Annotated in this window: 48 protein-coding genes (2 of these 48 only partly in view); 29 read left to right on the forward strand and 19 right to left on the reverse strand. The window is 41.4% G+C overall.

Translation table 11 applies throughout. The features are described 5' to 3' along the window. From J3455_RS13110 to J3455_RS13140, 7 genes are all read left to right on the forward strand, one after another. Positions 1-362, forward strand: partial view of an MFS transporter gene (locus tag J3455_RS13110; RefSeq protein ID WP_167657999.1) — the final stretch only. 937 nt of this gene lie to the left of the window's left edge; 362 of the gene's 1299 nt are visible here — the last part of the coding sequence; the start codon falls outside the window, past its left edge; the stop codon is at positions 360-362. A gap of 60 nt (positions 363-422) precedes the next feature. Continuing rightward, on the forward strand, positions 423-809 hold the full coding sequence (locus J3455_RS13115; RefSeq protein WP_130050958.1) for a hypothetical protein: 387 nt from the start codon (positions 423-425) through the stop codon (positions 807-809). 296 nt (positions 810-1105) lie between these two features. Continuing rightward, positions 1106-1705 carry an FMN-dependent NADH-azoreductase gene (locus tag J3455_RS13120; protein WP_349561883.1) on the forward strand — a complete coding sequence of 200 codons (600 nt, stop codon included), beginning with the start codon at positions 1106-1108 and terminating at the stop codon, positions 1703-1705. 133 nt (positions 1706-1838) lie between these two features. Continuing rightward, positions 1839-3335, forward strand: coding sequence for a cryptochrome/deoxyribodipyrimidine photo-lyase family protein (locus tag J3455_RS13125; RefSeq protein WP_297330882.1), 1497 nt, complete (start codon positions 1839-1841; stop codon positions 3333-3335). Further along, positions 3325-3477, forward strand: coding sequence for a DUF2256 domain-containing protein (locus tag J3455_RS13130; protein WP_130050955.1), 153 nt, complete (start codon positions 3325-3327; stop codon positions 3475-3477). The genes J3455_RS13125 and J3455_RS13130 overlap by 11 nt, the downstream gene beginning before the upstream one ends. A gap of 89 nt (positions 3478-3566) precedes the next feature. Then, positions 3567-3995, forward strand: coding sequence for an OsmC family protein (locus J3455_RS13135; protein WP_167658004.1), 429 nt, complete (start codon positions 3567-3569; stop codon positions 3993-3995). A gap of 167 nt (positions 3996-4162) precedes the next feature. Beyond that, positions 4163-4954, forward strand: a complete 792-nt coding sequence (locus J3455_RS13140; protein ID WP_167658005.1) for a putative porin — start codon at positions 4163-4165, stop codon at positions 4952-4954. Between the two features lie 67 nt (positions 4955-5021). Here the strand turns inward: J3455_RS13140 and J3455_RS13145 are convergent, their stop codons facing one another. Continuing rightward, complete coding sequence (locus J3455_RS13145; RefSeq protein ID WP_130050952.1) at positions 5022-6512, reverse strand: dipeptidase; 1491 nt, start codon at positions 6510-6512, stop codon at positions 5022-5024. A 156-nt stretch (positions 6513-6668) separates the two neighbouring features. On the opposite strand from J3455_RS13145, the gene J3455_RS13150 reads away from it, so the two are divergent. After that, complete coding sequence (locus J3455_RS13150) at positions 6669-6815, forward strand: DUF2986 domain-containing protein (RefSeq protein ID WP_167658006.1); 147 nt, start codon at positions 6669-6671, stop codon at positions 6813-6815. Between the two features lie 499 nt (positions 6816-7314). Then, positions 7315-8172 (forward strand): AraC family transcriptional regulator, encoded by an 858-nt coding sequence (locus tag J3455_RS13155; RefSeq protein ID WP_287204736.1) that lies wholly within the window; start codon positions 7315-7317, stop codon positions 8170-8172. A 227-nt stretch (positions 8173-8399) separates the two neighbouring features. On the opposite strand, the gene J3455_RS13160 is transcribed toward J3455_RS13155, so the two are convergent. Continuing rightward, entirely contained in the window at positions 8400-10532 is a 2133-nt protein-coding gene (locus tag J3455_RS13160; protein WP_349561884.1) for a TonB-dependent receptor, read from the reverse strand. Positions 10533-10636: 104 nt separating this feature from the next. Next, positions 10637-11488, reverse strand: coding sequence for a universal stress protein (locus J3455_RS13165; RefSeq protein ID WP_130050948.1), 852 nt, complete (start codon positions 11486-11488; stop codon positions 10637-10639). Positions 11489-11756: 268 nt separating this feature from the next. Here J3455_RS13165 and J3455_RS13170 point away from each other — a divergent pair, with 268 nt between their 5' ends. Next, complete coding sequence (locus J3455_RS13170) at positions 11757-12947, forward strand: MFS transporter (protein WP_167658009.1); 1191 nt, start codon at positions 11757-11759, stop codon at positions 12945-12947. 102 nt (positions 12948-13049) lie between these two features. Here the strand turns inward: J3455_RS13170 and J3455_RS13175 are convergent, their stop codons facing one another. Together J3455_RS13175 and J3455_RS13180 are read right to left on the reverse strand one after the other, a co-directional pair. Beyond that, complete coding sequence (locus J3455_RS13175) at positions 13050-13241, reverse strand: helix-turn-helix transcriptional regulator (RefSeq protein WP_054551820.1); 192 nt, start codon at positions 13239-13241, stop codon at positions 13050-13052. Continuing rightward, positions 13238-13666: a hypothetical protein gene (locus J3455_RS13180; protein ID WP_349561885.1), complete on the reverse strand. Its 429-nt coding sequence runs from the start codon at positions 13664-13666 to the stop codon at positions 13238-13240. Before J3455_RS13180 ends, J3455_RS13175 begins: the two co-directional genes overlap by 4 nt. Before the next feature lie 238 nt (positions 13667-13904). Here J3455_RS13180 and J3455_RS13185 point away from each other — a divergent pair, with 238 nt between their 5' ends. The 5 genes from J3455_RS13185 (at position 13905) to J3455_RS13205 (ending at position 22032) form a co-directional block, all read left to right on the forward strand. Continuing rightward, positions 13905-17153 carry an nSTAND1 domain-containing NTPase gene (locus tag J3455_RS13185; RefSeq protein ID WP_349561886.1) on the forward strand — a complete coding sequence of 1083 codons (3249 nt, stop codon included), beginning with the start codon at positions 13905-13907 and terminating at the stop codon, positions 17151-17153. 23 nt (positions 17154-17176) lie between these two features. Then, positions 17177-17548, forward strand: coding sequence for a DP-EP family protein (locus J3455_RS13190; protein WP_256854630.1), 372 nt, complete (start codon positions 17177-17179; stop codon positions 17546-17548). A gap of 156 nt (positions 17549-17704) precedes the next feature. After that, the gene (locus J3455_RS13195; RefSeq protein WP_349561887.1) at positions 17705-18685 is read left to right on the forward strand and encodes a GGDEF domain-containing protein; all 981 of its coding nucleotides are present in this window, start codon (positions 17705-17707) and stop codon (positions 18683-18685) included. 136 nt (positions 18686-18821) lie between these two features. Next, positions 18822-21341, forward strand: coding sequence for a TonB-dependent receptor plug domain-containing protein (locus J3455_RS13200; RefSeq protein ID WP_349561888.1), 2520 nt, complete (start codon positions 18822-18824; stop codon positions 21339-21341). A 142-nt stretch (positions 21342-21483) separates the two neighbouring features. Continuing rightward, entirely contained in the window at positions 21484-22032 is a 549-nt protein-coding gene (locus J3455_RS13205) for a hypothetical protein (protein ID WP_167658014.1), read from the forward strand. Here J3455_RS13205 and J3455_RS13210 read toward each other — a convergent pair. The 3 genes from J3455_RS13210 to J3455_RS13220 form a co-directional block, all read right to left on the reverse strand. Then, positions 22029-22934 carry a tetratricopeptide repeat protein gene (locus J3455_RS13210; RefSeq protein WP_167658015.1) on the reverse strand — a complete coding sequence of 302 codons (906 nt, stop codon included), beginning with the start codon at positions 22932-22934 and terminating at the stop codon, positions 22029-22031. The two genes, J3455_RS13205 and J3455_RS13210, sit on opposite strands and share 4 nt — an antisense overlap. A 67-nt stretch (positions 22935-23001) precedes the next feature. Beyond that, complete coding sequence (locus tag J3455_RS13215) at positions 23002-23178, reverse strand: hypothetical protein (RefSeq protein ID WP_349561889.1); 177 nt, start codon at positions 23176-23178, stop codon at positions 23002-23004. Between the two features lie 128 nt (positions 23179-23306). After that, positions 23307-24869 carry an amidohydrolase family protein gene (locus J3455_RS13220; protein ID WP_349561890.1) on the reverse strand — a complete coding sequence of 521 codons (1563 nt, stop codon included), beginning with the start codon at positions 24867-24869 and terminating at the stop codon, positions 23307-23309. A gap of 107 nt (positions 24870-24976) precedes the next feature. On the opposite strand from J3455_RS13220, the gene J3455_RS13225 reads away from it, so the two are divergent. Continuing rightward, complete coding sequence (locus tag J3455_RS13225; protein ID WP_349561892.1) at positions 24977-25876, forward strand: LysR family transcriptional regulator; 900 nt, start codon at positions 24977-24979, stop codon at positions 25874-25876. Here the strand turns inward: J3455_RS13225 and J3455_RS13230 are convergent. The 3 genes from J3455_RS13230 to J3455_RS13240 form a co-directional block, all read right to left on the reverse strand. Continuing rightward, positions 25873-27225 carry a magnesium transporter gene (locus J3455_RS13230; protein ID WP_167658019.1) on the reverse strand — a complete coding sequence of 451 codons (1353 nt, stop codon included), beginning with the start codon at positions 27223-27225 and terminating at the stop codon, positions 25873-25875. The two genes, J3455_RS13225 and J3455_RS13230, sit on opposite strands and share 4 nt — an antisense overlap. Before the next feature lie 150 nt (positions 27226-27375). After that, positions 27376-28374 carry a helix-turn-helix transcriptional regulator gene (locus tag J3455_RS13235; protein WP_130050936.1) on the reverse strand — a complete coding sequence of 333 codons (999 nt, stop codon included), beginning with the start codon at positions 28372-28374 and terminating at the stop codon, positions 27376-27378. Next, positions 28358-29275, reverse strand: coding sequence for a GGDEF domain-containing protein (locus J3455_RS13240; protein ID WP_130050935.1), 918 nt, complete (start codon positions 29273-29275; stop codon positions 28358-28360). Before J3455_RS13240 ends, J3455_RS13235 begins: the two co-directional genes overlap by 17 nt. Before the next feature lie 284 nt (positions 29276-29559). Between J3455_RS13240 and J3455_RS13245 the strand changes: the two genes are divergently transcribed. Continuing rightward, the gene (locus J3455_RS13245) at positions 29560-31860 is read left to right on the forward strand and encodes a TonB-dependent receptor plug domain-containing protein (RefSeq protein ID WP_178927252.1); all 2301 of its coding nucleotides are present in this window, start codon (positions 29560-29562) and stop codon (positions 31858-31860) included. Between the two features lie 58 nt (positions 31861-31918). Further along, entirely contained in the window at positions 31919-33859 is a 1941-nt protein-coding gene (locus tag J3455_RS13250; RefSeq protein ID WP_239977348.1) for a phytase, read from the forward strand. Between the two features lie 58 nt (positions 33860-33917). On the opposite strand, the gene J3455_RS13255 is transcribed toward J3455_RS13250, so the two are convergent. From J3455_RS13255 to J3455_RS13265, 3 genes are all read right to left on the reverse strand, one after another. Next, positions 33918-35504 (reverse strand): L-lactate permease, encoded by a 1587-nt coding sequence (locus J3455_RS13255; protein WP_349561894.1) that lies wholly within the window; start codon positions 35502-35504, stop codon positions 33918-33920. 81 nt (positions 35505-35585) lie between these two features. Further along, positions 35586-36170 carry a YqaA family protein gene (locus J3455_RS13260; RefSeq protein WP_130050931.1) on the reverse strand — a complete coding sequence of 195 codons (585 nt, stop codon included), beginning with the start codon at positions 36168-36170 and terminating at the stop codon, positions 35586-35588. A 59-nt stretch (positions 36171-36229) separates the two neighbouring features. Continuing rightward, a complete protein-coding gene (locus J3455_RS13265; RefSeq protein ID WP_130050930.1) occupies positions 36230-37138 on the reverse strand; it encodes a GGDEF domain-containing protein in 909 nt (302 codons plus the stop codon). A 239-nt stretch (positions 37139-37377) separates the two neighbouring features. On the opposite strand from J3455_RS13265, the gene J3455_RS13270 reads away from it, so the two are divergent. Further along, positions 37378-38610 (forward strand): TMEM143 family protein, encoded by a 1233-nt coding sequence (locus J3455_RS13270; RefSeq protein ID WP_286259120.1) that lies wholly within the window; start codon positions 37378-37380, stop codon positions 38608-38610. A 141-nt stretch (positions 38611-38751) separates the two neighbouring features. Further along, on the forward strand, positions 38752-40791 hold the full coding sequence (locus J3455_RS13275; protein ID WP_167658026.1) for a S9 family peptidase: 2040 nt from the start codon (positions 38752-38754) through the stop codon (positions 40789-40791). Between the two features lie 33 nt (positions 40792-40824). Here J3455_RS13275 and J3455_RS13280 read toward each other — a convergent pair whose 3' ends face one another. After that, entirely contained in the window at positions 40825-41955 is a 1131-nt protein-coding gene (locus J3455_RS13280; protein ID WP_349561896.1) for an ROK family transcriptional regulator, read from the reverse strand. A 154-nt stretch (positions 41956-42109) separates the two neighbouring features. Between J3455_RS13280 and fucP the strand changes: the two genes are divergently transcribed. From fucP to J3455_RS13315, 7 genes are all read left to right on the forward strand, one after another. Next, the gene (gene fucP, locus J3455_RS13285; RefSeq protein WP_294091872.1) at positions 42110-43423 is read left to right on the forward strand and encodes an L-fucose:H+ symporter permease; all 1314 of its coding nucleotides are present in this window, start codon (positions 42110-42112) and stop codon (positions 43421-43423) included. 59 nt (positions 43424-43482) lie between these two features. Continuing rightward, positions 43483-43854, forward strand: a complete 372-nt coding sequence (locus J3455_RS13290; protein WP_175580399.1) for a hypothetical protein — start codon at positions 43483-43485, stop codon at positions 43852-43854. Next, a complete protein-coding gene (locus J3455_RS13295) occupies positions 43854-44234 on the forward strand; it encodes a hypothetical protein (RefSeq protein ID WP_294091876.1) in 381 nt (126 codons plus the stop codon). Before J3455_RS13290 ends, J3455_RS13295 begins: the two co-directional genes overlap by 1 nt. 84 nt (positions 44235-44318) lie before the next feature. Next, a complete protein-coding gene (locus J3455_RS13300) occupies positions 44319-45089 on the forward strand; it encodes a substrate-binding periplasmic protein (RefSeq protein WP_178927260.1) in 771 nt (256 codons plus the stop codon). Between the two features lie 211 nt (positions 45090-45300). After that, on the forward strand, positions 45301-47184 hold the full coding sequence (locus tag J3455_RS13305; RefSeq protein WP_178927261.1) for an acetate--CoA ligase: 1884 nt from the start codon (positions 45301-45303) through the stop codon (positions 47182-47184). Between the two features lie 106 nt (positions 47185-47290). Next, positions 47291-48958, forward strand: a complete 1668-nt coding sequence (locus J3455_RS13310; RefSeq protein ID WP_167658031.1) for an asparagine synthase-related protein — start codon at positions 47291-47293, stop codon at positions 48956-48958. 120 nt (positions 48959-49078) lie between these two features. Then, positions 49079-49648, forward strand: coding sequence for a DUF2799 domain-containing protein (locus tag J3455_RS13315; protein ID WP_178927262.1), 570 nt, complete (start codon positions 49079-49081; stop codon positions 49646-49648). Here J3455_RS13315 and J3455_RS13320 read toward each other — a convergent pair. Together J3455_RS13320 and J3455_RS13325 are read right to left on the reverse strand one after the other, a co-directional pair. Further along, on the reverse strand, positions 49634-51316 hold the full coding sequence (locus tag J3455_RS13320) for a GGDEF domain-containing protein (RefSeq protein ID WP_349561897.1): 1683 nt from the start codon (positions 51314-51316) through the stop codon (positions 49634-49636). The two genes, J3455_RS13315 and J3455_RS13320, sit on opposite strands and share 15 nt — an antisense overlap. 111 nt (positions 51317-51427) lie before the next feature. Continuing rightward, a complete protein-coding gene (locus tag J3455_RS13325; RefSeq protein ID WP_250661109.1) occupies positions 51428-52744 on the reverse strand; it encodes a DASH family cryptochrome in 1317 nt (438 codons plus the stop codon). A gap of 238 nt (positions 52745-52982) precedes the next feature. Here J3455_RS13325 and J3455_RS13330 point away from each other — a divergent pair, with 238 nt between their 5' ends. Continuing rightward, positions 52983-54620 (forward strand): BamA/TamA family outer membrane protein, encoded by a 1638-nt coding sequence (locus tag J3455_RS13330; RefSeq protein ID WP_178927265.1) that lies wholly within the window; start codon positions 52983-52985, stop codon positions 54618-54620. Here J3455_RS13330 and J3455_RS13335 read toward each other — a convergent pair. Both J3455_RS13335 and J3455_RS13340 read right to left on the reverse strand, forming a co-directional pair. Further along, the gene (locus J3455_RS13335) at positions 54617-55090 is read right to left on the reverse strand and encodes a VOC family protein (protein ID WP_130050917.1); all 474 of its coding nucleotides are present in this window, start codon (positions 55088-55090) and stop codon (positions 54617-54619) included. The two genes, J3455_RS13330 and J3455_RS13335, sit on opposite strands and share 4 nt — an antisense overlap. A gap of 68 nt (positions 55091-55158) precedes the next feature. After that, positions 55159-56415 carry an MFS transporter gene (locus tag J3455_RS13340; RefSeq protein WP_349561899.1) on the reverse strand — a complete coding sequence of 419 codons (1257 nt, stop codon included), beginning with the start codon at positions 56413-56415 and terminating at the stop codon, positions 55159-55161. 247 nt (positions 56416-56662) lie between these two features. Here J3455_RS13340 and J3455_RS13345 point away from each other — a divergent pair, with 247 nt between their 5' ends. Continuing rightward, positions 56663-57671 carry the beginning of a TonB-dependent receptor domain-containing protein gene (locus tag J3455_RS13345; RefSeq protein ID WP_167658037.1) on the forward strand. 1361 nt of this gene lie beyond the right edge of the window, so the window shows 1009 of its 2370 coding nt (coding positions 1-1009); the start codon lies at positions 56663-56665; its stop codon lies beyond the right edge, outside the window.

The raw sequence follows: 57671 nt of genomic DNA on the forward strand, positions 1-57671 counted from the left end.
GTAAAGTATTAATGTTTGCTGCTATGCTTGTTACTGTTAATGGCTTCGCGGTGTATTTAGTTGCTTATTTCAGCCCACAAACGCTCAATGAGTTCTGGCTATTACCACTATGTTATTTTTTACTCACAGTAGCTCATCAAGGGGTTCGACTTGGGCGTAAAACCTACCTTGTTGATATGGCTGAAGGTAACAAGCGTACTGACTATGTTTCCGTCAGTAATACGGTGATTGGGGTTATATTATTATTACTCGGTAGTGTCGGCTTACTAAATAGCTATTTAACAACTGCTGAGTTGATTTTTTTCTACAGTATCTTAGGCTTAGTTGGTGCTATCAGTGCGTGGTTTTTGCCTGATGTCTAGATCCTGCCTTAAAAAAAGCGCATAATCGCGCTAATTTTGTTCCCATAAAAAGGATTTACTATGAAAAAGGCAGCTTTTGCACTTCTTACGCTACTTACACTTTCTGCTTGTAGCACCAGTGTGCCTATTCGTAACTTTGACGCTAACCCTGTACCGCAAATGGCCTCTGGCCAACATGACCTTGAAAGTATCAAAACCAATATTTTAAAAGCATGCATGAAACTAGGCTGGACATGTCGTTCAAATGCCGAAGGTCAAATCTTAGGTAAACTTGATATTCGTAAACATCAATTACGTGTTGATATTACGTTTAACGAGCAAGAATACTCTATTGATTACAAAGATTCGATAAACCTAGATTACAATGGTGAAAAGATTCACCGCCAATACATTAACTGGGTTACCAACTTAATGCGCAATATTGACGCTGAATTAGCCTATAAATAAAATTGACGCAGAATCAGTAATTAAAAAAGGCGACCTAGGTCGCCTTTTCTCTATTAGTTTTAAACAATTTAGCTGATGTAAAAGGTGGTAACCCCCGCTATAAAGTTTAATTGGCTAATATATTTACTTTATAAAGCCTGTTCCAAGTTCTATTTCACAGCTATGAAAAGCAGCCTAAAAACTAACCCACCCCATTCATTCGTTTAAAACGAATAAACCACTCGATTAATAGCATTATTAATTTATTTATTGCTAATTATAATGACTGCACAACTTCAGTTTTCTTAGGTGACATGATGAAAAAAGTACTTGTGTTAAATTCATCTTTAAATGGTGAACAAGGTAATTCAACCAAGCTTAGCCAACAATTTGTTGAGCAGCTTGCTAACAACCAACAAATTTCAGTAACAACTCGCGATTTAAGCGACAATGCGATTGCCCACTTAACGCAGACAGAAATGGCTGCTTGGATGACTGATGCAAATGAACGTAGCGATGAGCAAAAAGCCCTTGCTGCAATTTCTGACGATTTAATCGCTGAACTTAACGATAACGAACTTATCGTTATTGGTATGCCAATGTATAACTTTGGTATTCCATCAACATTTAAAGCTTGGGTTGATCGTATTGCCCGTGCTGGTATTACATTTAAATACACTGAGCAAGGACCTGTGGGTTTAATTACGGACAAGAAAGTCGTAGTACTTGCAGCGCGTGGTGGTATCTATCAAGGCACCGACATGGATACACAAACTAAATACTTAAAAGATGTACTTGGTTTTGTGGGTATGACAGATGTTAACTTTATTTATGCTGAAGGCTTAGCGATGCCGGGCGCAGAGGAAAGCTTAGAAACGGCGGCAAATGAGATTAAATCTTTCGCTGCTTCAATCTAAAACGCCAATACCTTAAAGCTAAGCAATAAAGCGGTCATCATGACCGCTTTATTATTATCTGTACTCAACTCTTAGTAATCTAAAACGCTTTATAACCCGTATTGCTGCTCAGAAGTTAAAAGTAGCAATAGTCATGAGTAATTTAAAAAAACAAGCAATTAATATAGTGTGGTTCAAGCGTGATTTAAGGTTTTCTGATCACACACCTCTTGCCAAAGCAGTACAATCTGATCTCCCTTGCTTGTTAGTTTATAACTTCGAGCCTTTGCTGATTGAAGACCCTCATTACAGCTTAAGACATTGGCGCTTTGTTTATCAGTCATTAGTCGATATGAATAAACAACTTAAAAAGTATCAGACTCAAGTTGCTATTTATAATCAAGAAATGATCAGTTTATTTAAAACACTTAATGATGAATTTGAAATAAAGACCGTATACAGTCATCAAGAAATTGGCCTACTAAACACCTACAACAGAGACAAAGATGTTAGGCATTGGCTTGAAAAAAGAGCAATTACATGGAATGAAACACCTCTGGGCGGTGTAATTAGAGCTCGTCCCAAACAATGTGACTGGCAAGATCACTGGCACACAGTGATGAATGAATCCCTTGATAACCCTGACTGGCTCAAGTTTAAAGCAATACTACCTAAAAAATATCAAATACCGAACTACATAAATAAATTAGCATCCCATGATAAATATTTTCAATATGGCGGACCTCATGCTGCTAGAGCTACCCTGAGGAGTTTTATCGAAAGTCGTGCTGCAGGTTATCAAAAAGGAATTTCCAGCCCATCACAAAGTAGGTATGCATGCTCTAGGCTCTCTCCTTATTTAGCATGGGGAAATTTAAGTCTGAGACAAGTTTATCAGACATTAAAGTATTACCTCCCCAAGCAACCAAGAAGCTGGCGTCGTTCATTACATGCTTTTGAGTCTAGGCTTCATTGGCATTGTCATTTTATGCAAAAGTTCGAAACTCAATGCAGTATGGAGTTTGCACCGCAAAATGCAGGCTACCTGCGTTACCCTTATCGCGATGATGAACTCGTTGCAGAGCACTTAAAGCGCTTTGAGCAAGGTCAAACAGGTATTCCTATTATTGATGCTTGCATGCGTTGTCTAGCAGCAACGGGTTACATTAACTTTCGAATGCGCGCTATGTTAGTGAGTTTTATGACCCATCATATGAATATCCATTGGCAATCAGTCAGCTTTATTTTATCGCGTTATTTTTTAGATTTTGAGCCGGGTATTCACTACCCACAAATCCAAATGCAAGCATCGGTCACAGGAACTAACACTATTCGTTTATATAACCCAATTAAGCAATCAAAAGACAAAGATCCTGATGGCTTTTTTATTAAAACCTGGTGCCCTGAGCTTAAAGAATTACCCATAGAGGATCTCCACCAGCCATGGCAACAGCCACCAATGGAAGCCGTGTTTAATAATTTTAAACTCGGCGAGGACTACCCAGAGCCCATGGTCGATATAGAACGCGCTGCCAAGGATGCTCGTGAGCGATTATGGTCATTTCGAGAGCGTGATGATGTAAAGCGTGGCACAGAAGCCGTACTACGCCAGCATGTTACAAGCCTTAAAAGGCAACAGCATGGTTCATAAAAAGCTTAATTTACCAAGCAAAACTTGCCCAGTTTGTGACAGGCCATTTAGGTGGCGTAAAAAGTGGCAGCGTGACTGGGAGCATGTTAAATACTGCTCTGAGCGTTGCAAGCGCGAAGCGAAAAGAAATATTGGCGTTTAAGTTGCACTTATATCGTTAACTCACAGTTTTCGGCACAAAACCCTGAAAGCCTTTCACGGTAGCCGAAAAAATTTACAAAGGAGATGACAATGACGATTAAAAAATCTGCACATACGAGTTGGTCTGGTGATATTAAATCTGGCAAAGGCTATATTTCTAGTCAAAGCGGTGCGCTTGATAAACAGCCATTTGGTTTTAATACTCGCTTTGAAGATAAGCCAGGTACTAACCCTGAAGAACTGGTTGCAGCGGCACACAGTAGCTGTTTTAGCATGGCGCTATCGCTGGCATTAACAGAAGCAGGCTTTGTCGCTGACGACATAACTACCAAAGCAACAGTGAGCCTTGATGAAGTTGATGACGGCTTCGAAGTGAGCCACATTGCACTTGATGTCAGCGCGAAAATAACTGAAATTTCGACCGAAAAGTTTGAGCAACTTTGCGAGCAAACCAAGCAGGGCTGCCCTATTTCTAAACTGATGAATGCCGAAATATCACTCACCACAAAGCTTAATTAATCACACTTGGCCAAGCGTTGCTTGGCCTTTTCATACCAATATGCTTAATTAAGTATTATGGCGATTAGGTATGCGACTCTTACAAACCCACAACACTTTATTACAATGTAAATACCAGCTTGTTGTATTATGTTTCTGAAACAAAACCAAATACAACAAGGATATGTATGTTTAAACAACTAGCCCCTATTGCTCTTGCAACACTTGCTTATTCAAGCTGCTCAATCGCAACAGAACAACAAGTAAATAAACAATGGTTCAATAGTATCGACTATACGCACATCGAGAATAACAGATATAGTTTTAATGCTTACCAATTAGTGAGCCATTACTACTTTGAGGAGCAGCAGAGCTCGGGTGTGCTCGATGATTATGGCTACCTAGATACAGATTCAAACATCCGAGTGAATTACTTTAATAGCGATTACACTGATTATCTTGGCATGTTTGGTGAAGGTTATTATAAAAATTGGTTTGTTACAGGTGAAATTTACGATGTTGATGATACTGATGACTATACCTTAGGAATAGGCTACTTATTTATTGATGCCTTAAAAGTCTCTGTAAATAGGGATGTGCGTGAATATGGTGATGATTATTTTCGCTTAAAAGCCCAGTATAACCTCCAAATCAACGATAAGGATTACCTTGGTTTTAGCGCAGAAACAGATGATGAACTCGACGTTTGGAATGTCTCTGCCAGATACTTTAATCATTTAAGCGGCAGCCATTACATTACCGTCGATGTTGGCCACCAAGACAGCCTTTATGAATCAGCAAGCAATGCCATGATCAGCTACTACTTCGGCGATCACTATGCCATAGGTGCAGGGTTGGATGACTCTGAACTCGTTTTACAAGGTAAGTACTTTATTAACGATCGCTATTATTTAACCGCGAATTACACTGAAAGCGGCTCTGCTGAACTTTATAACCTTAAGTTTGTTGCCCAGTTTTAAACTGGAATGAATCAACAGTTTTAAACAAAAACGCCACTTTAAAAGTGGCGTTTATTAGTATGTAGAATTACATATTACCTAGCTTCATCATCATTGCAGTGTACATCTTTAAGTTCAGTGCTAACTGCTCTTCAGTAATAAACTCATGCTCTGAGTGGCCTGTGTACTTTTTACCTGGCATTGATGGACCGAATGACACCGCATTATCAAATAGCTTAGCATTTGTGCCACCACCGATTGATACAAAGCCCGCGTCTTTATCGCCGGTAAAGTGCTTAAAGATATCGAGTAGCGCTTCTGCATGAGGCGCACCATCTAACAGCATTGGCGTACCAATTACCACTTTAGTGTCTTTTAACGTGACATTATTCGTGGTTTGCCAAGCACTAAGCGCTTCATTAATTTGCTGCCTAAGCACGGTTTCTTGTTTACCCACTGGACGACGCATATTAATCGACAGTTTAATGTCGTTACCGTCGCGGCTTAATAAAGTTGGCGAAACGGTCATCGGACCCATAAAGTCATGCTTGTAACCGATTTCACCGAATTGCGCGCCATATAAATCAAGACCAATTAGCTGATTGATAAACTCAATTGCTTGACCATCGCTATTGTTCTCAAGATCGATGCCTTTGAAGATTTCAGCAAGGTGAGCAATCGCATTTTCACCCGCTTCTGGCTCCGATGAATGCGCTGAAATCCCCTTCACTTTCACTAACAAACCATTTGCTTGCTCAGTCATCGCCACTTTGACGTTTTTAAGCTTAGCGACATTATCGTGTAATTTAGCCACAGTCGCCGCATCAGCGTTATGCACTAACACACTGGCATCTTCAGGGATTTGGCTAACAAAGGCGCCGCCTTTTAAGTCACTGACATATAAACCTGTTTGTGCTGAGGTTGCTGAGAAAGTCGGCGCAATTAAGCTCCAGCCTTTTTCTGCAACAACCACAGGGTATGAAGCATCAATAGTGACAGCATATTTAGGTTGCTGATAGGTTTTCATGAACTCTTCGAGTGGTGCCCAATCAGATTCTTCTGCGAGGTAAACCATTAATTCAATACGGTTATTTAAAGTAATGCCGTTGTCTTTAATCGCCTTCATTGCATGCAGTGCAGTCGCAATTGCACCTTTGTCATCTTCTGTACCACGTGCAATTAGCTTTCCTGGCTCAGAGGTTTTATCCATTTTAAATGGACTTTGCTGCCATTTACTGGCATCTGCTGGCTGCACATCACCATGGGTTACTATGGTTACTTTGTCAGCTTGGTTACCCATGCCAATTAATACTGTGTAGCCTAAATCTTGGTAATCAAAACCAAACTGCGCCGCTTTCATTTTTAAGAACGACTTAAAGCCAATGAAATCAGGGTTATCAGGAGTCGCTAGACCTTCTTTATTCACTGTTGGGTACGAAACTAAATTCTCTAAGGTATGAATTTGCGCTTGTTGATATTGCTCTACCGCGTAGTTAGCCAGCTTTTCACTTTGCTCAGACACAGCTGCCTGACTAGAGAAAGCACTTAATAAAAATGCAGCAAGTAATGAATGTTTCAAGATAAGCTCCAGAGTTTAAGAAGGTTTTTAGAAAGTCGCCTTGATTGTAACGCTTATAACGCCGACATAACATCTCTAATTCAAGCAAAATAGATCGCTTAAAAATACCAACAAGGTACAATAGCCACTCACCCTATTAATTCGTTTGTTAGACTCATGAACCGCAGAAAAAAGATCTTCACTAAACTTAAGCAAAAAGATAAGCGCGCCAATGCAAAATTGCATAAAAGCAATAAACCGGCATACATCTCAAAAGCAGAACGCGATAAATTAGCACAGCAAGAAACTGAGCAGGAAAGTTAAAATACCTAGCGGTCAGCGGTAAGATTGTAGGCGCGATTTTACATCGCGCAACACGCGAAATAAACTTCACGCTTCTTCAAGACATTTATTTGCACAAAGAGGTTAAGAGGCGCTGCGCTTTAGAGAAAATAACAAGTAATCAATTGTTTCCCCTCATTGTCTTCTCATTCATTTCTCTTTGTGCAATTTGTTTTAACGCGAAATAAACTTCACGCTTCTTCAAGGCATTTATTTGCACAAAGAGATTAAGAGGCGCTTCGCGCTACACAAAGAAACACTAAACCCCATAAAGAGAATAAAAAGCGTTGCGCTCTAGATAAAAAAGTATTTATTCAATTATCTTACCCTGATTTTTTCAAGGAGCTTCTAACGCTTTCTCTGGCTTAAAAGCACCTGCTACAATTCGTAAATGTTAAGCAAAATGCGCAATTTCAATCAGGTAACGACTTAGGGGCCATGGCAAACTGGCCTCACTTCTGAAAAGCATTAACGAGTAACTATGAAAACGAGGCAACAACAACGCATTGAGCTAGTCTGTGACTATATTAGTCAGCATCTTGATGAACCTTTATCACTGGAGACACTGAGTGAGGTGGCATGTTGCTCGAAATATCATTTTCATCGTTTATTTGTCGCGGGGGTTGGCCTAAGTGTCACCAAATATGCGCAACTTGCGCGCTTAAAGCGGGCCTCATTTCGACTTGCATTTGAGCATCAACTTAAAATTATTGATGTTGCATTAGAGGCGCAATTTGATAGCCCAGAAGCATTTAGCCGTGCTTTTAAGCGCACATTTAAGCAGTCTCCAAGCGAATTCAGAAGCAAACCAAACTGGCCTAATTGGCACACACAGTTTGAATTTTCATTACCCGATAAAAAGGTTTGCCCTATGAACGTAAACATTGTTGATTTTAAAGCACAGCCTGTGGCGTTACTTACCCACCAAGGCGCTGCAAATACCCTTATGAATACCGCTGCACAATTTATTGAGTGGCGCAAAGAGTCAGGCTTTTCACCCGTTAAAACGAGTAATACTTATGGGATCCCATATAGCGATCCGGCAACGACTGAAGACCATGCATTTCGTTTTGACTTTGCAGGCAGTATCACCTCACCGATTACTGAAAACCCGCAAGGCGTGCGTAATGGTGAAATCCCAGCAGGACGCTGTGCAGTAGTACGTCATAATGGCTCTCATGACACCATTAGCGATACAGTTTACTACTTATACCGTGAATGGCTGGTGCAAAGTGGCGAAGAGGTCCGAGACTTCCCTTGCTTTTTTCATTACCTCAACCTCATCCATGAGGTAGATGAATGTGACCTGCAAACGGATATATATTTGCCGATAAAATGATTGCGAGTTGCGAGATATTGTAGGCGCGATTTTATATCGCGCAATATAAAAAGATAACGCGCGAAATAAATTTCACGCCTACGACAGCTTATTTCACATTTTTATCGGACACGTGACCTGACTCGCTAACTTTACTCTCGTAACTAGAAACTCTGGTTTTTAATCTGAAAGCTGACGGCTGATAGCTGACAGCTCTCTTTCCCCTAGCAACTCGCTAACTCCCTTCCCTAAAACCTATAACTCACACTGGCATTATACGAGCGGCCTTGTCCTGCAAGTTGCTCAAAGCCATTACTCATATCTTGCTTATAATTAGCAATACTTACACCGCCAAGTGGCTGTTGGTAGTATTCATCAAGTAAGTTGGTAATTGCTAACTTAAAGGTTAAATTTTGCCACGTTTTCTGGCTTGAAATAGCCAATAGCTGATAGCTGTCGGTTTGGTTTTCTAAACGACGCTCATCAACATTAGTTTTACTATCAACCCACTGCCAGCTCAGTGCGTTTTGCCAGCCTTTGTATTCGTGCTCTAGGCTCAGCTCAGTGTGCAGTGGCATAATTTGATATAAGTCTTCATTGCTATCATCACGTTCGCCATGAGTACTGGTTAGTGAGCCTTTTAGCTGCCACTTTCCTGCTTGCTTTGTGTTGTAAAGTTCAATCAGGCCCGCCAGTTTTGCACCGTAAAGTGTCGCATCTAGGTTCGTGAAAGTAAGAATATTACGCTTAGTATGCGCCATGTCGGTGCGATTAAAGCTCTTAGTAACTTCAGCATCAATATAATCATTTACTTGCGTGTACCAAACATTTGCCGTTACTTGCCAGCTATCGTCTTTGGCTAATTTGGTGTAGCTAGAGCTTAATGTGTGGGCTGTTTCGGCTTCTAAATCTGGGTTACCAATATAACCGTTACCATCGCCAAACCAACCAATCATGGTGGTTGCCATCGTGCCGACACCCCAGCTATAACGCTCATATAAATTGGGTGCGCGATTTTTACGAGCTAAACCAAATTGCAGCTCATCGTTGTTCGATAATTGATAGCGAGCAAGTAAGCTAATATCAACTAAAGTGTCGTCACGTTTACGGTCTAATTGGTTAAACTCCATCGCAGCTTGGGCATCGGTTTTTGACATATCCATCATCGATCCCATATGACCCATGCCGCCCATACCACCTTCGTTATAAGCCTGCACTTCGCCAGTATCTGTGGTTACTTGCTCAACACGAACACCTGCCGATACCCACCATGCTTGGTTTACTTGGTTTTGATACTCAGCAAATGCCGCAAGGCGGTCACGTTTGCCATCATTAATGTTTACGTATTCATTTGGGCCCATCATCATTGACCCTGCAACCGCTGGCCACCAATCATCAATTCGATAACCGTAGTATTCTTGCCCTATCATTAGTGAAGACTGTTTTGATAAATCAGTGCGCCAGTGAATTTGATAACTGTAATCTTGTGCATCGGTATTCATTGGCATCATGCCGGTTTTCTCATTACTGAAAAAACCCATTTCGTGTTTTACATCATGCGCATTCACTTGCACCTGCAAATCACCATTTTCAAGCTCACGTTGATACTGAGCAACGAAACCATAGCTGGTGTTATCGGTCATATCCATGTATTGATTAGGAAAGCCTTGGTAAGGAATTTTTTGATGCGTCAACTTAATTACAAGCTGTTGTTTATCATCACGAATAGCGCCCGTTAAAGCATGATTTTGCACTCGATATAAGGTATCAAGTACACGCTCACCATGGCCATCATCATAACTGTTAGCATCTTCAAAGCTACCTTGGTAAGACAAGCTAAACTGTTTGCTAGCAAGGCTTGCACCTAGGGCGTATGCTTGGCTGTCGTTAACGCTCTTATACTGGGCAGTAACATAGCCAGCACGCCAGTTAACTGAGTCTGTATCACTAAATTCAGGGGCAATCGTATTTACCCTGATAACACCAGCAATATTATCACCGCCACTGCTTACCGGTGATACACCAGCAACAACACTATATGAGGCAATTTGGTTTGCCGACACATAAGAGAGTGGCGGGTTCATTTGGTTAGCACACGCTGCTGTGACATCAGCACCATCAACTAAAACTTTAACTCTATCTCCCATCATGCCGTTCATCACCGGCAAGTTAGACACACCTCCGGCTGCTGAAAAATCAACACCTAAATCTTTCAGTAATGAGTCAGCAGAGCCAACTAATTGATGGTTATTTTGGGCGTGACCTTGCACTTCTATCACTTCAATAGAATCATCAGCAAAGGCAGAAATACTTAAAACACAGCTAAGTGCTGCAGCAATTTTAGAAAATAAAAAACCAGGACGAGAAGATTGCGTGTTCATAACTCTTTTAAAATCAAAGCAAATAATTAATGACGCCGATTATAAAACTCATTAATTAGTCTGAACACGTGACATATTGTCGCACCCTGTCACAGGTAAATAACTTAGCGCAGCACCACTAAAGGAATACGGCTATCTTCAATCATTTTTAAGGTCGTGCTGCCTAAAAAGAATTGCCGCCATTTAGAGTGACCAAATGCGCCCATCACCATTAAGTCAACGGCATGGTCACTTTTATATCGCCACAAAGCTTGGTAAACATCGCCATCGAGCATGCGCGCCCTGACATTAAAGCCGTTTTCAGCCAGCCTTGCTGAGGCGGTATCAAGTTTGTCTTGGCTGTGACCATCTTGTTTATCCACCATCACCAAGTGGCAATCTAAGCCAGATAAAATGCCACCATTGATAATTTGTGTAATCGCTTTGTCGGTACTTTCGCTGCCATCATAAGCCAGCATAAAATTTGTAGGCTCATGAAATTGCGGCGGCACAATCGCAACCGGGGTATGCACCTGACGGATCAGCGTTTCAATATGCGAGCCCAGTACTTTAAAATCATCGTAATGGCCTTTACCTGAGCGGCCAATAATCATCACGCGGGCATTGTCTTCATGTTCAAGTAAGGCATCAACAAGACTCATTGAAAGCTGCTGTTGCTCAATCTCGGTTAGGCCTGCATGCTCGGCTTTTTTCATTGCTTCATCAAGCAATAATTGACCATGCTGCGACGCTACTTTGTTGCGCTCTTGTTCAAGTTTTGCCAATTGCTCTAACAATGAGGTTTGCGAGCCTAAACCAATAATTGCGGTTAAATCATCACTGCCCTGCGGCAAAGGTGGCTCTAAAGCATGCAGAAAATTTATCGGATGGCTGGAGCGCTTAGAAATCCAAATAGCCGCTTCTGTCACCGCATCGGTCATGCATGAACCGTCGATACAGGCAAATATCTTTTTCATTGCGCTCTCCTTTAAACCAATTCAGTTAACCAAGTATAGTTGGCTTTTCATCTGTATTTAATTTGAACAGCAAAGACTTAAGAAGTTCAGGTTATTTTCTTATAGCAAACAAATATAGAACGTTCCAAAAAGTACTGTATCAACCCCGTTAATTTGTATTACAATAGCGCTGGGCACACATCTCTACTCCAGAACAAAGTATTTGTTACTGGCATTTTCAATTATCAAAAATCTATTTTGTTTTTAAATTTATTTTTAAAGGAATTACATGACTAACGTAGCCAACCCCCAAGGCAACGCAAGCACGTTTACCATTCTGATAGTATTGGCTTTAGGCACATTCATTTTAGGCCTATCAGAGTTTTCTATGATGCCAATGTTGCCCTTGATCAGCGAAACATTTTCGTCTACGCCAGCGCAAAGTGGTTATGCCATCAGTGCTTACGCAATAGGCGTAGTCGTCGGTGCCCCGCTATTTATGATCACAACCGCCAACATGCGTAAGCGCAATGCACTGTTGATGTTTGTCAGTATGATGTTTTTATTCAATGGTTTAAGTGCTTTTGCAAACTCACTTGAGCAACTTATTTTATTTCGCTTTTTAAGTGGTTTACCACACGGTGCCTACTTCGCCGCCGCGATTTTATTGGCTGCCGATATCGCCCCTGCCGATAAACGGGCAAGCTTTATGTCAAAAGTATTTATGGGTTTAACCATTGCTACTATCGTTGGTGTGCCCATGGTCACCCTTGTGGGTCAAAACTTTAGCTGGCGTTATTGTTTGGCGGGCACCGCTGTACTTGCGTTAGTTGCCTTGGTATTGATTGTGAAATACGTACCTAACGTAAAAAATACCGCACCAACATCGATTCTCGATGAGTTAAGTGTATTAAAGAACAAGCTCGTATGGACCATTCTAGGTATCATCATTATTGGTTTTGGTGGTGTATTTTGTGTTTACACTTACATTGCTGACACTATTTTAGAAGTCACCCATACCCCTGCTTACACTATCTCTATTGCCATGATCATGTTTGGTATTGGCTGTACTTTAGGTAACTACGTATTAGGTAAAGCCGCCGACCACTCACCGCTGAAAACCACAGGCGCAGCGCTAATTGGTGCTATAGTATTTGCTGCCAGTTATGTAAGCGCCAGCCACAATATTTGGCTGTTATATGCGGTTATTTTCTTTATTGGCTTTAGCGTGGGTTTAGGTACTGTGATCCAATCGCTATTAATGGATGTATCACCACAAGGCCACGCCATGATAGGTGCGCTGGTACAGTGTGCGTTTAATACAGCCAATGCCATTGGCCCTTGGCTTGGCGGCATGGCTATTGCCGAAGGCGCACTGCCAAGTCAAACAGGCTATGTTTCGGCGGCACTATTCTTAGGTGGCTTTTTAATGTGGTCGTTAAGTGCGATGCAGATGAAAAGACAAAGCTGTAAGCCTTAAGCTCTCAAAAATGTAGCAGCGATTTTATATCGCGTAGGATAAGTGGCGTTTAACCTGAATGATTTAACATTCGGCGTTAAAACGCCTCCTACGCTATCAGACTTACTCATCCTGAAATATCTCTTCGATACTCAGGTTGAATAAACGCGCGGCTTTAAATGCTAATGGCAAACTTGGGTCAAATTTACCTTTTTCAATCGCATTAATAGTTTGCCTAGACACATCCAAAAGCTCTGCGAGTTTCGCTTGGGTGTAGTTGTGCTCAGCACGAAGCACTTTCAAGCGGTTTTTCATTCTTCGCCCTCGTCGTTTAACTGCTTATTCATCATTAAAAGACTCACTAAATAGGTTAAGCTCATAAAGATTACGAGGTGCGATATATCTTCTTTAAAGCTTATTAAACCGCTTGATTGCACCACCGAATAAGCGAAACCAAATACCAAGCTTGCACCCAAAGTAATGGCCATTGCATTAAGGTGCATACGCTGCTGAAGCTCATCCATTCCTTGTAGTTGTCGCTTGTTCGATAAAATCATCTTGATGCCAACTACGACATTAATTAAGATTGCTACAACACTAAAAACAGCCTGCTCTTGCCATAAAAAATGTGGTCCAAATGAGGCAATTGCTAAAGTAATCACCCATGCTGATGTCCATTTAGCGAGGTTTAGCGTGTTCTGCTTATTACGCTGTTTAAAGGTTAATCCTGTTCGATTCATTATTCTCACCTTAAAAGTAAAGTAAACTTGACTAAAGATTAATCTAGCAACACAAAAAGTCAAATAAACTTTACAAAAAGTTTTATATACACGACATCAATATGATTTTTTAATGTCAGAAAAGGCAAGGTGCTTGCTGTTAATCTCATAATATTGTATTAATCAAAGTATCGCGTAGTCTTATAAAAAATCGGTCCAATCGGACTGCGTTTCTAACAATAACAATGAAGATAACACTATGAATACGGCACTGTTTTTCGTTGGAGAATGGCAAGTTACCCCGGCTACCAACTCAATCCGACGCGGTGAGCAAACAAAGCATCTTGAACCCAAGGCGATGGATGTATTACTGCTGCTTTGCGAAAAACAAGGTGAGCTACTAACGAGCGAAGAAATCATCAGCCATTGCTGGCCAAATGTAGCGCTGGGTGACAACCCCCTGCATAAAGTGATCACCCAATTACGTAAAGCCTTTGACGATAAAGCAAGCGATCCGCATTACATAGAAACCATTCGTAAACGTGGTTATCGGGTTATTGCCGAAATCAACTTTCCACTCAACGAAGAACAAAAAGCCAGCCAAACCAGTTGGCAAGGTGATTCGCCCTTTGTTGGCTTAAGTGCGTTTGCACCAGAGCAAGCCGATGTATTTTTTGGTCGTAACAAACAAATTGCCACTTTGCTACAGCGAGTGTCGGCTCAAATTGAGTTTGGTCGCGCATTTTGCTTAATTTTAGGCGCCAGTGGTTCAGGTAAATCGTCGTTAGTTAACGCAGGTGTATTGCCCGCTTTAATGTCGAGTAATGGCTACGATGGCATTAGAGTACACAGTTACTGCCAACTCGACTTTGCCGATGTCAGTAAAGAGCGCTTACTGCTTGATTTAGCCTCAACCTTGCTCGATTTAGAAGTAAACGACGCACCTGTACTTAGCGATATAAGCGCCGATGCGTTGGCTGAATTGTTATTAACAGATCCAGAACAGGTTATTTCCCGCTGTAAAGCAGCACTTGCAGCGCTAAATAAAGAGCGCACTACGCCCTATTTATTTTTATTTATCGACAGGCTCGAAGTGCTATTGTCATCGCCGCTATTTAGCGATGACGAGCGCAACCAGCTGTTAGCACTTATTGAGCGCTTAGCAACAAGTGGCTGCATGATCATTTTTAGTGCCTGTCGTAATGACTTTTACCCGCAAGTAGTGAGTCAACCAAGTTTAATGGCAGGTAAAGCCAATGGCGCACATTTTGATTTATTAGCGCCAACTCGCTCTGAGCTTAAGCAAATGATCCGTTTGCCAGCACTTGCAGCAGGCTTAAGTTGGCAACATCACCCAGAGCATCACACACCGCTTGATGAACAACTTTGTAACGATACTGCCAATAACCCTGATGCATTGCCGATGCTGCAATACACCTTGCAGCAGCTTTACTTGCAGCGCAGCCCAGACAACGAATTATTGTTTTCTGAATACCAAGCGCTTGGCACCATCGAAGGAGCCATCGGCCAAAAAGCCGAACAGGTATTTTGCCAATTACCCAAAGACCAACAAACTGAACTTGCTGTAGTTCTTTCTAAGCTGATCACTTTAAACCCAGATGGCGAAACGCTCACCAGCCGTGCAGCACATTGGAGCGAATTAACCAGCCCTGCTGCGACCAAGCTTGTTCAGGCTATGGTCGATAGTCGCTTGTTTGTATCACACCTTAAAAATGAGCAAGCCTGCTTTAGCCTTGCCCATGAAGCCCTGCTACGCCATTGGCAACGCGCCATAGATTGGGTGCAAGAGCACCAACAAAGCTTAGCAATTCAAAGTCGTGTGCAACTAGCCACCGAGCGCTGGCTGCTTGAACATAAACACAGCGACTTTTTATTAGCCCAAGGCAAACCGCTGCAAGAAGCACAAAGCCTAGTTAAAAACCCTATGTTTAGCTTATCGAGCGACGAACAAGCGTTAATTAAAGCTTCTAACAACAAAGCCAAACGTAAAAAACGCGTGTTACAAATAACGGCGGCTGCACTTGTGTGCTTAACCTTTATTGCCACATTTATGAGCGTGCGCAGCTATCACGCCGAACAAATAGCAAAACAAAAACGCCAAGAAGCTGAGAGTTTATTGGGTTTTATGGTCGGTGAATTTGCCGACAAACTCAGAAGCGTTAAGCGCATGGATTTATTGGATGGTATTAGCAACAAAGCCCTTGAGTATTTTACCAACCAAGACGAAGAAACAGCGTCACTGTTTGACTTTAGCGATAAACAAGCCGAGTTTAATAACCGTTTTCAATACGCTCAAACCTTAGAGGCCATGGGCGAAGTCGCTTACTCTCGAGGCAAAACCGACGAGGCCTTCACTGCCTTTGAAAATGCACGAACGCGCCTAGAATCATTACTAAAAATTCAACCCAACAACCTAGATGTTTTAATGCTCGCAGGGGCCAATGCTTTTTGGCTTGGTAATTTAACTTATGAGCAAAGTAATTATTTAGCGACTGAGCCCATGTTCAAACGTTACTTGGCTTACAGCGAAATGATGTATCAGCTTGCCCCTAATGACTTTAATTCAATTATGGAGCTATCTTACTCACACAATTCACTTGGCTCGCTGTATTTAAAACAGTTTAATTACGCACTTGCAAAACAAAGCTTTACTGAATCTTTAAAACTTAAAAACCAAGCCCTTGATCTTAAACCTAATAACAAAAATTTATTACGCGATAAAACAGACACCATTAGCTGGATTGCAAGCACAGAAGAAAGGCTAGGAAATTTAAGCGAAGCATTGACCATGCTTGAGCAAGCTATTAATCAATTAGATTCTGTCCTAAAAATAAGACCTGATGATGCCAGTCTTCTTAGCGACATTTTTAATATTTATATGCAACAAAGCTATCTTTTAAGTTACTTTCCAGATAAACAAGATGCTTATAGAAAAGTAGAAAAAGCATTGTTTGCAATAAACAAGGCACGTTTACAAGATCCTGAAAATGAAAATTTCAAACGCAAATATTACAGGGCTCTTTCATTTCAATTAATGCTATCCGAAGAAAGTAAAACAAATATCGATGAAATAGTTAACTACACTGATAGCAATGGCTTTGAAAAATCTCAAATTATTGAAATCCAATTAAATACCATAAATTACTTAATAAACGTAAAAAACTTCTCCCAAGCAGAGAGCCTCTTACTAAAACTTGAGAATAATACTGACTATAAGGAAAGAGAAAGTAATAAAGAAAAAATAGAAAGTAACATTGATTTTATAAAAGTAAGTTTAATAAAAGCAAAACTATCAAAAGATAAACTAGTTAAAAGTTCTATTTGCCGAGATATCATTAATTCAATAAATGAAAAACACTACCGCAGTAAAAGCATAAGAATAACTCACCCCCTTATACAAGCTTACACATGTTTGAATAAGGAAAGTGAAGTCAACACAATTAAAAGTAAACTAATAGAGTTAGGTATTACTAACTTTGATCTATAAAAAACAACTAGAAGGTAATAACAATGAGCGAAAGTCAAACTTACAACTTTACAGTGAATGTTACACTTAACACTGAAAATGAAGCTGTATTCACATACTTCCAAGACGGTCAGCAAGTTTCTGGTGGCGGTACTGTCAATGAAAGAAACAGCCTAGGTATTTATACACTTGATGACGCAACTGTTGATGCTGGCTTTCAATTTACAGGTGCTAAATTTGCAAACCTTGAAGGTGATTGCGAGCAAGACTTTAGCTTTAAAGTCACTAACAATGGTCAAACAATTGAAATAGCGGATACTGATGAAAATAGCGGCACTGCGTGTATGATTTTCATCGTTGAGTGCAATGGCACAAGCTATGAAAGTGCCGATCCGCAAGTAAAAAATGAAGACTAAAACTAAAAAACTTCATAAAAAGCTCCTTCCAAGGAGCTTTTTTTACATTTAAAAACAACAACTTAAAACCAGAAGATTACCGGAAGGTTAATTTGCACTTTTTTAAGTAACTTTATAGACACCAAAATCGTTTGCATCGGCAAAAAGGAAACGAACGTGTCTACTAATAAAAATGAACAACCAAGCACTGCTAAATCAGGAGCGAAAAGCTCACTTGCGCAGTCTATCAATTCAGAGCAACTTGCGCTGATTGCACAAATGTTTCAGAACATTCCTGAAGGAGTGTTTATCATTAATGGTCAAGGCACGTTTGAATTTGCAAACCCGATGGCGGCACAGCTTTTAGGTGACAACCAAGAAGCGTTAATCGGGCAAAACATTTTACATTACCTACACGACACCGACCGTGATAAATACATGTATACCCTACTTAGTTGGTTAGACCATAAAGACTCGCCGATAAGTCTTGGGCCAAACGAAGTTAAAATAAACCGTGCCGACAGTAAAACCCTTGAGGCGGATTTATGTATATCGAGCCTGCCAAAAAACATTGCCGTTGCAGAAAATTTATTTATTTGTGTATTACATGATTTATCATCACATAAAGAACAATATAATCGTTTAATTAAACAGGCTACCACTGACCATTTAACCGGCCTTGCAAATAGATTAACCCTTGAGGAATCATTAAAAGAGCATTGGCAAGAAAGCGTACAAACCAACCAAGCCATTAGCACTATATTAATCGACATCGATTACTTTAAATTATTCAACGACCGATTTGGTCATGTAAAAGGCGATAAATGCTTACAAAAAGTAGCAAGTATAATCGCAGAATCACTCCCTTCTCGCGATTGTTTAGCAGCCCGTTATGGTGGTGAAGAATTCGCCATTATATTACCCCGCTGTCAAAAAGACACGGCCGCCGCCATTGCTAAACATATTCAAATAAAAGTAAATAACATGCCATTTACTGATATAGGTTTACCAAGTGATTTTAGAATAAGTGTAAGCCAAGGAATTGCCTGTGAGTTTAATAATCAATATCGTACTTCAGAGGCATTAATTTGTGCAGCAGATACTGCTTTATACCGAGCAAAAACAGAAGGTAGAAATAAAATAAGCATTAGCGCGTAAACACATAATTAACAACACAATAAACTAATTAACAAGTAGCGTTAGTTACACATATACTATACTTTTATGTTATTTGTTTGTTCCCATTATGCGTTTTACACTGCGCTAAAATAGATAAGTCAGATGGGAATCAAAAATGGCATTATTCAAAAAATTACCTTTGCAACTTGCAATCGCAAGTACGCTTGCTGCATCAGTGACTGCAATCGCTGCTGAGCAACCTGCTGAAAATACAGCAAAAGATATTGAAGTTATTTCAGTGACGGGCACACGTCGTAGTTTACGTAGCCTATCTGAAAGTACTGTTCCGGTTGATTTATTAACAAGCCGCGATTTAGCAAGCACAGGTCAGCTTGAAATTAGCCAAGTACTTGCCTCTCAATTACCTAGTTTTAACTACCCTAGCGCCACCATTGCTGATGGTACTGACCACGCAAAACCTGCCGTATTACGTGGCCTTGCCCCTGATCACACACTGGTATTAGTCAACGGTAAACGCCGCCATGCGGGTGCCCTATTAAATTTAGGTGGCACAGTGGGTCGTGGCTCAACGGCGGTTGATTTAAATAATATTCCTACCTCAGCAATTAAGCGCGTAGAAGTACTGCGTGATGGCGCTGCCGCGCAATATGGTTCTGACGCGATTGCTGGTGTAATTAACATTGTACTAAAAGATGCCGATGAAGGCGGTAGTGTAAGCTACACATACGGTGAGTACGACACTCAAATGGCAGGCTCTCCTCAGCTACTAAACACTACAACTGATAGCGAAGGCAACCTAAGCTTTGAAACTGGCAGCGACCGTGAAGTAAACGACGGCATTTCGCGCACAGCAAGTGCTAATGCGGGCTTTGCGCTGGGCGATAACGGTTTTATTAACGTGTCGATTGAGTCACGCAATAACGAGCCAACAAACCGCTCTGGTTTTGATGCACGTGAGCAATATAGCCGTGATGAGAATGGCAATTTAGATTCGCGCGAATTTGACTTTGACCGCTATAACCACCGCTTTGGTAAAGCCGCTATCGAAGACTTCGCGCTTTTTTATAACCTAGGTTATGAGTTTGATAACTCACTATCGCTTTACTCATTTGCAAGTTACTCAAACCGTAAAGGTAATTCAGGTGGTTTTTATCGTCGTGCGAAAGACTCTCGTAACTTACCTGAAGTATATCCTGACGGTTTCTTACCACAAATTGATACCGACGTAGATGACTACTCATTTGCGATTGGTCTAAATGGCGAAACTAATGATTGGGCTTGGGATGTAAGCACTAATTATGGTCGTAATGACTTTGGTTTAGGTGTTAGCAATAGTTTAAACACTTCAATGGGCGTAAATAGCCCAACAGAGTTTGATAACGGTGCGCTTGTGTACGAGCAATACCTAGTGAACATGGATGCTAGCAACACGCTAGACTTAGGTTTACCTGATGATGTGTTTGTCACCATTGGTGCTGAGTATCGTCACGAAAACTACCAAATTAAAGCAGGTGAAACAGCCTCTTACCTAACTGTATTAGATGACGATGGCAACCCTGTTGCTGCCGGTGGTGCACAAGTTTTAGCAGGCTTTTCACCTGACAGTGCAACCGATAAAAGCCGCCATAATGTCGCTATTTTTGCTGAGTTTGATACCTACCTTACAAGCGACTGGAATGTGGTTCTCGCTGGCCGCTTTGAAGATTACAGTGACTTTGGTAGTACTTTTACATCAAAACTGGCTTCTCGTTACAGCGTGAATGAATCATTGTCTCTACGTGGTGCTATTAGTACTGGATTTAGAGCGCCATCACTTGCACAAACGTCTTACAAATCGGTAAGCACGGTATTTGAAAATGGTGTGCCAAATGAAGTTGGTTTGTTCCCTGTTGATGAACCTGCGGCGCGTGCACTGGGTGCTCGTGACCTTGATGCAGAAGAATCAGTCAACATGACTGCGGGCTTTATCTTTACCCAAGGTGGTTTTAGCTTAACCCTTGATGCATATCGCATTGAAATAGACGACCGTATTGTATTATCTGAAAACTTAAGTGGCCCAGAAGTTGAAGCGATTTTAGCCGAAGCAGGCGAAGTAAATACACAGCGTGTTCGTTACTTTACTAATGCCATTGATTCACGTACACAAGGTGTTGATATTGTTGCGACTTACTCATTAGGCTTAGAAAAATATGGTGATTTACGCTTAAGTGCTGCGGTTAACTTTAACGACACTGAAGTGACGAATGTTAAAGAAAACCCAGCAGAGCTTGAAGCGCTTGGTGATAGCTACGAATACTTTGCGCGCCGTGAAATAACCCGCTTTGAAGAAGGCACCCCAGCAAATAAGTGGAACTTATCTGCAACATGGGATTATGAAAACTTCCAAACAACACTTCGTGCCACGCGTTACGGTGAAGTGGTGGATACATCAAGCACACCTGAAGGTGATGAAGTACTTGATGCTAAATGGATTGCTGACTTAGAAGTGGCTTACCGCCCTGATGAGCAGTGGAAGTTCGCATTAGGCGCTAATAACCTGTTTGATCAGTATCCTCAAGATACTGTAAGTAATATTGGTTATAGCGATTTCAACCAAATTTTCCCTTATAGTGGCTTTGCGCCATACAGCTTAGATGGCCGTTTTATTTACGGTAACATCACTTATAGCTTCTAAAAAAAAGCGGTGATGACCTAGGTCATCACCGCTAGCTTCTGAAACTATAATCTCAAAAATAATTAAAAAAATTTTCGGATAGATAAACTATATGCAAACTTGTTGCGACTAACTAAATAACATAACCCATTAGGACATCATTATGAATTTAGTACGCATCAGCGCAAGTGCACTCTTAATCACAGCCACTACTGCCTGTATTGGCCTCTCAAATGCCAGTACAACAAGCAACCAAAACGATTATCGTGTTATTACTTTTAAAGATTGCAAAAAGGTAAGCGAAAGCACCCTCAATAACGAACAGATTGCTGCATACCTAGAGCTTGAACGTGAGCAGGTAAAACTAGAAGCGCTAGAACAACCAATTAGTGACATAGAACTACAAGTCACTGAGTACTCTGAGCAAATAGAAGCGATCACCGAAGAAGCTGTTATTGAAGACGAGAACCACCTGCGAATTAATAAAAGCTTATTAAAAGAGCAAGATAAGCTGGCTAAAGAACTAAATAAACTTATGGCCGCTCATGATGCCGATTTTAAAGCACTAGAACAGCAAGCAAAGTTAATCGAACATGCCGCTAAACAATTTGATAAAACAATGAAGCCTTTGATGGAACAAGGTGAGTCAACCCATCTACAAATTTTAGCGCCGGGTGAAGACGAAAAACCTGGGTGTTTTTACAATATCTAAAGTACATTAGCGAGATGTGCATAAAGTTTCGCATGTGATTGCCGAATGTCTTCTTTATGCACTTGCTTAAACCATTTTAATGCTTGATCTTGCTTTCCTGCTTGCCAATTGATTTCAGCTAAGCGTAACTTATAAATAGCTATCACATTTCGATCTGAGTCTGAATTCATGTACTTAAGAGACTGTACATAAACTTCATCTGCTTGAGCATAATTCGCCAAAAGTTGATGGGTGCGAGCTAAGTTACCTAAAGCCACAGAGATTTTGCGGTTATGATTGGTTTTTAAAATCCAATCGGCTGCGATTTTTCGGTTTGCAAGCGCACCGTCTACATCACCTAATGAGTGAAAAACATTCGCTTTATTCGACGCAAGTTCAAAGTGAAAAATAGGATCTTTGCTTTTACCAAAGCGGCGCTCTGCCCTATCAAGAATTTGCAGTGCTGTTTCCTTGTTACCAAACACATATTGCAAATTAGCCAGCTCGACCATGCGCATAGGGTTACCAAAGGAGTCGAAGATTGCTTGCAGTTTTTCAAATGCTTTTTTGGCATATTTACGGCCTGTTTCAAAGTCGCCTAAATAATGCATTGATTTTGCGTAGTAAAAGTAAACTTGAACTTGAAAAACGACTGGTAACTCTTCACTCGCAACAAAAGGCTCAGTGCTATCTTTCAAAATCTCATATTCCATCTTATCGTAGAAATAATCAAACTGATAAGATTTAATCTCATACCAATGCGCAGAGCCAAGCTCACTGCTTGCAAGCTGTTGGTTAATGTAATCTAAGCAACTAATTTGTGACTGTTGCCCACAAAACATTTCATGATCACTAAAGTTTTCAGAGGCGCTGGCATTAAGACTAGATAATCCTAGTAATAACAAAGCTAACTTTTTCTTCATTCACAACTTTCTCAGTGATAATTCACTCAGAAAACTAACAAAATTTAATACTTTATAACAGTATTTTTTAATTAAATTGATAATTGTAACCAAATACTAGGTTTAGATCTGAGCCATAATCACTGTCTTCTGTTGCGGCAAATACCTTGAAACTTTGTTTTTTATCAAATTGATAACTTGCACCAATGGCAGCGAAATAACCTGAATAATCATTAGAGCCTACAGAATAAGCTGCGGCTGCCATTACTGTCCATTTTTCGGACAATGATCTTTAATTAGTAAAGCCTCTTTACCTAACTCTGCATTCCTTTTATCTAACTACAATCAGGTATATAAAGTTAGGTTAAGAGTATATAGTTTTACTGTGCATCACTACAACGCAGCGATACACTCCACCTCAACCTTTGCGCCCAGTGCTAAGCCACTGGCTGCAAATGCGCTTCTAGCAGGTAATTTAGTAAAAAATGGCGTGTAGGCTTGATTGGCTAAAGGCCAGTCTTGTATATCTGCCAACATAAGGGTGCATTTGACAACATCGTTAAAATCTAAATTGTGATCTTGCAAAACAAAGCCAATGTTTTTCATCGCCTGCGTCATTTGGGTGCTGATGTCATTGCCAGCCAAAGACATAGTGGTTGGCAAGTGGATAAATTGGCCATTTTTAATCACATGAACAATGTTTTGGCTATTGGTAATCTCGTTACTTGGATCTCTGCTAAGCACCACAAGATTCGCCGTTTTACCTGCCTTTATCGAACCTGTTTTTTTCTCAATGCCAATCACTTTTGCACCATTAATGGTTGCAGCCTGTAGAGCTTCTAAAGGCGTTAAACCTGCCCGTTCAACTAATAACTGCATTTCATGGTGGACCATAGGCGTTACAGTATTAAACCTGTCACTAGTCACATCGGTACCTGCTGCTATAGTCACACCGGCTTGATGAGCCAACTGTGTAAACAGCCCGCCCCACTCATTGAGCAATAACCCTTTTTCACCACGAGAGGCTTTGGTTTTATCAAATACCGTTAGGGTCGAGTCTAGAATACTGCCATTTTTTTTCATCTGCTTTATTAATGTTTGATAAGCTTCTAGTTGCTTTGCATCGCTTTTTTGCTGTTCTGTTAAGGCAACATTTTTACGGCGCATATCATAGAAATTCTCAATAACTTGCGCAGCAAAATCAGCAGCATGTGAAATTGTTTCAACACCACCATTAACCGCTTCAAGCGGTGTTGCTGGGCCAATAAAAGCATGCGACCACACCTTAAGGCCATGTTTTTTAGAAGCTTTTGATAACTTTGCTACCACTGACCCTGGCACATTTGCATAAATTTTGATGCCGGTTGCCCCCAGCCCTTTGCTACGCAGCATAATGGCATCAAAGTCACTGTTTTCATCAACGGCTCGCATCCAATCCACAGTGCCCGGGATTTCACCTTTTGCAGAGGCGACTGTGCGGGGGTCAGAAAAGAACGCTTTACCACCAATAATCACAGAATAATAAATATCCGGTGATTGAATAATATCGTTATCGGCTCGTCTTTTAAGTGAGCTCAAAGCGCGGGTATCGCCGCCCATATCGCGCACACTTGTCACACCACCCTGTAAAAGCTGACGCAAGCGAGTGCGCGTGATTTCATCGTTATCTGAATCATCAGGTGATGTAGCATGGTGCACATGCGTATCGATTAAACCGGGTATTACATACTTACCTGCTAAATCGATTTTAATGACATCGTCGGCAAAGCGACGATAGCTTGCAGGAACAATTTGTTTGATTTTGTCATCTTCTATGATGATGGTTTGTGCTTCATTAACCGACAGTGCTTCCACGTCGATTAGGTTAACATTTTGTAATGCAATGGTTTGAGCCACCACCGACGACGATAAACCCAATGCAATGCTGGCAAGTAATGTGTTGATACCCGATTTCATGATCACCTCTTATTCTTGTTTTAGCTATCAACTTACACCTGAATTGCTTGGTTTTACATCTCACAAAAGTTTATAGTGTATAAACTTATAGTTTAAAAATAATAACAATGAACAAACTAGAAGCCGTCAGAGCCTTGTGCTTAGTCGCTGAATATCAGAGCTTTACTCAAGCTGCTAAGCAAATGCAGCTCTCTACCACCATGGTTAGCCGCTATGTAAAACAGTTAGAGCAAAACTTAGGCTGCTTGCTGTTAAAGCGGAACACCCGCAAAGTGTGTTTAACCGATGCAGGCCAGAGTTATGTACTGCAAATGAAGCCTTTACTTAATAAATTTAATGAAGTTGATGAAGAGCTTAGTGCGCTTAGCCAAGTGCCTAGCGGCAAGCTTGCTATTTCAACTAGTATAGAATTTGGCTGTCAATATTTAGCACCTTTAGTCAGTCAATATCAGTGCGCTTTTCCCGATGTGAAATTAGATATTGTACTGTCTAATACGCCTGTTGATTTATTTGATAGCCAAATTGACTTAGCATTTAGAATTGCCCCTTCATTACCAGATGCCAGCCACATAGCGCAAACTGTTTGCCACTCATCATTATCTTTGTGGGCAAGCCCTGCATATTTAAAAAACCATGGCGTTCCAAAAGATATAGCAGCCTTATCTGAGCATAGATTACTGTTTTTCAACCATCATATTCGTAATGAACAATGGATATTTTGGGTAGATGGCCAGCATGTTTGCCGCAAGTTTAATTGGGCAATGACCTCAAATAATGGTCGATTTTTAAATGAAGCAGCGGCGGCCGGTGATGGGATAATTCAAGCACCCCGTTATTCAGTAGCCCCGTTTATAAAATCAGGTCAATTAGTTGAAGTGTTAGCAAAGCACACTTTAAAACCATTAACGATTGCTGCGGTTTATCCACATAGGTATGCGCTGTCAAATCGAGTTAAAACATTTGTTGAGCTGGCTAAACTGTATTTTAGCCAGCATCCGATCCCTTAAAGAAGTAGCAAGCTACCTAAACCTAGGAAGGTGACAAAGCCGACGATGTCGGTGACTGTGGTAAGGATCACAGAGCCAGAAAGGGCTGGATCGATTTTAAGCTTATCTAAAATCGATGGGATCACTACTCCTGATAACGAAGCAGCAACTAAGTTAAGTAAGATAGCGATAGTAATGGTTACACTTAACATGCCATCGTTGAACCAGAAATAAGTGAGTACACCAATTACAAAGGCCCAAACACAGCCATTTAACGCCCCTACTCTTAGCTCTTTTTTCAGCAGTGCTCTACGGTTGGAGTCGGTAACCTGACCAAGTGCTAAACCGCGCACAATAACCGTTAACGTCTGACTACCTGCAATACCACCCATTGAAGCGACAACCGGCATTAATACCGCCAGCGCAACCACTTGCTCGATAGTTGCACCAAACAAACCGATAAACCAAGAGGCTAAAAATGCCGTTGCTAGGTTAATACCAAGCCAAATACCGCGGTTTTTTGCCGACTTAGTGACGCTTGAGAACAGATCCTCGTCTTCACGTAGACCACCGGCTTTTGCAGCGGCTTCGTCGGTGACTTCTTGACGCAATTCATAAGCTGATGACACTGATAATCGGCCTAATAGTTTGTTGTCGGCATTCACAACTGGCATCGCCATTTGTTCACTATGAATAACCACTTCAGCCGCTTCGTATAGGTCGTCATCAGCATGCAATGCCGACACATCAAGGTTCGCGTAATCCAGCAGGCTGTCGCTATCATTGGCTTTAAATAACGCATTAATTGCCACTTCACCAATGAGAGTGCCCTTACGGCTGACTAGATAAATCACCTCGGTATACTGCGGTAAACCTTTTTGAAAAATTTTACGCGCGCCAGCCACGGTGAGTTTTTCTGACACTTTTAGCGCATCAAAATCGAGCCAGTGACCTAACTGCTCTGGATTATATTGCTGTGCAAGGTCGTACTGCTTTGTTTGAACTTCATCAAGTTGTCTGCGTGCATAATCAACAAAGCGCTCAGGAATAATTTCTTCAAGTTCAAGTAGCTCTTCTACACTGACTTCGTCAAGTAGCTTAAAGCCAGCGGCTTCTTCTAGACTTTGCAATAACCAGCGGCAACTATCCCCCCCTAAGTTAATGAAGATTTCATGCTGGGTATCTTCATCAAGTAATTGCCAAATTTCTAAGCGCTGCTCTTTGGGTAACGCTTCAAACAATAACGATAAATGCTCGGTAGAAAGCTTTTCTTTAGCATCAGCAAGTAACTTATTTTTGCGCGTTGTGGTGTCACACTGAAGCAAGTCATCAATTAACTGGGGAAGTTGGTCAACAGGATACTCAATCATTTGAGACCTCGGTTAATTACATCAATAACAATAGTCTAACGCAGCTTGAGAAAAATAACTGCCTAGGAATTGATATATTTTTATCTACACTTCATCCGTAATAAAGATGTACATAAAACCTTTTCTCCCTAAGTAGAGAATAAAAAATAATTACCCCTTTAATTGACTTGGCGTAAGCCCAGTCCAGCGCTTAAACGCTCGTCTGAAATTAGCAATATCATAAAATGATAAGCGCATGGCGACTTGCTCATTGCACTGCTCACGCATGGCAAGCAGGTAAATCGCTTTACGCTTACTTTGCTCATCATACAAAGTAGAAAAACGCACGCCATGAGCTTTTAGTTTACGCTTGAAAGTTGCGGGGCTCATGGCAAATTGACTGGCTACTTGTTCTAAATTTAAGGCCGGATTTTGATAAATTAACCGGCTTACTGCTTCCACAAAAGTGCTGTTGGCAGAACTTAATGCCGCTAGTTGCGAGTTAATTTGTGAAAACCTAAAGCTACTAAACGCCGGATTAGTAAGCCTAAGCGCTTGTTTATTCAAAATCCAACGAGTTATTGGCTTTTCAAAGGCGACTTTAAGGCCTAAATGTTGTTCGTATTCTTGGCTATGTCTGGCTCGTTTGTAGGCAAATTCGAACTGACAAGGTACCCGCTCACCCGCCACTTTTTTAAGGATTTGATAAAAAGCGGCGCTGTAAATCTCCATAACATACTGGCTTATTTCATCATCCAAACCTACTGCATTTTGCAGCACAATGTAATACTGCTCGTTATGTACATAACTATAACTAAATAACAAAGGTGCCAGTTGCATGCGCAAATTGTGTAACTGCTTTAAAGCTTGCCCAATATGCTCTGCATGTAACACGCCTTGGGCGGCAACAGAGGTATCGTTTGCTAGTTGACTGCCTAATAAAAAGCCGCTGTCGGCGGACTTCATCAGCTGCTTAAACTGCGTTAATAAGCGCACTTGCTGCGAGATACTAAACTGATGCTGCACACTCATTAAGTCTTGCTCAAACACCCCTGTGCCTCTGAGTAACTTATGCAGTGCAATGCCGCGGCTTAAGGCCAGCTCCACCAGCGTGGTGATCAGTCCCTGTGCGGTGAGGTATTTGTCATCTTGATTAAGATACGGCTTCACAATGGCTGACTCTTTGTTGTTTTTGTTGTTGTAACTTAGCGTGTAAACGCGAGCTTAAACTTTGTGGCGTATCGCCTTGAACACTGCCTACTAAGGCCGCTGTTACATCTTGAAACTTAGCGTGTTTTTCGCCTTCGACCTTAAATGCACAATGGTTCAGCGCCGAGGTAATTTGCGCCAGCAGTTCTTTCGCTTGTACTGCGCTGGTATTTGGCATCAGCACCATAAAGCAGTCTCCCGCGTAGCGGCACACTACATCGGTAAGACGGCAATTCATCAATAAAAGCTCGCTCACTTCACCTAGTAAGCGGTCGCCTTCGATAAAGCCAAATTCAGCGTTAAAATCAGCAAAACCGCGAATATCAATGGCGGCCAATTGCAACGGTTGTGGTTCATTCAACTGCTCTTTTAATACCGCTTGTAAATAATCAGCCTTATAAAGTCCGGTGATTGAGCACACTAATTCATGCTCGCGATGCTGTGCTTCACGGCGCTTTAACTGCCTGTTAAGTACGTATTGTTCTTGGTGCCATTGATACAAGCCAAGGCTTGTGAAAATCATGCCAATCGGCGCAGGCAATGATTCTATCCATGTGAGCCATGTATTGGTGGGTTGATGTAACCACTCATCAAATAAATCGAGGGAAGCTGAAAACATAAAAAGCCCAAGCCCAAGCACTAAAAAGCTTGTTACTTTCCCTGGCGGCCTTGAAATAAGCAGTGCAGCTATCCAAGTGAGTGTCATCAGTACAATGCCACCCTCGCCTAAAATATCTAACCAAGCTATATCCGCAAGAGGCTTTAATTCTCCTGCTTGCGCGCTTAGCAAAAACGCAATCACAAACAGAGCAATGACTGCATTGGTTAAAAATCGATGATGAGTAAAAGGGTTAAATCGCATTTTAGATACCTAACAATAATTCACGCTGCCATGCTAACCCGTTAGCGTTTTAAGCAGCAGGGTCATATTAGCTCAATGATGTGACAGCAAAACGACAGTCAAACCTTATTAAACCCCTTAAGCACTGTATTTACCTTAAAAAGATAGGGTTATTGCAGCTCAAAAGTGTTTTTAAAACCCTCTAATCACTTGTTTTTACTACCTGTTAGCGACTTTCTGTCACATTTGCGTCATTTAAGCTGCGTACTTTGCTCGTCAAACCAAGGACAACCAGGAGCAACCCCATGAAACAATTTAAAACGAAGGCGTTAGTTAGCGCCCTCGCCTTATGTCAATTTGCCGCTTACGCACAAGATGAGCAAAGCAGCGAAGAGAAAAAAGTAAAAGTCTCTGAAGAGCTTGTTGTATATGGCGAAATCGGTTATCGCAACCGCTCACAAGAGCTGGCACCGACGCTTGAATACTCACAAGAATACTTTCAGCGCTTTGAACCTCTTACTGCCGGTGATGCATTAAAACGTGTACCCAGTGTGACGTTTTTATCAGATGTTTTAGAGTCTGATGGCGCGCGTATGCGCGGCTTAAGCCCCGCTTACACCAAGGTCCTTATTAATGGTGAAGAAGTACCTGGTGCTGGTGCTGACCGCTCATTTTTTGTTGACCGTATTCCTGCTGAGCTAATTGAGCGTGTTGAAATTATTCGTGCTTCAAGTGCAAACCGCTCTGCAGATGCCATTGCCGGTACTCTAAACATTGTATTGCGTGACGGTTACAGCCTAGATGGTGGTTACCTTCGTGCGGGTGGCCTGCGTTATGACGATGGCGAATTAAAAGAAAGCTTTGCCGGTGTTTACGGCACTGAGTTTGCTGGTGGCCGTTTGTTACTTGGCGCTAACTTACAAGGTCGTTATAACCCAAAACAGAAATCAAGCTTACGCTATGGCGACAGCCCTGAGAATAACGCCAATTACAAAACTGAAGAATTCGATAACCGCGAAGATCAATCAGATACTCGTGACGGTGACGATACTTCGCTAAATGCCAGCTACGAAATAGCCTTTGATGATGGCAGCAAGTTCGATATCAGCGCGATTTGGGTTGATACCGACCGAACTGAAGATGAGCGCTCATTCGAATATGATGACCCAACAGCAATCAATAACTCGATTGTTGAAGGTGGTAATCTTGAAACCGACAACGCTAATGTGTCTTTCATCGATCAAACAAACTACAACATCAACTCAGGTTATGAGTTACCCCTTTTTGGTGGCACCAGTAAATTCAAGCTTGGTTTTGCAAGCTTTGAAGAGTCTGTTTACGAGCAAGAAGTAGAAATCGATACTTCTGAGCTGCCTATGGTGTTTGAGGAAGAAGAAGAAACCGTAGACCTTGATGACAAAGAATGGTCATTACAATGGCAACACAGCCTATTTGCAGGCGAGAACAAAACGATTCAATTCGGTGCCTTTGTACAAGGTAAAGAGCGAGATACCGCCGTCTATCAAGCCGAAGATGAAAGCGAACAAAGCTTTACAAGCTGGGATCAGTTCAGCAAAACACCACTGTCACTGGCAGGCTTTAACAACGAGTTTGAAGCAGCCGCTGGTGGTGTAAATAAACTCGAAGAAGACCGCCTCGATGTATTTGCATTAGTTAAGCACGAAGACCAAGACTTCTCGTGGGAGTTAGGTGTACGATATGAAACAACCGACTCAACCATTACTGACAAAGCAGAAGGTGTGAGCGCTAAAAACGATTATGACTTTTTCTTGCCATCGGCACACTTACGCTACAACGTCTCAGAAAACGGCCGTGTGAGTGCCTCTGTAGCGCGTAGCTTACGTCGCCCTGATTTTGACTACATCACCCCCGCTCTACTTGAAAAAGAACTAGGCGATAACGACTTTTTAGGTAACCCAGACCTACAACCAGAATCATCATGGGGTATGGACTTAGGTTATGAGTATCGCTTAGGTAAAAGCGGTGTAGTGGGTATCAATGTGTTCTACCGCGATGTCACTGATCTTATCGAAATTGCCAATACAGGCCAGCAAGGGTCAGAAGGTGATGGTACTTATATTTTGCAACCTCGTAACACCGGTGATGGCAATGTTCAAGGTATCGAGCTTGATTTATCAACCCCGTTAAGCGCTATTAGCATGCCAAACACAGGAGTATTCTTTAACTACTCATGGCTCGATTCAGAAGTAGATGACACCTTTGGTAGCCGTAAATTCAACGACCAATCTGACTACGTATTTAACGTTGGTTTTATTCAAGACCTGCCTGATTTAGGCGCTTCATTCGGTGCAACTTACCGTAAACAAGGTGATGCTTATGGCCGCATCGTAGGTGAAGAAGTAACCACACACTACGGCGCAGACCTTGAAGTATTCGTAGAAAAACGCTGGCAAGACGTCACGCTTCGTTTAGTAGGCTCAAACCTACTTGATGCGAGCAAGGACGAAACTTTTAACAAGTTCGACACCGTTGATGACCAAATCAACCGCGACTTTGACGAGTATGAACTGGAGTCTGAAGAAGCAGGCCCGGTTATTCAGTTAATGCTGCGCTACGCATTTTAATACACAAAAGAGTTATTAAGGCAGCTCATTGCTGCCTTGTTTTATATTTGGGGATCCCATGAATTTTACAAAACCACTTAACCTTGTAGCCAGTGCAGTGATGCTAAGCACCCTAGCAGCCTGTAGCCAAACAACAGCGACCGAGGCGCCAAGTAAAAACCAATTAACAGCCTTTGGCACAACTGAAAATATGCAAGGCTCACAAGCAGCAGCCCTTGCTGATGACGCTTGGTTATTGAGCTCACAAAGCCAAGGCTTACAACTCATTGATGCCACAGGTAAACAGCACGCATTACAAAAAGGTAATTTCGAAGCGCTCTCTGTTAAAGCAATCAACAAAAATAGTTACCTTGTTGCCAGCATCGATAACGAAGCTGACCAAGCAGTCATTTTTAGCTTACAAAAAGCACCAAAATGGCAGTTAACCGAAATTAGCCGTATCAGCCCACCTAAAGCAAAACCTGAGGCTGTGTGCTTATTTGCTAACCCGACAACTCAAGCTGTGTCAGCATTTGTGGCTGATGCCCGCGGCCTTATCCGCGAGACTTTAGTGTTTGATATTGCAAACAAACGTGCATTAAACCTTGAATTACGCGAGTTTGCCGGTGTAAGTGAAACATCAGGCTGCGCGGTTGATGATAACAGCAAAACCCTTTACCTAAGTGAAGGTGAGCTAGGCATTTGGCAAATTAACGCAGATGCCGAATCTCGGGCTGATAAAAAGCCCATTGCTATGATGTCGCCATTTGGCAGCTTAGCGCCTGAAGTTGGCGGTTTAAGCACATCAGATGATGGCAGCTTATGGTTCACCACTTCTGAAGATAACCAATTACATCGCTACGAAAGTAAAACTAAACGTTTTAGCAGCTGGCAATTTGCTGGAGAACTGGCAATTGAATCTGCCGCAGTGCGCTTTAATAATAATCAAGCTGACATCGTGTTATACGATGATGAATCTGGTCATTATGTAAAAGGTCAAATCGAGGGCCAAACCCAGAGACAAGCTAAGCTAAAAAATAGCGCTAAAACAACTGCTGTTACTTACATTAATGCACAAGCGCAAACCGATGCAGTACGTGCTTTTGGTGATGCCGCCGATGATCCTGCAATTTGGGTAAACCCAAGCAATGCAGCAAAAAGCCTGATTTTAGGCACCGATAAACGTCGTGGTTTAATGGTGTATGACCTTACTGGCAAAGAGCTACAAGCGCTAGAAACTGGCCGTTTAAATAATGTTGATGTGCGCCAACATGCAAGTATCAACAACGCAACTAATACGTGGATTGCTGGCAGTAACCGTACTCATAACAGCATCAGTGTTTACAGCGTCGATACTCACAATCAGGTGCAACATATTGCAGAGCTGCCAACGACTCTAAAAGAAATTTACGGTATGTGTATGTATTCATCAAACACCGGTAACTATGTGTTTATGAATGATAAGTCAGGTCTGTTTCAGCAATACAAACTAATCGGTAATAATGAGAGCGTATCAGCACAACTAGTGCGCGAATTTAGTGTTCCGAGCCAACCTGAAGGTTGCAGTGCAGATGATAAAACCGCACAGCTATTTTTAGGTGAAGAAGACGAAGGTATTTGGTTTATTGGTGCTGAGCCTACAGCAGAAAATAAACCTGTAATGCTACAAACCGTGAACGATATGCTGGTGGATGATGTAGAAGGCATGGAAATCTACCACGCTAAAGATGCCCGTTATTTAGTGGTTTCTAGCCAAGGTGATTACAGCTATGTGCTTTATAAAATTATCGATGGCAATCCCCCTAGCCTTGAGTTTGCGGGTAAATTTGCAATCAGCAATAACCTAGAGTTAGCAATCGATGGCGTATCAGAAACCGATGGCCTAACGGTGACACCGGCTGCGCTACCAGGCTACCCTGAAGGGGTGCTAATTGTGCAAGATGGTTACAACCGTATGCCACAAGCACCGCAAAACTTTAAGATTATTGACTGGCGCGAAGTAAAAAAAGCCATTCAATAAATTACTCCGTAAGGGTGCTCGGTTTATCTGGGCACCTTTTTTATCTGAACATGTTTAATCAGTAAAATAGATAACTAAAGCCCCCTACTATTGCACCGTAAATTAGCATAGGCAAAAAGGTTTTCTTAAGCACTGGCCCTTCTTGATTATTAACTCCAACAATACTGGCTACAGCAATAATATTGCTAATGCAGATCATGTTCCCCATCGCCGCACCCGTTGATTGCAACGCAAGCACTAAAGTTTCTGATAAGCCCACTTGCTCTGCTATGCCATATTGAATACCGCCAAAGGTAAGATTAGACACCGTTGCCGAGCCCGAAAAGAAAGTCCCGAGCGCCCCCAAATATGAGGCAAATAATACCCAATGTTCTCCACTTACATTAGCAAAGGTGCTCGCCATATAAAATATGGGCGCATTATGGCCACCTTGCATTAAAACATTAACCATCACCAGCGCCCCAATTAAGGCAATACATGGCAGAGCAATACGCCCTAAGGTATCGGTGCACATCTGTTTAACTTGTAGCTTGCTCATTTTAAGTAACGGTACACAGATCAGCACAACCAATACAAACGGGATCAACGCCGGTACAAATAAGGTTTTATACGACCACCCCACTGAGGTGCCGAATATATCATGTAAAGATAAGATCAGCGCTTTGCTTAATTCAAATTGTGCAAAGCCCAAATGAATACTCAACCAGAGCGTTTCGTCGTTAAGCAATGCTTTAATGCCTAGCTGATGAATACGGGTTATGACCAGCACAACAATTAACAGTAATAACGGGAATAAAGCTAAAAACAGCGCTTTTGGTGTGAGCTCAACCTTGCCTTTCATGCTTTGTATATTTACAGCTGAGTTATCTAACCCCACTCCCTTATTCGCTAAAAAGATAGTGAGCAATAGCCCCACTGCACCGCCAATCAGTGATGGAAACTCATAATTCCACTGGGCAAACAACCAATAAGGTAAGACACATGAAAACACACTTAAATAAATGAACACACTATTTTTACGAACCGTTTTCAGTGGCTGCACAATACACAGCGCAATCATAGGAATTACCAAAGCAGCAACAACATGACAAAGCGCCGTCCATCTTGAGATAGCGAGCACTTGTTCATCATCTAATTGTAGCGCCGAGAAACCAAACCAAGTAGGCGTGCCAACAGCCCCAAAAGACACGGGAATCGAGTTTAGAATCAAAGTAAAAACAATCACTTTAAAAGGCGAGAAACCAAGTCCGACCAAAATAGGTGCAGCGATGGCCGCTGGCGTACCAAACCCCGATGCGCCTTCGAGCATAAATGCAAATGCCCAACCTATGATCATCAACTGTGCAACCTGATTACTGCTAATAGATTCGAGCCAATGTTTTATCGTGGTTTCGGCCCCAGATATTGCCAACATGCGGTTAAGTAAAATAGCTCCAGCAATAATCGAAATAGGCGTCATAACAGACAACACACCAGCAAACGAATTTGCAAGCAATAGCCGTAAATCAGCTTGAAAGTAAAACAGTTGCAGTAAAGCAGCGAGTAGCGCCGTTATTGGTAAGGCAATATAGGAAGCGATGGGGCTGCGTTTTACCATCATCCAGATCAGCACCAAAATAGGTAGTGCAGCCACTAGGGTATTCATGGGTCATCCTGTTGTTTTTATTAAGCGCTTTCCTTAATTCAAAGTATAGACAGGATAATCATAATCAGTATTTTTTATTTGTTAAATGAGTGTACTGAGCCACCAAAGTAACAGTACTAACACAGAAATAGCGACTAACGCTTTGGTTTTGTGCTTTTGAATAATTCGCTCAGCCTGATTACCCGCGTAATACACAACCGCGGCAAGGGCAAAGTACCGGATTGAACGAGCAATGACCGTTGCCAGTAAAAATAGAAAAATTGAATACTTAGTTGCTCCAGCGGCAAGCATGGCAATTTGAAATGGGATGGGCACAATGCCGAGCGTCAATACAAACCAAAAGCCTTGTGCTTGCATTTTTTGTTTAACTTGCTCAAATTGCTCTGGGTTTGAGAAGGTATTAATAACCCAATCCCCAACCACATCAAATAGATAATAGCCGAGGGCATAACCAAAAATAGCGCCGACAATACAGCCAATCGTCGCCATTAATGCAATTAACCAAAGCTTTTCACGACGGGCTTGCATTAACGGAACAAGTACAGCTTCAAGAGGTATTGGCACTATGGTTGACTCTAAAAATGATGCCACCGTAATCGATTTAAGCATATGTTTTGAGTCGATAAACTGCCGTGTTTTTTGCTTAAGCTTTTTAGCAATCGCCATTATTCATCCTTAATTTTTTTGTTGCGTTTTAGATTACAACAAAAACCCTTAACCGTACCTTACGGATTATGAATATAACGGCTACGACCTTGGTTTTTAGCCAAATAAAGCGCCTGATCGGCACGCTTCATAGTATTGCTAAACGTTTCTGTAGTACGTTTAATTGCTGACCCCACACTTACGCTGAGCGTTTTACTAGGAGTAACCAAAACGTTACTTGCCATACATAGCAGTTGTTGACAGGTCTGGCTCAATATTACGCGATCATCAGTTGGTACGTATAAAGCAAACTCTTCTCCACCTATACGTGCAAATAAAATAGTTTGCTCTAATGCCTTGTGGCACTGCAGCACAAAATCAACCAGTACCTGATCACCCACATCATGGCCGTACTCATCATTTATCGCTTTAAAATGATCAATATCTACAATCACAATACTAAATGGTCGGTCTTGATTCTGTTGTACATAGTGATAAAAATATCGGCGGTTATAAGCCTTAGTAAGCACATCGGTTTTAAGCTCTTCCTCTAACTGTTCACGAGTTTTTGCTAAATCTGACAATACTAAAAACAAACCAAAACCAGTGACCAACATACCAATCGTTCGACTAATATCTTCAATATAAATCCCAACCCAGATAGGTTGGAACACTAGCTCATCAAGAAAGTCAAAAGTCAGCCCAACACTCCACAAAAAAATACCAATACTTAAAAATATATAGCTTCTTTTTGCAACTACCGATGTTTGTACAAAAGCGAACATACATATGAGGATCAGTAAATTAATCGCATCTGTTAATACGCCATTGAGGTAGATATCATTTTCTAATCGATAAAAATGGTAGAGGTATATCACCACAATCATTAGTAATGACATAATAAACACGCTGATAAATAACTGCTTTATAACTAGCGGTACTGAACTTAACTCAGCTTTCACTTTGATTGTTGGGGGTTGTTTACTCATAAGAGATCACGACAACTTACTGCAATTGAACCAACATTAGCAAAGCGTGTTTAAAAGTACATGACAAAGCGCCTGTGAATTTCAAAAACCAGCATTTTGACTGAAGAACTCAGCCTAAAAACAACCCCTTTTGCTCAGTAAAAAGTTCTACATTTACGCTATTTTCTGATAAATATCGCATTTCTGGCATCATTTTTTTATCATCTATGCGGATTCTGTTTAATACATTTACTAGCATAATGACTAACACACGATTTATTCCTTTTCGAAAACACGACATTATTAACCTTTGCCAAGTCTACTTGGGCGAACGGCAGAAAGCGTCATTTATAGAGTTTTGTGTATTACTACAAAGCGTGACACATTATCAATATCACGAACTGTTGGAATCATTAAAAGATAATTACGCGCCATTTGACCCAAATAGCGACACCCGCACACTAAAACCGATTACCAACGAGCAACGTGCCTGCTATCAATCTGCGTTTGCAAAAGATTTTGCCACGGTACTCAATGCTGCCAACTTTGAAACCATTACCAATCAAGACTTACAAGACGCGCTTAATGAAGAGTCATTATTTAAAGTGCGTTTGGCCGTTGAGTTTGATGATTTTGCTGAAGTGGTATTTTACCGTCGTGGCGAATCGCAAAAAACCGAGACTTTGCGAAGCTTCTGGGGGCTTAAGAAAAAGCAAATTCAGTTTACTAACTACGACCGCGTTGCCGTATTCATCCGCTTTAAAGACGAGCAGTATTTTTTAAAAAAAGGCAAAATGCCGCTAGGCTTTGAGCCAAACTCAACTATCGTCAAACTATTCCAGAATGTACCAAAAGCCGATTTAGAAATGCTGTTTCCCAATAGTGAAGTAAAAATGCGCCCTATAGATAAACTCATTATTGGCTCATCAGCACTAATTGGTGGTGCTGTAGTTTTAGTAACAAAATTAGGCGCCTCAATTCTACTTCTTATTGCTATGATTGCTTTTTGGGGTGGTTGGCGTAGTGAAGAAGTGCACATGAGTCAGCAGCACTTTATAACCTTTGCAATCGGCATGGGAGTGTTTGGCAGCTTTATCTTTAAAGAGTGGAGTAAATTTAAAAACCGTAAAATTCGCTTTATGAAAGCACTGGCCGACAACTTATATTTTAAAAACTTGGATAACAACGCTGGTGTTTTTCATACCCTTGTCGACGCAGCTGAAGAAGAGGATGTTAAAGAAGCTCTGCTTGCCTACACCTTTTTATTAAAAGCCAACACAGCAATGAGCGCAGAACAATTAGATAAGAGAATTGAGCAGTGGTTCAACGAACAACACAATTGCCAACTCGATTTCGAAATTGATGATGCCTTAAACAAGCTCGTAAAGCTTGAGCTGGTTAATCAGCAAGATGACGTTTATACAGCAGTTGATTTAGATAAGGCCAAACAGCGCTTAGATACGCGTTGGGATGACTATTTTAAGTTTTCCTAAGCCTTTAAAATCAGCTACTAGCACGCACAAATAGACTTTGCGTTAATTCAACTGGGGTAAATGCAACTTTATCTCAATGTGCTTGCGCACAGAATGCTCTGCTTTTAGGATAAAATTTTACGGCTAAAAAAAGACCATTCCATGCAATTAAAAAAAACAATCCTCATTGGAGCAAGTTTGCTATGCGCAGCAACGACGGCTCAGGTATATGCTAACGACAAGTTTGTCTCAGAAGATATTTTTCAACTTGAATACGCAGGTGACCCACAAATAAGTCCAGACGGTAAAAAAATCGTTTATGTGCGCAGCGGCTACGACATCATGAAAGATGGCAACAAGCGTAGCTTTTGGCTGTACGATATAAAATCTGGCCAACACACACCGCTGTTCTCTGATGAGCATAACTATAGCCAACCTACTTGGTCTCCAGATAGCAAGAAAATTGCTTTTACCAGTAACTCAAGCGGCTCAAATCAACTTCACGTTTATTGGTTAGCGCAAGACAAACAAGCATTATTAACGCAACTGCCAAAATCAGTACGTAACTTAACCTGGTCGAATGACTCTGAGCAAATTGCTTTCACTATGAGCATTCCTGAAGGTAAATCTGCGTTCGCTAAATCAGTAAAACTACCGAAGAAACCAAAAGGTGCCGAGTGGTCAAAACCTGTTAGAGTTTTTGAAAAGGCACGCTATCAAGCTGATGGCGCTGGCTTTTTAGAGCCTTCATATCGTCACGTTTTTGTTATTCCGGTTTCGGGTGGCACACCGCGTCAGTTAACATCGGGTGATTATCAGCATTATGGCCCACTAGCATGGGATCCAAGTAACACAAAACTGGCTTTTTCTGCTGATCGCAATGATGAGTGGGAGTACCGCACAACTGAGTCAGACCTTTATGAAATTAATGTAAAATCAGGTGAGCTTACGCAGCTAACTGATTTGCCTGGCCGTGAAACTAAGCCTCGTTACGCTAAAGACGGTGATGAACTTGCCTTTGTTGCCCGTGACAACGCGCCTGTGCCTTATATTAACTCAACACTATCTATGCTCGATTTAGATGATAAATCAATCAAGCATATTACTGAAAAATTAGACCGTTCAGTGGCTGATTATAAGTGGTCAGGCGATGGCGACTTTGTTATTCAGTACGATGATTTTGGTAAGCGTAAGCTCGCTAAAGTAAACAGCCGCGGTAAGGTAACTGATTTAACTGATACCGTGTCGGGCACTTCAATTGGTCGTCCGTATATCAGTGGTAGTTTCAGCATGGCCAATAATGGCGCTATTGCGTACACCACAGGCAGTGAATACCGCCCAGCTGATTTAGGCTACCTTTACAAAGGTAAAAAGAAAACGCTCACTTCATTAAACGAAGATGTGTTAGGTCATAAAAAGCTTGGTAAAGTGCACGAGCTGAATGTTAAATCGCAGTTCGATGGCCAAGCAATTCAAGGTTGGTACATCACACCACCTGATTTTGATGAAAGCAAGCAATATCCATTAATGGTTGAAATTCACGGCGGCCCACACCTGGCCTATGGCCCAAGCTTTACTGCTGAATTACAACGTTATGCCGCTGAAGGTTACGTGGTTGTGTATGTTAATTACCGTGGTTCAACAAGTTACGGTAAAGACTTTGCATTACTGCTAGACGGTAAATACAGCTCTGAAGAGGACTTTGCCGATCATAACTCTGCGGTTGATGCGATGATTGCTAAAGGCTTTATCGACAAAGATAACTTATTTATTGCTGGTGGCTCAGCAGGTGGTATCGCAACGGCTTATGCGGTTGGTTTAACAAACCGCTTCAACGCAGCTGCGATTACCAAACCGGTGATCAACTGGTTAAGTAAAACTCTTTCAGCTGACAGCTACATTGGTCAAATTCGTAACCAATTCCCTGGCATGCCATGGGATAATGTTGAGCATTACTGGAAACGTTCGCCGCTTTCATTAGTAGGTAACGTAACCACGCCATCATTGATTATGACAGGTGAAGAAGACCGCCGTACGCCAATTTCAGAATCAGAGCAATTCTACCAAGCACTAAAACTGCAAAAAGTAGATACCGTACTTATTCGTGTACCAGGCTCGCCACATGGTATTGCAGGTCGTCCATCACGCATGATTTCTAAAATTGAATACACGCTTGCGTGGTTCAAACAATATCAGAAGTAATAATTTAAACAGGAGTGAGCTGCTCACTCCTGTTTAAAAATAATGACGACTAAGCGCGAGTTGAGCAGAACCTATCGACTGCGCTTTTTCTCCACAAATACCTAAACTCACTTCACACGAGCGCAACCCCCGACTATCTAACTTTGTAAATTCTTCAACAGATAGCTGTTTGAGCAGTTGTAAAGCCTTACTTGGCAGTGGCGAATCAATAATTACCGCTTGCATATCTAACAAACTCAAACTGTTATGCATGGCAATACTGATAGCCTCAGCAGCTTTTTCAAGCCAAGGCTGAACTAGTCGTTTATGCTCTGTAAACTGACTGTCAGTTAGCTCGTACACTGAAATGCTAAGTTGCTGCTTATCAAACTCGCTTTGCAATGATAGTAATGAACATTGACTAAGTAACTGCTCCCGATCAGCGTTTAGCATTGAGCCTATAGCACCGGCATTACCACTTTTACCTCCGAGAAGTTGGTGGTTAATCACCACAGCCCCACCTAAAAAAGCCCCCAAATAAACATACAAAAAATCGCTGTAGTTATTAGGGTTACCAAGGCTTAGTTCTGCACAGCAGGCAGCGTTATTATCGTTACTAATATAAACCTGTAAATTAAACTGACTTTCTAAGTAACCTTTTAAGTCGAAATTTTGCCATTGACTAAGGGTATTTGTTGCAGTGTCTGAAGCGGCTTGCCATTGCCAAATATCAAATGGCATTGCGACACCTAAACCACACACACGCGCCCTTAATTCAGGCTCTAGTTGAGTTTTTAATTGTGGGATATGTATTTCTAAAAATGCTTTAAGTTCATCGACAGAGGGCTCTTCCACTTCAACTGATATGCTGGCTCTTTGGTTACTTTGTAGGTCAACTAAAATAAGGTCAAAACGACGTCGACCAATTTTCAAACCAAAACTAAATGCGCCATCTGGGTTGAGTCTAAACGGCACGCTAGGCTGCCCTACTCGTCCCTTTAAAGGTGCTCCTCGCAGTAATAAGTTGTCTTCTTCTAGCTTATTAATATTTACCATCGCAGCTTGAGCAGATAAAGATAGCGCCTTAGCTATTTGCGCTTTAGGCATACTTTCATGCTGCCTAATTAAGCTTAAGATGGCACGTTCGTTACAGCTTCTCACTGTTGGGTTTAGACTGCGATTCATAACATCCTTCATAGTAAAGTCTCATGACCGGCCTATTAGACCTGTTTGTCATACTATCTGCCACTATAAATAATAAATCAACCTAGTTGATTTATTATTTATAGTCGTGAATACTGTCGCTTACAACAATATGAACACATTAAACTGGTGAGCTATGCAAACACAGTCCGCTATTGTATCGCGCCAAATGCTTTGGCCTTTTATTCTACTTACAATTTGCTTTGCAGCTTGGGGCACTGCAGCCAATATGACAGACCCATTAGTTAAAGTTTTTAGCAAAACATTTTCGATGAGTGCGCTGCAATCTGCCTTAGTGCAATTTAGTTATTATGGCGCTTACTTTTGCTTGGCTTTACCCGCTGCAATGATTAACAGACGGTTTAATTACAAAACTGGGTTGCTAGTTGGTTTAGCCATGGCCGCATGTGGAGCATTACTGTTTTATCCCGCCAGCCAAACCATGCTCTATAGTCACTTTTTATTAGCCTTGTTTATTCTTGCGGGCGGTTTGTCTATTTTAGAAACCTCTGCAAATCCTTATGTTATGCAGCTTGGATGCGAACAAACAGCAACTCGCAGGCTCAACCTAGCCCAAGCCTTCAATCCTGTGGGTACTAATATAGGTGTGTTTTTGGCGGCTACTTTAATCTTGCCAAACCTAAATCAAGCAGATAGTGCTGGCCGCGCCCTAATGAGTGAGGCGCAATTAAAAACAGTTGTGAGTGCTGAACTTAATGCCGTAATGGTGCCGTATGTCGGTATGGCGTGTTGTTTAATCTTGCTGTGGCTATGTATCTTTTGTAGCCGATCGCCTGTAACAGTAGCAAAAGCGGCAACACCAGCTCGAAAGCTTAAAAAGACCTTTCAACATTTGTACCAAAATAAGCATTATCGATTTGGTGTGCTAGCACAGTTTTTTAATGTTGGAGCCCAAACTTGTGTGTGGACTTACACCATCGGCTATACGATGGAAGCTCTTAACACAACTGAAGTTACGGGCGGCCAAGTCTTACAGTATTCTATGTTGGTGTTTTTAGTGTCTCGCTTCATTATGACTTGGCTAATGCGCTTTATAAACGCGGCTAAATTGCTCCGTTTTATGGCCTTAGGTGCAGCCGTACTTTGTTTTGTTGTTGCAACCCAAGTTAATTTAGCTGGTGTGATAGCACTCGTTGCTATTTCAAGTTGTCTCTCTTTGATGTTTCCAACTATTTACGGGACGGCACTTGAGGGTTTAGGTGATGATGCAAAGGTCGGCGCGGCAGGCTTAGTTATGGCGATTTTAGGAGGAGCATTTTTACCCCTGATCCAAGCCGCAACTATCGATGCATTTAACACTGCTGTGTCATTTGTTGTTCCGCTCATTTGCTTTTTGGTTGTAGCTTTATATGGTCACCACAGCAAAGTAGCAGCTCACTTCGTTAAGCAAACTGATATAAAACTCCACGCAGGGCAGTTGCAGGACTAAACGCATCAATGAGATAATGCACCTCGTTTACCTACTTAAGCGAGGTGTATCATCAATTAATGGCACATATTACATTTTTCTTGGTCAAATTTTTGGCCTTTTCTGTTGGCTGTTTTGCCTGCTTTTTGCTTCATGACCAAGCCAATGTTGCCCTTGTTTTATCTGCCGCTGTTACCGGTTTAGTTGGCACATTTATTCCTTTCCCGGCTCGTTTTGGAAATCACCCTTATGCAGCTATTTACGCAGGAAGCTTTGCCGGCATGTGCTCATCAAGTTTAATTGATAGTTACTGGGAACTAAGTTTTATTTCTTTGATCGGTGCCTGTCTTTATATGCTAACTATGAATCTATTTGCAGGTTTTGGTGGTCGCCTTGGTAGTGTTGCCTTTGCCAGTGTTGCTCTGTTTATGATGGCTAAAGGAGTCTTATAGTGGATATATTTATAGCACTAACCGCTTTAGCAGGTGCATTATCTACCTACCTAATAGCACATCATAATCGCTTTGATGCCATTCGAGCATCTGCTGCCTCAAGCATTATTGCTTATGGCATTTTGAGCTTATTACCAGTAAATTTAGCGCTTTACTCTGTGGCATTTTTTGGCGGGACGTTTATTGGTATGAGCGCACCAAAGCGCTTTGGATTCTTCACGTTAACTATTTCTTCTTTACTATTTTCTATCTTATTTGAATACTTAGTCCCTCTATTGGATGGCTATGGTGGTGCACTAGGCTTGAGTGCCTTTTTATCGGTCTGTATTTGCCACATGGGCATTTTAATGGGCGCACCACGCAGTAAGAAAAGCAATTAAATATTCCAGGCCTTTTAAAAGCCTATACCTTTGCATTAAGATTTATTAGTATGTTAATTGTTTATTTATAAATAATGGATATTTATGCCGTTTCGCTCATTACTGATTGCTATCATGCTTCTGTGCATCAGTTGTGCAACTGCTGCGGATAATTTGACCTTTATTGCTGAAGACTTGCCTCCATACCACTTTATTAATCAGCAAGGCGAAGCAGATGGCGCACTTATAGAAGTTATTGAAGCTACTTTAGCGCAGGCAGATCTAGCGGGTGAGTTTAGAATAATGCCGATGGCTCGGGCTTTTCATGAGCTTGAAAACAATCCAAACATACTAATGATCTCGCTTTTAAAAAACCCAGCTCGTGAAGCTAAATTTAAATGGCTGGGGCAAACGTATTTCTCTGATGCTTATTTAGTTGATCTGGCTTCTCAAAGTCAAAACCATGAAGTACAAAGCCTAAAACAAGCTGAGAAATACCGCGTTGCGACTATACGTGGTTATTCCAGCGAACATTATTTAAAGCAAGCAGGATTTAGTGAAGATAAAAACTTAGTGTTAGTAAGTCATTATCATCAGCTGTGGCAGATGCTTGAAAAAGAACGAATCGATTTTGTACTAACCAATACACTCACCCTGCAAAATGAACTTGTTTTATCAAATGTAGAAGCTAAAAAAATTCATAAAAGCCTTCACTTAGATGACTTTCCTTCAGAGCTTTATTTAGCTGCAAACTTGAATTTAAATCCTGACACGGCAATGAGGTTAAGCATTGCACTTTCGACACTTAAAGAAACAGGTCAATACCAAGCCATTTTAGAAAAGTGGCAGCTCCCTCTACCCACAGCCCCTAAATAACGCAAATTTGAAATCATTTTTTAATTCGAGAATAAGCATATCTTCCCGAAAGTTGATTGATTTTGTAGCTAAATTTCAATAACACCAGATATCTTTCCAAGAATAAATGAAGCTGATGCCGACCAAGGTCGCATATTATTTAATCAAAATCCCCCTTATATTTTTTTATACGTTGTACAAATCTCTCACTAAAAAGTATAGGAGCCTCATTATGGCGGGCGAATATCAACAACAATATCAACAATTTCAGCGCAATCCGGGCCAATTTTGGCTTGAACAAAGTAAACGGGTTCCTTGGTTTAAAGAACCTAGTACACCCTATCAATATGACGATAATGATTTTTATCACTGGTTTGCTGATGGTCAGCTAAACACTAGTTACCTAGCCCTCGACCAACACGTCGAAGCAGGCTTTGCAGATCAAATCGCTCTGATTTACGACTCCCCTGTTACCAATACTAAACAACAATACAGCTATGGCGAGTTACAAACTCAAGTTGCCAAATTTGCGGGACTTATGCAGTCCCTTGGCGTAAGTAAAGGTGACCGTGTCGTTATTTATATGCCAATGATCCCACAAGCCGTTATTGGTATGCTGGCATGTGCGCGTCTTGGTGCCATTCACTCAGTCGTATTTGGTGGTTTTGCACCGCACGAGTTAGCAGTTCGTATTGATGATGCAAAACCTAAACTTGTGCTTACAGCGTCTTGCGGGGTTGAAGTCAACCATGTCATTGAATATAAGCCTTTGCTTGATGAAGCTCTCGAAAACGCCAAGCATGTAGTTGAACACTGTGTTGTATTTCAGCGTGAACAAGCTATTGCCGAGATGCAAGATGGCAGAGACATCGATTGGCAATCAGCCTCAGATGCAGCGAGCGAAGTGGGTGCAGTGCCAGTGGCAGGTGATGATCCCCTTTATATCCTTTATACCTCTGGTACGACAGGAACACCTAAAGGAGTGGTTCGAGAAAATGGGGGTCATGCTGTCGCAATGCATTACAGCATGGAAACTGTGTATGGTATGAAACCCGGCGAAGTATTTTGGGCCGCCTCTGACATCGGTTGGGTCGTTGGTCACTCTTACATTGTTTACGCGCCACTTATTTATCGCTGCACTACAATACTATATGAAGGCAAACCAATTAGAACACCTGATGCAAGTGCCTTTTGGCGAGTGGTTGAAGATTACAAGGTCACCGCATTATTCAGTGCCCCTACTGCGTTTCGCGCAATTAAAAAAGAGGACCCTACAGCCGAGGGCTTCAAACAATACGATACCTCTAGTTTAAAACGCTTATTCCTTGCTGGTGAGCGCTTAGATCCACCAACTTATGAGTGGCTCAAAGACAACACAGGCTTGCCAGTGCTCGACCACTGGTGGCAAACAGAAACAGGTTGGGCTATCGCTTGTAATCCAATTGGTATCGAGCAACTTGCAACTAAACCGGGCAGCTCAACGGTACCGACACCGGGCTTTGATGTACAAATTCTTGATATGAATGGTGAGCAGTGCGCTGCAAACGAAAGTGGTGCTGTGGTCATTAAACTGCCCTTACCACCTGGCTGTTTACCAACAATTTGGCAAAACAATGAACGTTTTCAAGCGGGCTATTTAAACGAATATCCAGGTTATTATCTCTCTGGTGACGGTGGCTATATTGATGATGATGGTTATCTGTTTATTATGGGCCGTACAGACGATGTTATTAATGTCGCAGGTCACCGCTTATCAACAGGTGAAATGGAAGAAATTGTGGCTGCTCACCCAGCTGTTGCTGAATGCGCAGTGTTTGGTGTTAACGACGCACTAAAAGGCCAATTACCGATGGCGATGATTGTACTCAAAGACGACTACCTCGGTGATAGCAAAGAGGTGGAGCAAGAGCTTATCCACACAGTCAGGCATCAAATTGGCGCTATTGCCTGTTTGAAAACAATCGTTCATGTTGAGCGCTTACCAAAAACCCGCTCAGGGAAAATACTCAGAAAGAACTTACGCCAACTGGTCGATGGTGAAGAACTACAAATTCCATCCACCATTGATGACGCGAGTATTTTTGATGAGATCAACCAACAACTTAACAATCGCTGATCAGCTTTTGTAATGTTACCCAAAGGCCTTGTTGTAAGGCCTTTATTCGTTTTGGCCTACGCCTTGCAACTTCACTAGTAAGTTAGCAAACGAAAAGGTAGTTAACATGGCTGTTATCGCAGGTTATATCCAATTCAATGAATTAGGCAAAACAGAATTTCATTATATTAATCAACTATCTGATGCATTTAATCGCTATAAAAAAACAGATGTTAAGCGCTTTGATTGTGAGAATGGAGCTATTTTTCACTATGATTTCGATGCATACCAACAAGCAAGTTGGTTGCAAACTGAGTCGCAAATTGCAACGCTGATTGGCCATCCTTTACTCAGCAGCTCCCGTAGTGATGATTTAAAGGCCATGGCAAATGCAACCTCACTCAACACCTGTTTACAGCAATGTGAAGGGGTTTTTAGCTTTTGCCAGTTTAATAGCCAATTAGGCTGCTTAGTACTTGCTACTGATCCACTTGGGTTAAAACCATTTTATACCTTAAAAACTGCACATGGCTTACTATTTTCGACCAACTTAGGCTTATTTAAACAGTTGAGTATTGAGCTTGAAAGCGATGCAGAAGCCCTCACTGAGCTTGCTGTGCTTGGCTACCCGCTTCTTGACCACACACCTTATAAAAACATTAAATGCTCATATCCAGGCGAAATATTACGGTTTGATGTCAGCCATGGCGTGGTAAAACAACGTTACTTTGACTGGGTCGCCCTTGCCAAACAAAACCATGAGGTGACAGATGCAATTGATGGAGTCACTCAGGCTTTTCGCAGTGTTGTTACAAAAGCGATGCACACCGATAAAAAAGTGCTGAGCACCCTCTCTGGAGGTCTAGATTCGCGACTAATTAATTGTGAACTGTTACGCCAAGGGGTTGAGCTCAAATCGTTTAATTTTTCAAAGTCAGATAGCCAAGATCTCTATTGCGCAAAACAATATGCTTCGCAAAACGCCCTTAAGCTTGAAGTAGTGCAAGTACGAGATACGCAAAAGCTTTCTGTTGAACAGCGGCTTGGTAAATACTGGCGTAAGGCGCATCACAATGAATATAAAACCGTTACAAGACCACAGATCAGTTGGTCAGGTAATGGCGGCAGTGTTGGCTTAGGTGCCGTATTTTATGGCGACGATATTTATGCAGCAGCAAAAGAAAACAATCTTGATAAACTCATTCAAGCTTATTTAGATCAGCAGTACGCTTATTTGCCAAAGTCAGTAGTTCATAATGCGGCTATGCTGCAACAAAAATTAATAGATAACCTAAAAGTTAGTTTTAAACCCTTGGCTGAATTACCACTCGAAAAAGCATTTCAGCTATTTTTACTTCTCAATGATCAACACCATCATTTGAGCATTCCAAATGAGCAAGTATGCGACTTTAAAATGGAGTTCTTCCATCCATTCTATTCGTGGAAAGTACTGCAATATCCTCTAGCTGTCCCTGTTGAATATGTACGTAAACACCGCTTTTATCAGCGCTGGCTGAAAACCAGTTATCCACGAGCTATGCTTGCACCATGGCAAGCATACCCAGGTCATATGCCTTGCCCAATTAAAGTAAACTACCAATCACAATGGCAATTTAACAATAACAACCTGATGCGTTTTGGCGAGCTATTTAAGTTGTGGTACGAGATTATGCGCTTTGACCGCCATCAATTGATCAAACGCAGTCACTTTACTGCGTTATGCTTATTACAATTAGCACACTTAAAAAATGCACAGTCGAATATTCGCATTGCTCAGCGGTTCTGTCAGTGGTAATTAAAAGCGTGTAATGCCCTCAACTGAGGGCATTATTACGAAATACAAAAACTACTTTCTAAAAAAATACATTACAGGCTAGAATCTAGTCAGTTATTAATAATTTAAGCCGAGACTTTAATGAGAAAATGGACACTTCCTCTGCTGTCATTAATCGTATTAGCAGGCTGTACCTCTGTCAGCAAAGATGAATGTTTGCAAGCCAATTGGCAAGGTATAGGTTATAAACATGGTGCTGATGGAACGGAATATCACGATGGGCTAGATGCATTATCGCAATGCGGCGAATATGGCGTTAGTGCTGATATTGCTGAATATAAAGTGGGGTACGATCTGGGTCTGGCTGTATATTGTGAGCCCGAAAATGGTTTTACCCTTGGCATACAAGGGGTCTCTTACAATGGGGTATGTAACAGCACCGCTTTTCGTAAAGCATGGCAAGAAGGAAACGACAGATATCAAGTACAGCAAAGGCTCGCATACATAGATGACCGAATTGACGATATTGACCGGCGCTTAAAAAATATTCGCGCTGAGCTTAATAGCAATCAGCTCGATAATGGCCAACAAAAAGAGTTGTATAGAGAACGTAAAGATTTAGAACATGAACGCAAAGATTTACGCAAAGAGCGCGCATTGTTACCTCTTTTAAATAAACTACCTAGTGTCGAAATATCAACCCAGTGGTGAGGCTTTATGTTTAAGCTTCATCTGATACATTTGCTCGTCAGCATTGGCGAGTAACTCTTTCGCGTTTTTACCATTCTCTGGGTAAAGCGCGATTCCAAAACTAGCACTGACAGGCACTTTGGTTGCGTAGCGCTTTGCTACGTCCTCAACCGCTTTTTTGCAACGCTCAGCAATGTCTTGGCAAACCAAATGTTTCGATAAATTCGGCAATAAAATGACAAACTCATCGCCCCCAATGCGCGCTAATATATCTTTATCACGCAGCTGAAGTGAAAGCTGCTCACTGATTTCAAGAAGTAGATTATCGCCCTGCTCGTGACCAAAGGTATCGTTCACCAGTTTAAAGTTATCAAGGTCTACATAAATCAATGAAAACCAATTTTCTTCACTTGTCGCACTAAGAGTAATTGAATGCAACTGGATATCTAAACCACGACGATTTAAAAGCTTAGTGAGTGGGTCTTGATTAACTAATTGAGCAAGTAGCTGGCGCTTTTCTACAGCTTGCGAAATATCATCAAATGCCCCAATGAAATGACTAATATGGCCATGTTCATCATACAATGCATCGATAGTTAACAGTTCAGGAAATACTTCACCCGTTTTACGCTTGTTCCATACTTCACCTTGCCAGCGGCCACTCTTTAAGAGAACTTCCCACATCTGTACATAGAACTCTTTTGGCTGCTGATTAGCTGAAAATACGGATGGATTTTTTCCGATGACATCCGATTTTTTAAACCCGGTTATCTGCTCGAATGCAGGATTAACATCCACAATTTTAGGCTCTGCCGTTGTAATCAAAATACCGCGACTAGTTGTTGAAAAAACCGCTGTAAGCAGTTGTATTTTCTCGTTCCTTTTTACTTCTTCTGAAACATCTTCGATATAGCCATTCCATTCAACGCTTCCATTCACACGGGCTATGGGTGACGATTTTCCTTCAACCCAAATCACACCTTTTTTTGGGTGATTAACTCGGTATATCTCGTGCCAATCACATAATTCTACTCGTGATTTTTCAATGCTTTTAACAACTCGGGCTAAGTCATCAGGGTGAATAATCTGCATAATTAAATCTGCAGATTTTTTTATTTCATTAGCAGTACAGCCATAGATATCAAAGACTTTTGAACTAGCAAAAGGAAAACATGCCTTACCGTTTTTATCGACTACATACTGATAAACAAACCCGGGTAAGTTATCAGTAAATTTTTGCAACTTGGCATGTAAAAAATCAATTTCACGCTCTTTTAACCACTGCTCAGTAATATCGATATGAACACCAAGCATCCACTCTGGATTACCATCTTCATCCCAACTGTGCACCTTTCCTTTATCGAGCACCTTAACCCAATGTCCCTGTTTGTGTTTCATGCGCGCTTCACAGATATAGCGCTCTGACTCCCCTTTGAAGTGAGCATGTAAAAGTTGTTCTGATTTTGGCAAGTCGCCTGGATGAGCATAGCTGAGCCAGGTTTCAATTGAAATTGGCGATAACTCTTTCAGTGTATAGCCGATAATGTTCGCCCATTTATCATTGAAAACAGTTTCGCCTGTTTTTACATTCCAAAGCCAAATTCCCGCATCACTACTGTCGAGAATTAGCTGAGATAGGTCAAAACCAAGCTGCGATTTTATCGCATCATACCCTTCACTAAATACCATAATTAGCCTTGTTAACTAGGCCTTTCAAAATTAAAGCAAGCCTTAATTATTATTCTAGTTAACAAAATAAAAAATACTAAAAATCCGTGAAGAATATTGATCTAACACAGGCTATGAAGATATCGGCCAATCCACCTCATTGACACTATCCACACTGTTTGTAATTGTTTGCTCTCCTTGCCATATATCAATATAACGAGCCAAGGGGTCATATAGCGCTGTTTGCTTATTGATATGAAAATGCCGCCCGCCTCTAGGATCAACACCGACGCCCGCAATATATTGCCAATTCCCCCAGTTCGCAGCCACATCATAATCTATGAGTTGTTGTTCGAAATAGGCCGCGCCATAACGCCAGTCAAGAGCAAACTCATTAACCAAACAGCTTGCCGCAATTTGCCGCGAACGGTTAGAAATATAGCCTGTCGCATTAAGCTCATGCATTATTGCATTTACCAAAGCAAATGGTGTGCACCCTTGGCACCACGCATTAAAACGGTGACTGTTAAAAGTGGTCAGTGGCGCACTGTGCTTTAACCCGTTAAAGTGGAAAAGTTTTGCGCCAATTTGCATTGCGTGCCATTTAAAGTATTCGCGCCAAAGCAATTCAAACTTTATCCAATAACTAGATTCATTAGCACCGTTTTGCAATTCATATATTTCAACTTCTCTGTACAGCTGTTTTGCGCTAATTTCGCCACCAGCAAGCCATATACTAAATTTAGTACTATTGCTAAAACCGTCTAACTCATTACGTGTTTCTTTATAACTGCTCGGCGCTTTTGACGAAAAGTACTGACGACAATGTTGTTGGGCAGCAATTAAACCACCTTTAAAACTACCTGACCTAGTTGGAGCATCATCAACAGTGTTCTCAGGGCATAGTTGTACGGGATGAGGTAAGTAACTTACAGGCTGCAGCGGCGCTGCTATAAATGTTGACTCTGCTTCTACCTTTTTACGAAAGGCTGTAAAGTTTTTAGGTAGGTTATCAAGTTGGAATGGCAAGTCACTTGCTTTAAACAAGGTATCTTGCTGATAGGTTTTCACTGTTACTTGAGGGCATAATGCTTTGATTTTGCCAAGCTGTTTTTGCTCATAAGTACCAACCTGCTCAGTACAAACCAATGCTTCAATTTCATATTTTCGCAAACGCTGAGTTATAACTTGCTCTGGCTCTCCGGTGATCACATGTAGAGTTTGCCCAAGCTTCTCAAGCTCTTTTGCAAATGCAGCTAGACTCTCAAGTAAAAAGTTGTACTTGTGCGTGCCATACGGTTTTGACTGAAAGTTAGTTTGCCTAAACCAGCGTGGTTCAATCACATACACTAAATCTAGCTCGCCGTTAAACTCAGCTAATTCAGATAAAATTTCATTGTCGACCAAACGTAAGTCATTTTGCAGCCAGTATAAAACACGCTTTTTCATTATTTACTCTACTAGAAGCTTTAAAAACACATACGTAAGCCGACCATTTAAAGATTAACTTCGCCATAATGAGTTAGCACACGGCTTATTAATCAACACCTTATAATATTCAATAAAGTTTAAGTTTTAGTTAAGTTTTTCTTAAGTTAGCGATTTTATGCTGAGAACTGTAAAGAATTTAAAAGGTTGATAAAGCAAACAAGCTGCGTCTCCTTCGTATTTAGTAGGCATAATAAAGATGAATAAAATAACACCTGTTTTATTATTAACATGCACTGCTACAGGGACAGTATACGCAAATGAACCTTTAAGCTTAGACGTCGTCTGTGAAGTAAAAAGTAAACCAACTGCTGAGTTAAGCGAAGAAAAAGATATCACTGTTGATAAACTCAACATTGATACACATACGATTTTTGATCCAAATGATCCTGAAACAACCGCTCTACATCGCTTTATAAACTGGCTGCACATAGATACCAAAAACAAAGTTGTCAGTGAGCAAATTACCTTTAAAGAAGGCGATCTAGTCAGTGAGCGTCAACTGCAAGAAGCAGAGCGTATTCTACGCAGCAAAAAGTACTTAAGAGATGCCAAAGTTAGCTATACAAAAGACTGCCTTGAAGATGAACCACGCGTGGTACAAATAGATACGTGGGACACGTGGAGTTTATTACCAACTATTAATTTTGGCCGTAGTAGCGGCAATAACAAATACAGCTTAGGCTTTAAAGAAGAGAACTTTTTGGGGTACGGGATCCGCGCATCATTAAAGTATAAATCAGATCACGAACGCTCAGGCTATCACTCTGTGCTGCAAATGCCGGTTCCTTGGCAGCCTCATGCGACCCTCACTTTACAAGCTGATGACTACGATGACGGGCAAGTCTTTTTAGTGGATTATCATCAGCCTTTTTATCAACGTAGTAGTGACGCACTGATGCGCTACTTTGCCAAGTCACAAAAACAAAAAAGCTATATTTATCAAAATGGACTGACTCGTTCAGAATTTTTCACTGATGAATTAATCGCACAGTTCGCCTATGGTGGAATTTTGTCACAGGACAGAAAGCAAACCTTTCACTGGCTAGCTGGGATTGATTACGAAGATGTTAGTTACCGCCCTTTCGATACAAAACCTTTACCCGCAGGTCTTAGCGATTACAGTATTGCTGCGCCGTGGGTCGGATTACATTGGTTAGAAGACAACTATACTGTTTTACAGGATATTGACCTCATAAACCACAACGAAGACGTTAACCTAGGCTGGGAGCTAAACTCAAAGTTTGCTATAGATACCGTTAATTTGGGGCAAGGATTTTTGTTTGATACTAATCTCACCAAAGCTTGGTTTAACAATAACACTTTGTATCGCTTTGCCACGGGTATCAAGGGCAATGTAGGTACTGAGCTTGATGACCGCTTTGCTATATATTCAAAAGCACAAATGAACTATCGCTGGTCAGATGCATTTGCCTTTTATGCTCATGTAAATGGTCATTGGCAAAACCATGAGTTTGCAGAGAAACCGCTGGCTGTTGGCGGTGAAGAAGGCATGCGAGGCTTTCCAGAAAGTTACCAACATGGTACTTCAAGCTTACAAGCAACTGCTGAGCTAAGAATGTACCCAAACATCAATCTATATCAGTTTGTGGATGTTGGCTTTGTCGGTTTTGTCGATGTAGGGCAAGCATTCGGCAGCACTGAAACGGCGAATATTTCAGATTCAATGCTAACCAGTGCTGGTGTGGGTATTCGTCTATATTCATCGCGTTCAAGTAACGATAACGTTATACATATCGACTTTAGTTCGCCTCTTGGCAGTTATCAAGATGTTGATTCGTGGCAAATAGGAATGTCAGTAGAAACAACCTTTTAAGCATCTTGTTCTTTACTCATGAGTTCCCCCATGCGCTCGATTAGCTCTTGCTCTGTGAGGTCTTCTTTATGCGTTGCAATATTCCAGATATGACCAAATGGATCGGCTAAAGTCCCCAATCTGTCACCATAAAACTGATCATGTACCGGACGTAACTCTTTTGCACCTAACGACAACGCTTTAGCAAAGACAGCATCGACATCCTCAACATAAAGCATCATATTTACAGGGGTGCCACCAAGCTGCTGTGGAGATTTATATTCCATTTCAGGGTAAGCATCAGAAAGCATGATGTAGGAGTCACCTATTATTATCTCGGCATGTGCAACCCCTCCGTCAGGCATAGGCATTTGCATTACTAGCTCAGCAGCAAACGCCTCTTTGTAAAATTCAATAGCTTTAGAAGCGCCTTCAATAATCAAATACGGGGTGACCGCATGAAAACCTTTAGGAATTGCAGAAACAGCCATGTTAAACCTCAATGTTTAATGTTTGAGCTATAAAGGTAGCAGCTGTTCTGCATTTTCACTTTATATATTTACTTAGATAATGGATTTGCAAAATCAGGTCTAGGTAGCTTTTCAAGAATGGCGTATAAATAAATCACGACTAGGCATAACCCTCCCGCAACAAAGAACAAGGTTGGACCACCGTAATAATCTAAAATTAAGCCACCACCGAGCGGTGCAAAAGCAAAACCTAAATCATAAAACGAAGCTGCGCCAAAGTACGTACCACGAAGGTGTGATGGCGCGAGTCTATCAAGGTGAACATTCATAGTCGGAAATAAAATAGTCTCAGCCAAGCTCATGACCACTATCGCACCTATCCAGCCCCAGAACAGGTCTATCGGATTGAGTGCCAACCAAAATTGCGACCCCATTAAAAGTACCAAACCGATTTGAATACGCACTGTTAAGTTAAATCGCGCCATCATTCTCAATAGCAAAAATTGACTTGAAATAATCACCATCGCATTGGTAAAAATCAGCGCAGAAATCAATGCAAGTAAATCAGGAGCTTCTGCACGAGTCAGGTATTGTATTAGTGAACTATCCATTTGCGCGTAAATAAACATGCACAAAATATTGGCTAAAATTAAACATTGCAACAGCTTATCAGCAAACAAAATGCGCAATAATTGCTGGCCCTTTATTTCTGGACTTTTAGTTTCAACCTCGTCGGCTGCGGCGCTGTTTTTTGACGCTTTATCACTAACATTGAAACCCCAAACAAGTAGTACTAACAAGATAGCAAATGCGCCTGCGGTAATATAAAAACTTGACTGCTCGCCTGTTAAACCCAGCCATACGCCTGCTAATGGACCAACCGCACAACCCACATTAACAATAAAATACAGCGATTGCATGGCAAGCTCACGAGTTGCAGCATCGTCAATAATATCACCAATTGCAGCGCTGGTTAATGGCCGCCAAAGCGCGGTAGCAATCGAACATAAGGTCATCACAATCACATAGCCTGCCACTGTTTCAACCTCAGCCAACAACGAGAAAGAAATGATATACAACACGCCTGTAATATACATCAGTGTATGACGACCGACTTTATCTGAAAGGCTGCTGCCAATAAAGCTGGTGAACACTGAAATTATGGCAGCACTGGAAAGCACCAAACCGACCTCTGTCGCCGTTAAAGCAAATTTTTCGTACAAGATAACTGCTAGAAATGGCCAAACCATATAATAGCTGCCACGGGTAATAAACGAGCCGAATAAGAAGATCCACATAAGAGAAGGAAACTGCTTAAAGCGCGCTAAAGAGATATCCGAATTCATTGTTTTAATTTTTATATTAATAATTAAAACACTATACAGGAGGTGAACCTGTCATGGGTATTTAATCTAAATCTAGTTTGTAACACCGTATTTACTGGCTAAAAACTCAACTTAATCATAAATACTGTAAATTGAACCCGAAACACCTTAATCTAAATAAGAATAATTATTGATTGTATTTTTAATTTCTGTAGTATACCCGTCGTTCCTTAAAAGGATAACCAACAAAAAGAACTGGAAATCTACAATGAAATCAATAAAACCAAGTTTACTGGCCCTTGCCATAGCAACACATTTTTCAGCCTCAGCTGACGACGCTAAGCCTAAACAAGATATGGAACGCTTAGTTATTACAGCAACCGGCTTTGAGCAAAAAGTTACTGAAGCACCTGCAAGTATTTCAATTATCACTAATGAAGATATTAAGTCTCACGCCTTCACCTCAGTGCTTGATGCTGTGCAGTATTTAGAAGGTATCGACATTGGCACAACCCGTGATAAAACAGGCCAAGGCAGTGTGAGTATGCGTGGTTTAACAGGCGAGTACACCCTGTTACTTATTGATGGTAAACGCCAAAATAATCATGGCGATATTTACCCAAACAATTTTGGAGGCAACGCGTTTAACCACGTACCGCCTGTCGATGCCATTGAGCGTGTCGAAGTTATCCGCGGCCCTGCATCAACCCTTTATGGTGCTGATGCGCTTGGCGGTGTAATTAATATCATCACTAAAAAGCATACTGATAGCTGGAGCGGTGCTGTTTCATTTAGCCGCTCATTACAACAAAACGATGATTTTGGTGATGACATTACCACTGACTTTAGTGTGATGGGGCCGCTGATCAAAGACGTATTAAGCTTAGGCGTACGCGGTAGTGTTTACGAGCAACAGGCATCATCACCGACATTTGAACCAGCTACCGACCCTAATGGCGTTGTTCATGTTCGCTCTTTAGGTTTTGGTAGTGGTGGGCGTACTGTTGATAACACTAATGAGCAGTATGGTATTACCCTAACTTATACCCCGTTTGATTCTCATCATTTACGCTTTGATTATGATAACTCAAGTCAAGTGTACGACAACACACCAAGCTACAACATTGAATCAGGCACCATTACTTACCCACTTGGCACAAAAGATAATATTGAATCTATTTGGCAAGATCGTCGTGGCCAAGTAAACCCGCGCGCAGGCTATGCTGCAGACCAAGAGTTTGATCGTGAATGGTGGTCACTAAGTTACGATGGAGAGC

Source organism: Pseudoalteromonas sp. NFXS39, from assembly GCF_040148775.1.
Classification (GTDB): domain Bacteria; phylum Pseudomonadota; class Gammaproteobacteria; order Enterobacterales; family Alteromonadaceae; genus Pseudoalteromonas; species Pseudoalteromonas apostichopi.

Coding starts and splice junctions, on each gene's coding strand:
- J3455_RS13200 (WP_349561888.1), top strand. CDS start 18,822: ATGGCATTATTCAAAAAATTACCTTTGCAACTTGCAATCGCAAGTACG.
- J3455_RS13310 (WP_167658031.1), top strand. CDS start 47,291: ATGGCTGTTATCGCAGGTTATATCCAATTCAATGAATTAGGCAAAACA.
- J3455_RS13335 (WP_130050917.1), bottom strand. CDS start 55,090: ATGGCTGTTTCTGCAATTCCTAAAGGTTTTCATGCGGTCACCCCGTAT.
- J3455_RS13260 (WP_130050931.1), bottom strand. CDS start 36,170: ATGGCGATTGCTAAAAAGCTTAAGCAAAAAACACGGCAGTTTATCGAC.
- J3455_RS13320 (WP_349561897.1), bottom strand. CDS start 51,316: ATGGTATTTAGTGAAGGGTATGATGCGATAAAATCGCAGCTTGGTTTT.
- J3455_RS13245 (WP_178927252.1), top strand. CDS start 29,560: ATGAAACAATTTAAAACGAAGGCGTTAGTTAGCGCCCTCGCCTTATGT.
- J3455_RS13155 (WP_287204736.1), top strand. CDS start 7,315: ATGAAAACGAGGCAACAACAACGCATTGAGCTAGTCTGTGACTATATT.
- J3455_RS13165 (WP_130050948.1), bottom strand. CDS start 11,488: ATGAAAAAGATATTTGCCTGTATCGACGGTTCATGCATGACCGATGCG.
- J3455_RS13270 (WP_286259120.1), top strand. CDS start 37,378: ATGACTAACACACGATTTATTCCTTTTCGAAAACACGACATTATTAAC.
- J3455_RS13305 (WP_178927261.1), top strand. CDS start 45,301: ATGGCGGGCGAATATCAACAACAATATCAACAATTTCAGCGCAATCCG.
- J3455_RS13325 (WP_250661109.1), bottom strand. CDS start 52,744: ATGAAAAAGCGTGTTTTATACTGGCTGCAAAATGACTTACGTTTGGTC.
- J3455_RS13210 (WP_167658015.1), bottom strand. CDS start 22,934: ATGAAGAAAAAGTTAGCTTTGTTATTACTAGGATTATCTAGTCTTAAT.
- J3455_RS13225 (WP_349561892.1), top strand. CDS start 24,977: ATGAACAAACTAGAAGCCGTCAGAGCCTTGTGCTTAGTCGCTGAATAT.
- J3455_RS13265 (WP_130050930.1), bottom strand. CDS start 37,138: ATGAGTAAACAACCCCCAACAATCAAAGTGAAAGCTGAGTTAAGTTCA.
- J3455_RS13220 (WP_349561890.1), bottom strand. CDS start 24,869: ATGAAATCGGGTATCAACACATTACTTGCCAGCATTGCATTGGGTTTA.
- J3455_RS13125 (WP_297330882.1), top strand. CDS start 1,839: ATGAGTAATTTAAAAAAACAAGCAATTAATATAGTGTGGTTCAAGCGT.
- J3455_RS13215 (WP_349561889.1), bottom strand. CDS start 23,178: ATGGCAGCCGCAGCTTATTCTGTAGGCTCTAATGATTATTCAGGTTAT.
- J3455_RS13120 (WP_349561883.1), top strand. CDS start 1,106: ATGAAAAAAGTACTTGTGTTAAATTCATCTTTAAATGGTGAACAAGGT.
- J3455_RS13205 (WP_167658014.1), top strand. CDS start 21,484: ATGAATTTAGTACGCATCAGCGCAAGTGCACTCTTAATCACAGCCACT.
- J3455_RS13255 (WP_349561894.1), bottom strand. CDS start 35,504: ATGAATACCCTAGTGGCTGCACTACCTATTTTGGTGCTGATCTGGATG.
- J3455_RS13170 (WP_167658009.1), top strand. CDS start 11,757: ATGACTAACGTAGCCAACCCCCAAGGCAACGCAAGCACGTTTACCATT.
- J3455_RS13290 (WP_175580399.1), top strand. CDS start 43,483: ATGGCACATATTACATTTTTCTTGGTCAAATTTTTGGCCTTTTCTGTT.
- J3455_RS13115 (WP_130050958.1), top strand. CDS start 423: ATGAAAAAGGCAGCTTTTGCACTTCTTACGCTACTTACACTTTCTGCT.
- J3455_RS13240 (WP_130050935.1), bottom strand. CDS start 29,275: ATGCGATTTAACCCTTTTACTCATCATCGATTTTTAACCAATGCAGTC.
- J3455_RS13130 (WP_130050955.1), top strand. CDS start 3,325: ATGGTTCATAAAAAGCTTAATTTACCAAGCAAAACTTGCCCAGTTTGT.
- J3455_RS13160 (WP_349561884.1), bottom strand. CDS start 10,532: ATGAACACGCAATCTTCTCGTCCTGGTTTTTTATTTTCTAAAATTGCT.
- J3455_RS13275 (WP_167658026.1), top strand. CDS start 38,752: ATGCAATTAAAAAAAACAATCCTCATTGGAGCAAGTTTGCTATGCGCA.
- J3455_RS13180 (WP_349561885.1), bottom strand. CDS start 13,666: ATGAATCGAACAGGATTAACCTTTAAACAGCGTAATAAGCAGAACACG.
- J3455_RS13185 (WP_349561886.1), top strand. CDS start 13,905: ATGAATACGGCACTGTTTTTCGTTGGAGAATGGCAAGTTACCCCGGCT.
- J3455_RS13230 (WP_167658019.1), bottom strand. CDS start 27,225: ATGATTGAGTATCCTGTTGACCAACTTCCCCAGTTAATTGATGACTTG.
- J3455_RS13330 (WP_178927265.1), top strand. CDS start 52,983: ATGAATAAAATAACACCTGTTTTATTATTAACATGCACTGCTACAGGG.
- J3455_RS13280 (WP_349561896.1), bottom strand. CDS start 41,955: ATGAATCGCAGTCTAAACCCAACAGTGAGAAGCTGTAACGAACGTGCC.
- J3455_RS13190 (WP_256854630.1), top strand. CDS start 17,177: ATGAGCGAAAGTCAAACTTACAACTTTACAGTGAATGTTACACTTAAC.
- J3455_RS13340 (WP_349561899.1), bottom strand. CDS start 56,415: ATGAATTCGGATATCTCTTTAGCGCGCTTTAAGCAGTTTCCTTCTCTT.
- J3455_RS13315 (WP_178927262.1), top strand. CDS start 49,079: ATGAGAAAATGGACACTTCCTCTGCTGTCATTAATCGTATTAGCAGGC.
- J3455_RS13300 (WP_178927260.1), top strand. CDS start 44,319: ATGCCGTTTCGCTCATTACTGATTGCTATCATGCTTCTGTGCATCAGT.
- J3455_RS13250 (WP_239977348.1), top strand. CDS start 31,919: ATGAATTTTACAAAACCACTTAACCTTGTAGCCAGTGCAGTGATGCTA.
- J3455_RS13135 (WP_167658004.1), top strand. CDS start 3,567: ATGACGATTAAAAAATCTGCACATACGAGTTGGTCTGGTGATATTAAA.
- fucP (WP_294091872.1), top strand. CDS start 42,110: ATGCAAACACAGTCCGCTATTGTATCGCGCCAAATGCTTTGGCCTTTT.
- J3455_RS13150 (WP_167658006.1), top strand. CDS start 6,669: ATGAACCGCAGAAAAAAGATCTTCACTAAACTTAAGCAAAAAGATAAG.
- J3455_RS13175 (WP_054551820.1), bottom strand. CDS start 13,241: ATGAAAAACCGCTTGAAAGTGCTTCGTGCTGAGCACAACTACACCCAA.
- J3455_RS13140 (WP_167658005.1), top strand. CDS start 4,163: ATGTTTAAACAACTAGCCCCTATTGCTCTTGCAACACTTGCTTATTCA.